The following is a 57,671-nucleotide window of genomic DNA, read 5'->3' on the forward strand; positions in this document are numbered from 1 at the left end:
GGTGCGGGGGGGGCTCCCCGCACCGCCCCGGGCCTCTCTTCCCTCCCCCCTGTCTACCTCCCCCGCGCGCCCGCGCGGGTGGCGCCCAGGCGCCTCGTACCGGAGCGGTGTCCGCCCACGACACGGGCCGACGCGCCCATGACGCGGGCCGACGGGCGCGTGCCCACCACCGTCGCGTACTGCTCGCGCACCTCGCGGTAGCGGACCAGCTCGGCCGCCACCGGGTCGAGCACCCGGGCCCGGCCGCAGGCGGCGGCCGCCTCGCGCAGGCGGCGCTCGGCCTCCTGGCCGTACCGGCGCGCCGGTCCCTTCACCGCGCCCTCGCAGGCCCATTCGACGAGCGGGCCGCCCACGATGCCGGCGAGCATCACGAGGACCGGCGGGAGCAGGCCGGGCTCCACGACGCCGATGATCTGCCCCATCAGCCAGAGGGCGCCGAAGACCTGGAGGAGGGTCATCACGACCTGGGCGAGGACGGCGGCGGGCCACCAGGCGGGCCGGGGCGGCCGGGCCGCCGGGTCGCCGAGGGAGAAGGCCAGTTCGTCCAGGGCCTCGGGGAGGCCGTCCGCCCCGCGCGTCGCCGCCTCGCGCACGGCCTGCGCCCACGGGGCCGGGAGGCCGCGCGAGGCGTCGTCGGCGACGATCCGCACGGCCTGCTCCACGCGCTGGCGTGCCGTCAGCTCCTCCTCGGGGGGCGTGGGGCGCGGGTCGGTGGGGCCGTGCGCGCGTTTCCGCTCGTACCAGCGGTAGAGCCGCAGCCAGGGGGTGCCGCAGGCGCGGATGGCGCCCCGGCGCCAGACCCGCTCGGCGGCCTCGCCGGCGGCCTGGGCGCCGACGGCGGCCGAGAGGCGGTCCGTGAAGGCGTCCCGGGAGCGCTCGTCGAGGCCGGCGCGCCCTTCGGCGACGTACGCGGGGCGCAGCTTCGCGGCGGCGGCGTCGATGTCGGCGGAGAGGCGGCGCTCGGGGGCGGTCTTCTCCTGGACGAAGCGGGCGACGAGTTCGCGCAGGTCGGGGACGCCCTCGCCGGTCAGGGCGGAGAGGGCGAGGACGGTGGCGCCGGGTTCGCCGTGCTCGCCGAGGGCCACGCCGTCCTCGTCGAGGAGGCGGCGCAGGTCGTCGAGGACGAGGTCGGCGGCCTCGGTGCCGAGCCGGTCGATCTGGTTGAGGACGACGAAGGTGACCTCGGCGTGTCCGGCGAGGGGGCGGAGGTAGCGCTCGTGGAGGGCGGCGTCGGCGTACTTCTCGGGGTCGACGACCCAGATGACGCCGTCGACGAGGCCGAGGACCCGGTCGACCTGGTCGCGGTGGGCGGTGACGGCCGAGTCGTGGTCGGGCAGGTCGACGAGGACGAGTCCCTGGAGTTCGGTGTCGCCCGTGCCGCCGGCGAGGGGCCTGCGGCGCAGCCGGTTGGGGATGGCGAGCCGGTCGAGGAGTCCGGCGGCGCCCTCGGACCAGCTGAGCGCGATGGGCGCGGCGGTGGTGGGGCGGCGCAGGCCGGTCTCGGAGACGGAGACGCCGGCGAGGGCGTTGAAGAGGGTGGACTTGCCGCTTCCGGTGGGGCCGGCGATGGCGATGACGGTGTGCCGGGAGGAGAGCCGCTGGCGGGCGGCGGCCTCGTCGAGCACGCGCCCGGCCTCGGCGAGTGCGTCGCTCTCCACGCGCGCGCGTGAGAGGCCGACGAGCTCGTGGAGTGCGTCGAGGCGGTTGCGGAGGGGGCGGCCGTAGTGTCCGCCGAAGGAGGCGGGCGGATCCTCGTCGCGGTCCGCCCCACCGCCCTCGGGTCCCTTCCCGGGCCCCTCGTCGAGGGCGGCGGCGCGCTCGCTCGCGCGGCGCGCGATCAGCCCGTCGTCCCAGCGGTCGCGATCACGGGCCTGGTCGCCGTCGAGGCCGAAGTCCCGCTTGCGGCCGTCTTCCAGCTGCACGTCACTTCTCCTTCTGCAGTACGGAGAGCGCGGCGATCAGCTCCGCCTGCGGCTCGGGGGTCACGTCGAGCGCGTCGAGGGGGGCGAGGCGCCGGTCGCGTTCGGCGTGCAGGACCCGGTCGACGTACGAGAGGACGAGTTCGCCGCCCTTGTCGCGCAGGCGCAGGGCGGTCTGGGCGCCGAGGAGTTCGGCGAGGCGTTCGCCGGCGGGCCGGGTGCGGCGGCCGCCGAGGAGGGAGGAGGCGAGGAGGGCGGCGACGGTGTCGGCCTCGGGCAGGGCGCCGCGGGCGCCGGCGGGGCGCTCGACGGCCCCCACCTCCTCGTCGGCCAGTTCTTCGAGCACGCGGCGCCAGCGGCGGATCTCGACGCCGATCCGCTCGCCGGTCTCCCGGTCGGCGCAGGTCGGCGCCGGGCCGAGGGCCTCGGCGGCGGGCTCGTGGCGCCAGCCGTCCCGCACCCGCTCCTCGGCGGCGGAGACCGCGCAGTGGAGGAGGGCGGCGAGGGACTCGGCGAGGGCGTCCAGGAGTTCGTCGGCGGTGCTGTCGCGGGGGTAGGCGCGCCAGCGGGCGCGGGCGTCGCCGGCGAGGACGTCCCCGCGGCCGAGCTGCTTGCGCACCCGTCTGCCCTGCTCGTGGTAGGCGGTCTCGACGACGCCGCCGAGGCGGACGGCGGCGGCGTACTGGGCGGAGACCGCGCCGGCCAGTTCGGGCAGCCGGGTGTCGAGGGAGTCGATGACGCCGAAGGCGGTGCGGTCGGCGGCCTGCTGGTGGGCGGCCGGGTCCTGGGCGCGGTGGGCGAGCCAGCCGCGGAGGGCGGCGACGGCGCTGTCGGGCAGCAGTCCGCTGCCGCCGCCGGTCGACTCGGGCAGTTCGGGGATGGTGAAGCGGGGGACCTCGCCGAGCCCGGCCTTGTCGAGCAGGGCGCCGTACTGGCGGGAGATCTCGCCGATGACCTGGTGGGGGACGCGGTCGAGGACGGTGACGAGGGTGGCGTCGTACTCCTTGGCGGTGCGGAGCAGGTGCCAGGGGACGGCGTCGGCGTACCGGGAGGCGGTGGTGACCATGACCCAGATGTCGGCGGCGCAGATCAACTCGGCGGCGAGGAGGCGGTTCTCGACGACGAGGGAGTCGATGTCGGGGGCGTCGAGGAGGGCGAGGCCCCGGGGCATGGAGGAGGCGGTCTCGACGCGGAGGGCGTTGTCCTCGGGGGCGGGCTCGTCGACGGGGTGGTCCTCGTCGGCCTGGGGCAGCCAGACGCGGGTGAGCTGCGGGAGGACGCGCATCCCGGCGAACCAGTGGTGGTCCTCGGGGTGGCAGACGAGGACGGGGGTGCGGGTGGTGGGTCTGAGCACGCCGGCCTCGCTGACGCGGCGTCCCACAAGGGAGTTGACGAGCGTGGACTTCCCGGCGCCGGTGGAGCCGCCGACGACGGCGAGGAGCGGGGCGTCGGGGTCCTTGAGCCGGGGCACCAGGTAGTCGTCGAGCTGGGCGAGCAGCTCGACCCGGTTCTGGCGGGCGCGGTCGGCGCCGGGGAGCGGGAGTGGGAGACGCACGGCGGCGACACGGTCGCGCAGGGCGGAGAGTGCGTCGATCAGCTGAGGCCGTTCGTCCAAGGTCACCACATGCGAAGAATGCCCAATTTACGAGTGTTTTTGAAGCGTATGGGGGCCCTGCGCGCCGAAGAAAAGGGCGGTGGCCGGAACACGGGGCATAACGAGTGCACAACACCCGCCCCGAGCGATGCGAAAAGCGCTGCGCGAATCGCACCTGCCTGCGATTATCGTTCCGCTTCACCGAACCTACACATCGTGCCACGCAGGTGAAGCAACCGGGCCAAGGCGATCGGAGCCCTATCCTTGTCCCGGCAGGCCACACCCCACCCACCAGGGGCTCCTGGCCGCACGGCCACCACCGGCCCCCGTAGCTCAGTGGATAGAGCAGGTGCCTTCTAAGCACTTGGCCGCAGGTTCGAGTCCTGCCGGGGGCGCTTTTCTCCGTACGGCTTGGGACCCTCCTTCGGGAGGGTCTTTTTGCTGGTCGGGGACGTTTTTCGGCAGGCGCGGCCAGGGGCGCCGGGGCTCGTGGGGCGGATCGGTGGCGGGGGACGGCGGTCGTGGGGCCGGGAGGCGGTTCTCCGTTGACGGAGGAGGTGGCGGGGCAGCAGGGTCGGTTCATGGATTCCGGTCACGCACAGCCCGGCCACGCACGGACCGGTCACGCACGGCCCGGTCACGTACAGCCCGTTCACGCGGCGGCCTGGGCCCGGCTCCGGGAGAGGTACCGGTCTCGGTCCGTCGACGGGCGGCGCGGTGCGCCGGCGCTGGGGCGTCTGATCGAGGCCGCTCGCCGGGATGCCGTGCTCGGCGCGATGTACCCGTGGGTGTCGATGGATCAGCTGGGGGTGTCGGCGGGAGAGAGCTGGGAGGAGTGGGGGCATTCGCCGCTCCCGGCGCTGTTCGCCCGTCCCGGCGGATACGAGGTGGTGGCCCGCACCCGGCCCGGGGAGGTGGTCCGGCTGTCGACGGCCGACCCCGTGGAGGCCGTCGCGTTCGCGGCGCGTTCGGTACGGGGCCGGGGCGGTTCTCCGGCGGAGGAGCCGTACGCGTGGCCGCCCGAGGTGGAAGCGGTCCTGCGGGACGCGGGCTGGTACCCCGGGCGTTCCGTCGACACGGCGGGCTGGAAGGAACGGCTGGAGCGGGACGGTTTCCGGGTCCACGCCGCCGCGGAGGACTTCCTCCGCGAGTTCGGCGGGCTGGAAGCGGGGCACCTCGGCAGCGGCGTCACGCGTGCCCGGGAGCCTTTCGATCTGGATCCGCTCCTCGGGCTGGGCGAGGACGACCGGTTCGGCGAGTGGAGCGAGGAGATCGGCCACAGCCTCTTCCCGGTCGGCGGCCTCGGCCACGGCCACGCGTTCCTCGGCCTGGACGAGTCCGGCGAACTGTACGTCGTGGAGGGCTGGTTGGCCCGTTTCGGCCGGATGCCCGAGGCCATGGAGAACCTCGTGCTCGGGGTCATGCCCGTTCACATGCCCGGCTCCGGGTGACCGGGGCTCCGTACCCGTCTCGTCAGGACACCGTCGCCGTGGGGTTTCCGCACGCCGCGAGGAGTGCCCGGGCGCGGTTCCGGAAGGATTCGTCCTGGTCGATGATGCGGTCCTCGAGGCCCGAGCGGACCACGCGGGCGTCGCCGTCGGCGAGGACGGCGAGGCGGCGCAGGTGGTCGTCGGGGAGGGCGGTGACGCCGAGGGCTTCCAGGGCGTCACAGGCGCCGGCCGGGTCGGCGTCCAGTTCGGCGGACGTCAGGGCGGCCGCGGCGAGGGCGGTGCGGTCCAGGGTGGCGGGGTCCGCCACGGCGACGAGGGCCAGTACCGCCGCCGGGGCCTGGGCCGGATCGCCCAGGGCCGCTCGCAGGCGTGCGGCGAGCGGGCGTCCGGCCGGGCCGAGGAGCGCCGTCGCACGGGCGGCCCGTGCCACCGACCAACGGGACCACTGGTTCCGTTCGGCGCGCGCGAAGACCGACTCCAGGACGGCGACCACCGGGTCCGGGTCCCCCGCGACGCGCCACAAGGCTTCGGCGAGGGCGATGTCCGTGTCGAGGGCGGGCGTGGTGCTGTTCGCCGGGTCGTCGAGCGCCCCGCGCAGGAACGGCGCCAGGGTTGCTCCCCGGGTGCCGAGCAAGGCCGCGAGCCGGGCGGCCTCCTTCAGGTCCCCGCCGTCGCGGCCGAGTTCGCGCACGAGGCACCGCAGCAGCGGCGCGGGGTCGTCGGTGAGGTCGTACAGGGCCTCCGCCGCCGAGAGGCTCCCCTTCTTCTCGGTCGCCGCCCACAGCGCCGCGACGACCGTGGCCCGGTCCGCCGGGTCACTGCCGGCGGCGACGGCGGCGAGGGCCAGGGAGGCCTGGTGCGGGAAGTGCGGGAGCACCGCGCACAGCTCGGGCAGTGCGGCCGCCGCCTCTGCGCCCCATCCGGCCAGCAGGTTCGTCAGCCGCCAGGGCTCGTTGCCGCTCAGCTCCGCGGGGCGGGCGAGGCGGGCGCGGACCGCGTCGAGGAGGCCGCTGTCGTACGGGAAGGCGTGGTGCCGCGGGTCCAGGAGTCCGGTGGTCGCGCCGAGGGCGCGCGGGCGGCGGCCGAGTCCGGCGGCGAGGAGCGGGGCCGCCTGCGCGGGAGCGACGAGCACGAGCGCCTCCAGCGCGCGGTCGGCGTGGTCGTCGGCCCGGTCCGGGTTCCGCCCGGCGAGCGGGACGAGGACGTCCGCGGCCGGTTCGGCGACGCTGCCCAGTCTGGCGAGGAGAGACGCCGTGCCGACCACCGACGCCTCGTCGACGGCCGCCGCGCGCAGGCTCCGCACCAGCCGTCGCGGGGCGCTGCGCGAGAGCGCGCAGGCGCGTTCGGCCGCCCAGCGGCCTTCGGCCCGTACCTCGGCCCGGTCGTCCCCCAGGGCCGCGTCGACCAGGGCGAACGCCGCCTCGCGCTCCGGCTCGTGGTCCCGGCCCAGGAGGATCTCGACGACGGAGGCCAGCGGCTCGCCGCGGTCGATGTCGAACCCGGAGCGCACGGAGCCCGCGGGCAGCAGGGACAGCATCGCCGTGTGCGCGGCCCCGGTCCACGGGGCGCCCGCGTCGAGGTGGGCGAAGACGGCGGCCAGGCGTACTTCGGCGGGCTGGGACGGTTCCATGGCGGCGGCCGCCTCCGTCGCCGCGTGCCGCGGGTCGAGCCGCGCGATCCCGGACAGGACCTCCGCGCGGACGGCGGGGTCGGTCTCCTCCGCCCAGCGGGCGCGCAGCGCGGGCAGCACGGCCTCGGCGGCGCGGGTGTGCGAGAGGGCCCAGGCCGCGGTCCGGCGGACGTCCGGCTCGGCGTCAGTCAGCAGGGGGAGGAGCAGCGGCAACTGCCGCGCCACGGCCGCCCGTACCGCGCCCGGTGCCACACCGCACTCGTCCTCGCTCTCGGCCATGCTGCCGAGCAGCGCCAGGACGTCGGCCGTGTGGTGGCCGGCCGCCGCGATCCCGGCGAGGAACGGGGCCGCCTCCACGCTGGCCGCGTAGACCGTTCCCTGGTGCAGCACGTTCCCGTACAGCTCCGACAGCGCCTCGTCCGCCGCGTCCGCGTCGGTGCCGGTCAGGGCACGCAGCAGGTCGGGGACGTCCTCCGCGCTGCCGTACGCGTGGGAGGAGGAGGCCCAGGGGAAGGCGTCCAGACCGTCGAGCGGGTGTGCGAGATCCATGCGGAGCATCGTGCCAGCCACCTCTGACAGCGCCCCGGACGGGCGGGCCGGATGTTGGGCGGGAAGCATGTCGTACGCGTCCGGGACGGGGCGCCGCCGGACCGTCGTCGGGGTCCCGGGACCGCCAGGGGCGTCGGGACCGCCGGAACCGCCGGAACCGCCGACCGGAACCGCCGGAACCGCCGGCCCGGTCAGGACCGTCGGTGGTCGGACGCCTCCGCGTGTCGGCGCGGCAGGCCGTCGGTCTCCTCGCGGCCCCCTCCCGGCGCCGGCGGTTCCGGGAGCCAGTCGCGGGCGGGGTCGTACTCCAGCCATCTGCTCCGTCGCGCCTCGGCGGCGCAGGCGGCGGTGAGGCGGGGCAGGCCGGGGTGTGCGTCGCCGGTGCGCCACAGCAGGGACCAGGCGTACAGCGGGGTCGGGTCGACCAGGGGTACGGAGCGGAGGCCGGGGATCTCCGGCAGGGGGACGTCGGCGGGCAGCAGGGAGAAGCGGCGCGGGTCCTCCGCGATCCCGGCGAGGAAGTGGGCGAGGCCCAGGTTGACGCTCGCGGCCCGGTCGCGGACGCCGAACCGGTCGGCGAACCGGTGGAGGAAGTCGAGCCGGTCCAGCGCGCCGGGCGCCCACAGCACGCCGTCGCTCAACTGCTCCGGCCGGAGCGCCGGTTCGGACGCGAGGGGGTGATCGGCGCCCAGTACGGCGTCCACCGGTTCGAGGCGGACCAGGCGGTGGGTCAGGCCCGCGCGCAGCGGGGGGTGGACCCGGCCGAAGGCCACGTCGACGTCGCCCGCGAGGAGAGCGCCCGTCACCGACGCCAGGTCGCGCCCGTGTCCGAGCGTCAACTCGCCCGACCATCCGGCCACTCGGGCGAGCGTGCGCGTCGGCGCGTAGAGGTGGCCCCAGACGTCCACGCGCAGCGGGCGCTCCTCCCCGGTCACCGAGGCGACCGCCGCGTCGGCGGCCTCCAGCGTCCGCCGGGCCGGGCCGAGGAAGCGCCGGCCGGCCCCGGTGAGGGACACCCCCCGGCCGTCCCGCAGGAACAGCGGGGCGCGGAGCAGGGATTCGAGCCGTGCGATCCTCTTCGACAGGGCCTGCTGGGAGATCCCGAGCGTTTCGGCCGCCCGCCCGAAGTGCAGCTCCTCGGCGGTGCGCACGAAGGCGCGCACCTGCGCCACGTCGAGATCCACGGCCCCCACATCCACGGCCCTCACCTTAGGTGACAACCGACGGTTGTCGGCCTCTCCCTTCCGTTGTTGGATCGGCGGCCGGGCGCCGGGTTTGCATGCCCGGCATGCAGAGACTGATTCCCACCGGGGAGGCGGCGCGTCCGGTCGCCTTCGCCGAGGTCCCCCAGCCCGTACCGGAGGCGGGGGAGGTACTGGTCAAGGTGGAGGCGTTCGCGCCGAACCGGGGCGAGACGTTCCTCCTCGAAGACCCCGAGCCGGGGTTCTCGCCCGGCAAGGACGTCGCCGGGCTCGTCGTCCAGGAGGCGGCGGACGGCTCCGGGCCCGCCGTCGGCACCCGTGTGGTCGGGCATCCGGCGCGGGGCGGCTGGGCCGAGTACGCCGCCGTGCCCGTCCACTCCCTCGCGGTCCTCCCGGACGGCGTCGACGGCGTACGGGCGGCCGCCCTGCCCCTGGCCGGGATCACGGCCCTGCGGCTGCTGCGCGCGGTCGGCGCGACGGCCGGCCTGCGGCTGCTGCTCACCGGTGCCTCGGGCGGGGTCGGCCACTACGTCACCGAACTGGCCGTCGCGGCCGGCGCCGAGGTGACGGCGGTGACGGCCGGTCCGGAGCGCGGCGCGCGGCTCGCGGAGCTGGGCGCGCGCGTGGTGCACGGCGTCGCGGAGGCGGCGGGACCGTTCGACGTCGTCCTGGAGTCCACGGGCGGTCCCGACCTGCCCCTCGCCCTCGCGAAGGTGCGGCCGGGCGGCACGCTCGTCTGGTTCGGCCAGGCGAGCCGCACCCCGGCGACCCTCGACTTCTTCGCGCTCCTCGGCGGGCCCGAGCGCGTCACGATCCGGCACTTCCACTACGCCGGCGCCCCCTACGGCCCCGATCTCGCGACCCTGGTGCGCCTGGTGGAACAGGGCCGGCTGCACCCGGAGATCGGCCGGGTCGCCCCCTGGGAGCTGACCGCCGACACCCTTGTCGACCTGCGGGAACGCCGCATACGCGGCAAGGCCGTCCTGCTGACGGGAGAAGCCCGATGAGTGACCGCCCCGATCCGTCCGAGACCCCCGACGTCGCCGATTTCGCCGCCATGCAGTGGACGCGCGCCACCGGCGCGGGCCTCGACCCGCACGAGTACCGGCGCGTCACCGACGGCCTCGCCTCCGTCGCCGACTGGGGTCCCGCCTTCCTGCGCACCGGGCAGGAGCACCTGAGGCGCGCCGAGGACGCCGGATCGTCCGCCTCGGCGGGCACGCACCTGCTGACGGCGGCCCGGTGGTTCCACGTCGCGACCCTGGCGCCGTACCCGGAAGCGGCCCGCGCCGCCGCCGCGGCGGACGACGCCCTGGGGCGGGCGCTCGCGGTCCTGGAGCCGGGGGCACGGCGGCTGAGCGGCGAGGGGTTCACGGGCCGGCTGCGTTTCCCCCGCTCCCCCGTACCCGGTGCCGACGCGGTCGGCACCGTGATCGTCGTCCCCGGGCTCGACTCCGCCAAGGAGGAGTTCCTCGACCTGGTGTCCGCGCTGCTCGCCAGGGGCCTCGCGGTGTTCGCGATGGACGGCCCCGGGCAGGGCGCGCTCGCGGCGACGTCGACCCTCGTACCGGAGTACGAGGAGGTCGTGGCCCGGGTCGTCGACGCCCTCGGCGTCCCGCGCGTCGGTCTCGTCGGCCTCAGCCTGGGCGGGTACTTCGCGGCCCGGGCGGCGGCGCTCGAACCGCGCGTGGCGGCGGTCGCCACCGTCAGCGGCCCGTTCCGCCTCGACTGGGACGAACTCCCCCAGCCGGTGCGCGACATGGTGGTCCGGCGCACGGGAGGGACCGACGCGGCAAGGGAGTTCGCCCGGCACGTGGACCTCACCGGCCTGGCGCCCCGCATCACGGCGCCGCTGCTCGTCGTGGACGGCGGCCGGGACGTCATCCCCGGCGTGACGAACGGCGAGCCGCTGGCCCGCCTGGCACCGCGCGGCACCCACCTCTCCGTCCCGCACGGCGACCACCTCCTCGGCAACGCGCGGCCCGACTGGCTGCCCCGCCTCGCCGACCACCTCGCACACGCGCTGAGGGGGACCGCGGGAGGCCGGGCACGGACCGCTCCAGCCGTTCACGGGGAGTGATCCGCGTCACAAGCCACCGGAGATGTCACAAAAACCCGTCGCGCGGTGTCTTGAGGACGAGCCCCTCGAAGGGGCGCCCCCCTTGAACGGAGGAGACACCATGACCGGGAACACCGAGGTGGTCGTGATCGGCGGCGGGTACGCCGGTGTCATGGCGGCCAACCGGCTGACGCGGCGCGACGACGTGACGGTGACGCTCGTCAATCCGCGCCCGTCGTTCGTCCACCGGGTCCGGCTGCACCAGCTGGTCGGCGGGACCGGCGAGGCGGTCGTCGGCTATCCGGAGGTACTGGGCGGGCGCGTCCGGCTGGTGGTCGGCAGCGCCGTGCGGATCGACACGGCCGGGCGCCGCGTGGAGCTGGCCGACGGCGGCACGGTCGGCTACGACCACCTGGTCTACGCGGTGGGCAGCGGGAGCGCCGACCCGGGCGTGCCGGGGGCCGCCGAGTTCGCCCGGCCGCTCGCCTCCCTGGAGGAGGCCGAGCGGCTGCGGCCGGCGCTGGACGCCGCGCCCGCGACGGCGCCGGTGACGGTCGTCGGGGCCGGTCCGACCGGCATCGAGACCGCCGCCGAGCTGGCGGAGGCCGGGCGTGCCGTGACGCTGGTCTGCGGCGGCGTGCTCGGCCCGTACCTGCACTCCCGGGGCCGGCGCTCGGTCGCCCGGCGGCTGGACCGGCTCGGGGTGGCCGTGCTCGACGGTCCCGGCACGAGGGTGACGGAGGTGACCCGCGCGACCGTGCGGCTCGCCGACGGGCGCGAGCTGCCGAGCGCGGTGACGGTCTGGACGGCCGGGTTCGGCGTGCCGGACCTGGCCGCGCGCAGCGGGCTGAGCACCGACGCGCTGGGCCGCCTGCTCACCGACGAGACGCTGACCAGCGTCGACGACGAGCGCGTCGTCGCGGCCGGGGACTCGGCGGCGCCCTCGGGCCTGCCGCTGCGGATGAGCTGCCAGGCGGCGATCCCGCTGGGCGCGCGGGCCGCCGACACGGTGCTCGCCCGGATCGCGGGGGAACGGCCCGAGCCCCTCAACGAGCTCTTCGCCGGCCAGTGCATCAGCCTCGGGCGGCAGGAGGGCATCTTCCAGTTCGCCCGCCGCGACAACGCCGTCCGGTTCCACGTCGACGGGCGCGCGGGCGCGAAGCTCAAGGAGAAGGTGTGCGCGGGCATCGTCGGGCACCTGGCCGGCGAGGCGGACGCCCCCGGTTCGTACCGCCTCCACCGCATCCCCGGCGGCACCCGGCGCCGGCGGCTGGCGCGGGCCGGGCGCACGGAGCAGGCTCTTGCCCCGGAAGCACTCCCGCGGGCCGCCGACGACGACCGGCCCCGAGCCCGGTCCTGAAGGAGCCGACGTGAAGCGACCCGATGCGGGGGAGTCCGATGCGAGGGAGTTCTACGTGAGCGAGTCCGAGGCGGGGGCCTCCGAGGCGGGGGCCTCCGAGGCGGGTGCCTCCGAGGCGGAGGCCTTCGGGGCGAGGGCCTCCGGGGCAGGGGCTTCCGGGATCGAGGCCGCCACCGACGCCTTCGTCGCCCATCGCAATCTGCTCTTCACCGTCGCGTACGAGATGCTCGGCTCGGCGGCCGACGCCGAGGACGTCCTCCAGGAGACCTGGCTGCGCTGGATCGAGGTCGATCCGGCGGAGGTGCGCGACCGGCGCGCGTACCTGGTCAGGATCACGACCCGGCAGGCGCTCAACCGGCTGCGCGCGACGAGCCGCCGACGGGAGGCCTACGTCGGGCAGTGGCTGCCCGAGCCGCTGCTGACCGCGCCGGACGTGGCCGAGGACGTCGAGCTCGCCGAGAGCGTGTCGATGGCGATGATGCTCGTCCTCGAAACGCTGTCGCCGACCGAGCGCGCCGTCTTCGTGCTGCGCGAGGCCTTCGACGTCGGTTACGACGAGATCGCCGCCGCCGTCGGCAAGAACCCCGCCGCCGTCCGCCAGATCGCGCACCGCGCCCGCCGGCACGTCGACGCCCGCCGGCCCCGCCGGGTGGTCTCCCCGTCCGAGGCCAGGGCGGCCCTGGAGTCGTTCCGGAACGCCGTCGAGGCCAGGGACCTCCAGGGCCTCCTCGACGTGCTCGCCCCCGACGTCGTCCTGGTGAGCGACGGCGGCGGCGTCAAACGGGCCGCGCTGCGGCCGGTCGTCGGCGCCGGGAAGGTGGCCCGCTTCTACCTCGGCGGCTCCGCGAAGGCCGGGTTCGCGGTCACCTGCGAGTCCACCGCGGTCAACGGCGACCCGGCGCTGGCCGTGTACCTGGACGGCGAGTTCGACGGCGTCATGGCGCTCCGGGTCGAGGACGGGCGCATCACCGGCCTCTACTACGTCCGCAACCCCGAGAAGCTGACCCGCGTCGCGTCGGAGACCCCCCTCACCCTGCGGTGAGGGCGAGGGGGGCCGGAAACCGGGATCCGTGACGTCAGCGGACGGGGCGGTCGAGCCGCACCTTGACGAGGGTGGTCTCCACGCCGCTGTCGACCAGGCGCCCCTTCGCGTCGAAGGCGCCGGGGCCGTCCGTCATGCCGAAGTCGTTGTCGTTGAGCAGGACGAGGGTCGAGGAGCCCTCGACGGCGACGCCCTCGATCTTGCCGGGGACGCCCTTCACCGTGTTGAGGTCGACGACCAGGCGCTTCCGCAGGACGGGCACGCGCGCCGACGCCGGGTCGTCGAGCTGCTCCAGGGTGGGCCGCGCGCCGGTGTCCCAGACGGAGCCGAGGATGTCGTCGGAGCGGCGGAGGCGGACCTCGTGGAGGCGGGCGGACTTGTCGGTGCGCTCCTGCACGAGGAGGCGGTCGCCGCCGAGGGCGACGAGCGCGGAGAGCTTCAGCTCGGAGGTCTTGGTCTGGCCGGGCTCGACGGTGCCGACCGGGTCGAAGCGGTAGGCGTACTCGGCGGTGACCCGGTTCTCGCGCGGCGAGAAGCGCAGCAGCCGGGTGGTGCGGGAGTCCTTGCCGGCGGCCTCGTCGGGGTTGAGCAGCGGGCTCTGGAGGCCGAGGACGAGGTCGCCGTCGGGGAGCAGCGCGAGGCCCTCGAAGCCGCGGTTGATCTTGCGCTTGAGGAAGATCGCGGGCAGCGACTCGACCACGGGATAGTCGGCGCCGGTCAGACCCAGCCCCTCGGGCACGTGGCGGGCGAGGACCCGGCCCTTCGCGGAGACGTGGACGAGGGACGGCCCGTACTCGTCCACCAGCCAGAAGCTGCCGTCCCGGTCCCGCACGACGCCCTCGGTGTCCAGGCCGTTCGGGTCGTACGGGAGCGGGGTGGAGGCGTCGTACGTGTACGGGGCCTCGTCGCGGCCGGGCTGGTTGGACAGGCCGGTGACGGGGGCGCCGTGGGAGGTGGTGATCGGGATGGTCCTCAGGACCTGGATCCGGCCGCCGACGGCGCGGATCTTCACGATGGCCGGGTCGAAGCCGGGCACGGGGAAGGTGCGGCGCTTGTCCTTGCCGATCTCGATCTGGCCGTTGGGGCCGCGGTCGGTGACGGTCCAGTACTCGCCGCGCCGCTCGGCCGGGAACAGGTCGCTGCCGATGCCGCCCAGGTCGACGTCCCGGTCGTCCGCGACGCTGCCCGGGAGCATGCCGTTGCTGAACGCGGCCAGCGGGATGTCGGGCAGGGCCGCGGTGGAGACGACGCGTCCGGCGGAGCCGTCGGGGCCGCGGTGCGCCGGCGCCCCGTCCGCCGTCCCCCCGACCACCGTGAGGGCGAGCGCGGCGGACAGCGGCAGGACCACGGCGGCGGGCCGGCGGCGCAGGAGGCGCGGAATCATCTGGGGGAACTCCCTCGGAGCACATGGAGGACGGAGACGGAGAGGACGGAGACGGAGACGGAGACGCATGCGTGGAACGGCGCCAGTGACGGCGGGCCCATGGTCCGTTTCCGGCCACAACGCGGGGCGACGCGTGCGCGACGGCGGGGCGATCCCCGGGTGAACGCACGGATCCGCCGCCCGCACCGAACCCTCACCCCATCCCGAAAACACGTTCGAAACCCCCTTCCCGCGAGAGAGAATCGCCCCATGGTGATCACCCCGCGCGCCCTCAACCGCTCCACCCTCGCCCGGCAGTTGCTCCTCGCCCGCGAGCCGATCGGCGTCGAGGACGCGGTGCGGCGGGTGGTGGCGCTCCAGGCGCAGCAGCCGGGTTCCCCGTACGTGGCGCTGTGGAACCGGGTCGCGGACTTCGAGCCGGAGCGGTTCGACGAGGCCCAGAACGGGTTCCGGGTGGTCCGCTCGACGCTGATGCGGCTCACCCTCCACCAGGTGCACGCCGACGACTACCGGACCTTCCGGGAGGCCATGGAGCCGACGCTGCGCGGCGGGCGCCTCCACGACCCCCGGTTCGCGGCGGCCGGATTCACGCCCGCCGACGCCGACGCGCTCCTGCCCGGTCTGCTCGCCCACGCCTCGGAGGCGCGGACCGGGGCCGAGCTGCGGGAGCTGATCGGACGGGGCCGGGACGGCCCGGTGGCGCCCGTGGTCTGGCGGATGGTGCGGCAGTACGCGCCGCTGTGGCACGTGCCGACGGGCCCGCCGTGGGCGTTCGGGAGCGCGCAGTCCTTCGTCGCGGCGGCCGAACGGCCCGCGCTCGCCGACCCGGAGGCGTCCGCCGCCGCCCTGGCCGTGCTGCTCCGGCGCTACCTGGAGGGGTTCGGACCCGCCTCCGTGGCGGACATGGCGCAGTTCACGACGGCGCCCCGGCGCCTGGTGCGCGAGGCGGTCCGGATGCTGGAAGGAGGGCTGGAACGGCTGGAGTCGGCCGACGGGACGGTGCTGTACGACGTCCCGGGCGCGCCGCTCCCCGACGGGGAGGCCCCGGCCCCGCCGCGCCTCCTCGCCATGTGGGACAGCGTCCTCCTCGCGTACGCCGACCGCTCCCGGATCATCCCGCCCGCGTACCGGAGGCTGGTGATCCGGGTGAACGGCGACACGCTGCCGACGCTCCTGGTCGACGGGTACGTCGCCGGGGTCTGGCGGCCCGTCGACGGCGGGATCGAGGCCACGGCCTTCCACCCGCTGTCCGCCGGGGCCTGGGAGGGCCTGGCCGCCGAGGCCTCGGCGCTCGGCGGCCTCCTCGCCGGCAGGGACCCGCTGGTGTACGGGCGTTACGGCCACTGGTGGACCAAGGGCTTCCCGGCGGCCGAGACCCGGGTGCTGCCCACGGGCTGACGGACGCCCCCGGCCCCGCCGTCCCGGGCCCGTCGCCGCGCACGCCGGACCATTGCCAGGCGGCCGGAACGCACATATCTTCGAGCCGAAACCTACGGACCGGGATGCTCGTCAGTCCCGGGGCGGTCCGCCGTTCACGGGCCGGACGGCGGGGAGCGGACCCTCGGGACGACGGGGACGCTGGACGCCGGGCGTACGGGATATCCGTATCCACGTACCCGCGGGAGCTGAGCAGCACATGAGCAAGCACGTCCTGGCACAGAACCAGTACGGCAAGGCCGAGAACCGGATCGTCGCCGTCACCCGCAAGGGCGACGAGGGGGCCTGGCACGAGATCCGCGACCTGAACGTGTCGGTGGCGCTGCGCGGCGAGTACCGCGACGTGCACCTGACCGGCGACAACGGCAACTGCCTGCCGACCGACACCACCAAGAACACGGTCTACGCCTTCGCCAAGGAGCACGGCGTCGCCTCCCCCGAGGCCTTCGCGATCCACCTCGCCCGGCACTTCGTGACCTCCCAGCCGGTCGTCCACGAGGCGCAGATCCGGGTCGAGGAGTTCGCCTGGGAGCGGATCCCCGTGCCGACGCGCAAGGAGCAGCACTCCTTCGTCCGCAAGGGCCAGGAGGTCCGCACCGCGCAGGTCACCCACTCGGAGACCACCGGCCTCCAGGTCCTCTCGGGCCTGAAGGAGCTGACGGTGATGAACTCGACCAACTCCGAGTTCCACGGCTACATCAAGGACCGGTACACGACGCTCAAGGAGGCGTACGACCGGATCCTGGCCACCAAGGTCACCGCCCGCTGGGCGAACTCGGCCACGGCGGCGGCGGACCCGGAGCACGACTGGGACCGCTCGTACGAGAAGGTGCGCCGGCACCTGCTGGAGGCGTTCGCGGAGACGTACAGCCACTCGCTCCAGCAGACCCTGCACGCGATGGCGGACCGGGTCCTGGACCACGTGTCCACGGTGAACGAGGTGCGGCTCAACCTGCCGAACAAGCACCACTTCCTGGTCGACCTGGAGCCGTTCGGCCTGAAGAACGACAACGAGGTGTACTTCGCGGCCGACCGGATGTACGGCCTCATCGAGGGCACCGTCCACCGCCAGGGCGTGCAGCCGGTGATCGCGACCGGTGACTGGATCACCGCCTGAGCCGACGGCGCTCCCGAAGGGCGGGCGCGTCGAGGCGAGGCGCACGGGCCCGGCTCCCGGCCTGGGGCATTAACCGGGCGGACCCGTGCCGCCTCGCTCTGCGATGGTCCGGCCACGCAGTGCGACGGGTCAAAGCCCGGTCGCCGAGTCTGTCAGATCTCCCCCGAGGCCTTCCCCCGGGTCTCGGGGAGGTCTCGCGGGGGCCCGCCGCGGGACGGCGGGGAGGGCTGTGACCTGCGCGGAAGGAGGGGGCGGTGGTCCGGCCACCATCCGGCGGCCGATTCGGGTGCCGGGTACACCTCGTCCCCGGGGGCGGTGCCGGGAGACGGTGGTGGTGCAGCGGGAAGGAGCTGCGCAACCTTCGGGCAGGAGTCTCGTGAGTACATCCGTCGCAACCAAGCGCAGGGCCACCACCGGGGGCATCGCCCCGGCCGTCCCCCTGGGCGCCGCCAGGTCCGTCGGCGCGGCCGGTTCGCGCGAGGACGTCTACGCCGAGCTGTGTTCCGCGCTCTTCTCCGGCTTCGCCCGCCGCGACCAGCGCCTGAAGGCCGAGCAGTACCTGCACGGTCTGCTCACCGCGCAGGGCCGCAAGTCGATCCGCAACATCGCCGCGCAGATCGGCGGTCCCGCGGCCGAGCAGAGCCTGCACCACTTCGTCTCCAGCTCCACCTGGGACTGGCAGCCCATGCGGGCGGCGCTCGGCCGCTACCTGGAGCGGAACGGCTGCCCGCAGGCCTGGGTGGTGCGGCCCATGCCGATCCCGAAGGCCGGAGAGCACTCCGTGGGCGTGGACCGGCGCTTCGACCCGGAGCGCGGTCAGGTCTTCCACGGACAGCAGGCCTTCGGCGTGTGGTTCGCGGGCGAGGACCTGAGCGTCCCGGTCAACTGGCGCCTCTTCCTGCCGGACCCCTGGGTGAACGACCGCACGCGGCGCGACCGCGCGGAGGTCCCCGAGGAGGCCGGCGAGGAGACCCTGGAGGAGTGCGCGGTCTCGGCGGCGCTCGACACCGCCCGCTGGTCCGACGTCACCCGCAAGCCGGTCCTCATCGACATCCGGGGCGGCGCGGGCCGCGCGGCCCTCACCCGGCTCGCCGCGGCCGGGGTGCCGGTCGTGGCCCGGATCGGGCCGGGTTCCCGGCTCGCGATCGCGGACCGCTCGCTGCCCGGCTTCGGGGCGGGCCCGCTGTCCGCCGTGCAGATACTGGAGTCCCTCAAGGGGCTGCGCCGGCCGGTGAGCTGGGTGGACACGGTGGGGGGCGTGCGGACCTCGCGGACCTCGCTCGCCACGGCCGTCCGGGTGGCGCTGCCGACGCCGGGCGGGGAGCGGATGCGTCCGCTCGTGCTGCTCGGCGAGTGGGACGACCCGCGGCGGGCCCCGTCCCGGGTGTGGATCAGCGACCTGACCGGTTCGCAGGTGGGCACCCTGCTGCGGCTCACCAAGCTCGCCCGCCGGGTGGAGCGGGACTTCGCGGAGGTCGGGGAGGAGGCGGGGCTGCGGGACTTCGTGGGCCGCTCGTTCCGCGGCTGGCACCGTCACATCACCCTGGCCTCGGCGGCCCACGCGGCGACGGTCCTGGCCACCCAGTGGGACGCGGGCTACGACTCCGGCTACGGCTCGCGGCGCTCGGCGAGCTGAGTCCGGCGGGACGGTTCCGGCGGGGCGGTTCCGGCCGGGCGGTTCCGGAGCGTACGGGGCGGTCCTGACCTCGCGTCGGGCCTGCCCCGCCGTCGGGTCCTCCCCCGCCTCAAGTCCCGCCCCGCGTCAGCTACCGCCCCGCCTCAGGCGCCGCGCTCCGGCGGGCGGGGCGGTTCGGGGGTGACGCGGCCGCGGGCCAGGGCCTCCCGGGTGCGCTGGAGCCGGAGCGCGAGCTGCACCTCCAGGACCTGGCCGGGCTTCTGCCACTCGGGGCCGAGGAGGTCGCCGATCCGCTCCAGGCGGCGGGAGACCGTGTTGGGGTGGACGTGCAGCGCCTCGGCCGCGTTCGTCGGGCTGCCGCCCGAGGCGAAGTACGCCTCCAGGGTGTGCGTGAGGTCGGTGAACCGCTCGGCGTCGTAGTCGAGCACGGGCCCGATCGCCGACTCCACGAAGCCGTCCACGTCGTTGTCGTCGGAGAGCAGCAGCCCCAGGAAGCCCAGGTCGCGCACGGAGGCCGCGGAGCCGGTGCCGCCGAGGGCGCTCATCGCGTCGAGGCAGCGCCAGGCCTCCCGGTGCATCCGCGCGACGGCGTCCGGGCTCCAGCCGGGTCCGGCGGAGGCGACGGAGACGGGGTGCCCGAGCAGCGGGGACAGCTCGGCGGCGACGGCCCGGGCGGCGGCCGAGGCGTCGTCGCCCGGCAGCAGCAGCACGATGCAGCCGCCCTGCACGGTCTTCAGACCGGAGAGGCGGTACGCGTACGAGGACGCCCACACCACCGCCCGGCCCTGCTCGCCGCCCTCGGGCCGGGCGAGCACGAGGACGTGCGGGCGGCGCAGGTCGACGCCGAGGCGGCCGGCCCGCTGGGCGATCTGCTGCGGGGCGTGCGGCGGGTCCGCGATGAGGTCGTCGAGGAGCTCGTCGCGGACGGGGCCCTCGGCGACGGCCGTGGAGCGCCGCATGAGGAGGAGGAAGGCGACGGACTGGGCGGCGAGTTCGAGGAGCCGTTCGTCCTCGCCGGTGAGTCCTCCGGCGGCGTGGACGACGAGGCCGCCGAGGTCCTCGGAGCCGGCGATGACCGGCGCGACCCAGATGTCGGCGGCGGCGAGGACCGGGCGGCGGCGGGCGTGGGCGTCGAGCGAGGCCTTCTCGACGGCCTCCTGGACGGCCTCCTCGTCGAGGCCGGGGACGTCCCCGATCAGGGCGAGGGTCCGGCCGCCGGGGTCGCGGATCAGGACGCTCGCGTCGAGGGCGTCGGCGGCGGCCTTGGCGACGTTGCACAGGTCGCCGCCCGCGAGGACGAGGTTCATGATGCGGCCGTGGGCCTCGCTGACGTGCCGCATCCGGGTCAGCCGGGTGCGCACGCGGGAGCTGTCCCGCTCCAGTTCGGAGACCTCGGCCCGGGTCCGGTCGAGGAGGCCGGCCTTCTCGACGGCGAGGGCGGCGAGGTCCGCGAGCGCGGCGAGGAGCCCGATCTCCTCGGAGGTGTGGTGGCGGACGCGCCGGTCGGCCCCGAACAGGGTGCCGATGACGGTCTCCCCGCTGCGCAGCGGGGCGGCCAGGATCGCGTGCAGCCCCTCGGCGCGCAGGGCGGCCTCGGCGGCCTCGTCGAAGGCGGGGGCGTGGACGCCCGCGTCGAGGGAGCCGGAGGGCGCGAACCGCTCGTCGGCGAGGTAGTCCGGGGTCCAGACGGGCTCGCCGTGGAGCTGGACGGCGCCGCCGAGCCCGTACCCCTCGGCGATCCTGAGGCCGGGGGCGAGGCGCGGGCCCCCGGCGCGGCCGGGGAGGGTGCCCTCGGTGGTGTGGACGTAGCAGGCGCCGTGCGGGCCGCGCAGGGTGACGTAGGCCAGGTCGAGGCCGAGGAGCCGGCGGGCGCGGCGGGTGATGACGTGCAGCAGGCCATCGAGGTCGTAGGAGAGGGTCAGGTCGCGGGCGGTGTCGGTGAGGGCGTCGAGTCCGGCCTCGCGGCGCGCGTCGTGGGCGCGTTCGGCGTGGACCTGGCCGGCGAGCACGACGGCCCGTTCCAGGCGGCCGAGGTCCTCGCGGCCGGGACCGCCCCGGCGGGCCTCGTCGAGGAGGGCGTCGAAGCGGGCGGGCGGGGCCTGCCGGGCGAGGAGTTCGAGGACCGTGAGCAGCGCGTCGGCACCACCGGCTCCGTCGGCGCCGTACGTGGTCATGGTCCAGTCCCCCGTATGTCGAGCGAAATAGGGCACCTCGGAGGAAACCCGTCCTGCCCGCCGAAACTAATTCGGCTTCGGAAGCCGGTCAACGGTGAGTTGCGGCACTTCATTCCCTCCGGTGCCGGGGAGGGGCCGGGTGGCGGTCGGCCGTCGGCCGTCCGGTGGTCGCCCGGCGCCGGCCGCCCGGGGCTGACCGGCCGTCAGCCGAAGGAGCCCGCGGGGACGAGGCGGGGGCGGGGCGGGGAGTACTGGGTGGGGACCCGGAGGCCCAGGGCGGGGCGCTCGCCGGTGTGCCGCACGGCCAGGACCGAGCGCTGGAGGCGCCGCAGCCGCGCCGAGGGCTCCGTGCCGCTCTCGGCCTTGAGGGCGAGGCGCAGCCGCTCGTACACGGTGAGGGCCTCGTCGTGCCGGCCGCAGCGCAGCAGGGCGACCATGAGGTGGGCGTGGAGCGGCTCGTTGGCGCGGTAGCGGGCGACGAGTCCGGTGAGCTCCGGGACGAGTTCGGCGTGCCGGCCGAGGCCGAGCTGCGCTTCGAGCCACTGGTCGAGGACGCTGAGCCGGGAGGTTTCGAGGCGCTCGATCTCCCTGCGGAGGCGGGGGCCCGCGGCGACGCCCGCGTACGGGTCGCCGCGCCACAGGGCCAGGGCCTCGCCGAGGCGGAGCGCGGCGCGCTGGAGGTCGCCGGCCTCCATGGCCCGGTAGCCGGCCCCGGCCGCGCGCTCGAACTGCCAGACGTCGTGGGCGCCGCCGCCGGTGTCGAGCCGGTAGCCGCCGGGCTGGGAGACGAGGACCGCGTCGGCGGTGCGCCGGTCGGACCAGCCGGCCCGCGGGTCGGCGGGGCCGGTCGCGCGCAGGGCGTCGTCGACGAGGGCGCGCAGCCCGGCTATGTGGGCCTGGAGCTCCGCGCGGGCGCCGCGCGGCGCGCCGGACGGCCACAGCTCCTCGGTCAGGACCGTCACGGGGACGACCTGGTCGGCACTGGCCGTGAGCAGGGCGAGGAGCTGTCGGGGCGCGGCCGCCGTCGGGGTGATCGACACCCCGTTCTCACGTACCGACAGCCCCCCCAGGATCCGGACGTCCACCTTGCCCCCTCAGTGCCTGTGCGGTGTCTGCGCGCGGGATGACTCTCGATGATTAGAAAAGACCCCCGTAGGCATGTCAATAAGAAACCGGAGGGTACGGAATCACCTCCCTGGATATCAGGGTGATCCACCCTCTTTGTCCGTATTTAGGCGCATCAAGTTTCTGCCAGTGACTGATAATCGACCCGTGGCGAAAGTCTGTTTCCGGACTCGGGGGTATGCTTTTGGGGGTCCTTCGCGGGGAGCGGAGGCGTCCCGACCCACGACTTCACGCCACAAACAGACGCTCCGGTACGGTTCCGGACCGGACGGGACGGATGTTTCGGGCGGCCTCAGAGCACGGCGGCGGCGGTGAGCAGGCCGAACGAGACGGTGATCAGGGCCGTGCGGGCGCGGTGGAAACCGTTCCACCGGTCCTCGAAGGCGGCCCGGGCCGCCGAGGGGTCGCCCCCGGGGTCGCGCGCCAGGGCGTTGTTGAGGGGGATGTTGCCGCCGAGGGTGACCAGGTGGTTGAGGACCGCGCACACGAGCCCCGCGAGGACGCACCACTTCTGCGCGTCGGTGCGCCCGGCGACGGGGACGAGGAACGCGGCGGCGGGGAAGACGATCACGCCGAGGAAGACGGTGAGGAACACGGCCCTCGGCACGTACTCGTTGATCCGGCGCATCGCCGTGACGAACCCGTCGTCCGTCAGACGGGCGAGCGCGGGCATGACTCCGGTCAGGAAGACCAGCATGAAACCGGCGTAGAGACCGGTGCAGACGACGGCGAGGGCGAGCAGCAGGGTGGCCATGGGCCATTCTGTCCCGCTGCCCGCCCCGGGCGTCAGGTGTGTGCGCGGCGGTGTTCCCCGGCCCGCGCGCCGGGCACGTGCTTCAGGCGTGTGTGCGGCGGTACTTCCCGGCCCGCGCGTCGGGCGCGTGCGTCAGGCGTGTGCGTCGGACGCGTGTGGGCGGCGATGCCTCCCGCCCCGAGCGTCAGGCGTGTCCGTCAGCTGTACGGGTCGCCCGACCGCAGCTCCCCCTCCCCCGGCCGGCCCGGCTCCGACGGTTCCTCCGACGGACCGCGCAGGGTCTCCGCCCTCCGTACCGACTCGGCGAGTTCCCGCACCACCGCCGAGCCGGACCGCCCGGCGATCGCGTCGGCGCGCGCCGCGAGCGTCCCGAGCCCCGGCGCCCCCGGGAGCGCGCCGCCCCGCAGGGCGTCCGCGAAGTAGGCGGCGACGGCGGTCAGTTGCAGGCTGTCGTGGCCGGGGCCCCAGATGTCGGCGGTCAGGGCGCCGGTCGCGACGGTGCCGGAGCGCTCGCGCGGGGCCCGGGTGGCGGGGTCGAGCCAGCGCACGGTGGCGGTGGCGACGGTCCCGGTCGCACCGGGCCTGGTCCTGACCGCGTACAGCGCGGTGACCGTGTGGCCGGCCCCGATCTCGCCGCCGTCCACCCGGTCGTTCCGGAAGTCCTCGTCCGCGACCTCCCGGTTCTCGTAGCCGATCAGGCGGAACTTCTCGACGGTCCGCCGGTCGAAGGCGACCTGCGCCTTGGCGTCGCGGGCGCGCAGCTCGACGTGGGCGGGGAGCTGGTCGACGAAGACCTTGCGGGCCTGCGCCGCGTTGGAGACGTACGTCGTCTGGCCGTCGCCCCGGTCGGCGAGCCGCTCCATGAACGCGTCACCGAACTCGCTGCCGACCCCGACGCCGAAGAGGGTGATCCCGTACTTCCGGCGCTCCTCGCCGATGCGGGCGAGGATCGTCTCCGCCTCGGTGGAGCCGGTGTTGGCGAGCGCGTCGGAGAGCAGGACGACCCGGTTGGTGGCGCCCTCGCGGTGTCCGGCGACGGCGGTGTCGTAGCCGGTGCGGACGCCGGCCTCCACGTTGGTGGACGCGCTGGTGGCCAGGGAGCCGACCACCTCGCGGATCCGGCTCCGGGCCTCCCCGACGCGGGTCATGGGGAGCCGGGTCTCGGCTTCGGAGCTGAAGGTGACGAGCGCGATCGAGTCGTCGTCGCGGAGTTCGCCGACGAGCAGTCCGAGGGACTCCTTGACGAGGTCGAGCCGCCCCGGCTCGTCCATGGAGCCGGAGACGTCGACGACGAAGGTGAGGGCGGCGGGCGGGCGTTCGCCGCTCCGGTCCGCGCCCCGGGTGGCGAGGCCGACCCTGACCAGGGACCAGCCGTCCCGGCCGGTGCGGGCGCCGTCGAGGGTGACGCTGAAGCCGTCGTCGGCGGGGCGTTCGTAGTTCGGGCGGAAGCTGTTGACGAACTCCTCGGGGCGCACGGTCGCCGGGTCGGGCAGCCGCCCGTCGGCGAGGGCGCGGCGGGCGTACCCGTACGAGGCGGTGTCCACGTCCAGGGCGAAGGTGGACAGGTAGTCGGGTGCGGGCGACGGGGACCGCTGCTCGCCCTCCTCGGGGCCGGCCGTCCCGGTGCGTCCGCCGTCGGGGGCGGCCGGGGCGGTGCGTCCGCCGTCGGGCGGGGCCGGGGCGGTGCGTCCGCCGTCCTTCGCGCTCCGGTCGGCGGTGCCCCCGTCGCCGGACGCGCCGCAGCCCGCGAGGACGATTCCGGCGGCGAGCAACCCCGCGATCACGGCCGGGACCCGGGTCCGGCGGGACCGGGTCCCCCTCGTCTCGTTCCGTTCCATTCCATCTCCCCCTCTTCGTAAGGCACTTGTGAATGTGACGAACCGGGGCCCCGAAAAGAGCAGTCGAAGGGGTTGCGGATGGATCTCGATGCGGCAACGGCGACACGGGTGAACTCCGGTGGCATGGATTCGCCATCCTTCTCAACAGGGGTTGTCACCGTGTGCAGTCACATGCGTACATGGAGTGGACATCGATCGGCGGGGGTGGTCAGCGGTGGCAGAGAGCGCGGGCTCCGTGATGCTCGCCCGTTCGGCGATGAACCGGGCCGCGACCGAGGGACAGCGGCCCATGGGGCGCCCGGTCCGGGGCGCGCGGCGCATCAGTGCCGCGCTCGCCGGGCTGGCCGCCTCCACCCGGCACGAGTTGCTGACCTTCGACGACCCGGTTGCGTCCGCGGGCTACGCGATCCCCGAGCCGTTCCTGGAGCTGGCGGGAGCGTGCATGCGGGCCGCGGCGGAGCGGGCCGACGAGGTGCGGAGGATCGTCCCGCGGCACGCGCTGCCCCGGCTCGGGGAGGGGCTGCGGATCCCCGGGCAGGCCCGGCTGGTGGAGGCGATCCCGTTCAAGATGATCCTCGTCGACCGGACGGTGGCGGCGATCCCGCTCGATCTGGAGCTGCTCTACAACGGGCTGCTGCTGATCCGCGACCCCGTGGTGGTGCAGGCCCTCGTCCGGCTCCACCACGTCTGCTGGGCACTGGCCGAGGACCCGGCGGCCTGCGCGGTGCCGTCCCCGTCGCCGCCGCCGGACGACCTGCCGCCCCAGCTGCGGCCGGTGCTCGACGCCCTCCTCGCGGGGCTCACGGACGAGACCGCGGCGGCCCGGCTCGGCATGTCCGCGCGGACCTACAGCCGGCGGGTCGGCGAGCTGATGGCGGCCCTCGGCACGACGAGCCGCTTCCGCGCGGGTGCGGAAGCGGCTCGCAGGGGGTGGTTGTGAGGGTCGTTCACCCCGTCAGGACACGATGTCCTTGCGGGCGAAGCCCCGGAAGGCGAGGGCGAAGAGGACCAGGGCGTACGTCAGGGAGATCGCCGTGCCCTTCACCATGCCGCCCCACTCCAGCTGGGGCTGGAGCGCGTCGATCCAGGCGAACTGCCAGTGCGCGGGCAGGAAGTCGCGCCAGTCGCCGAGCGCGGTGACGGCGTCCAGGACGTTGCCGACGATGGTCAGGCCGACGGCGCCGCCCACCGCGCCGAGCGGGGCGTCGGTGCGGGTGGACAGCCAGAAGGCGAGCCCGGCGGTGACCAGTTGGGAGGCGAAGACGAAGGCGACGGCGATCGCGATCCTCAGCAGGGCGTCCTCGGCCGGCACCGAGCCGCCGGTCGGCAGTCGGAGCGGCCCCCAGCCGTAGGCGACCGTGCCCGCCGTCAGGGCCACCAGCGGGAGGAGGAGCATCGCGGCCGCGCTGTAGCCGAGCGCGACCGCCAGCTTCGAGGCGAGGAGCCGGGACCGGGGCACGGGCGCGGCAAGCAGGTAGCGCAGCGAGGACCAGCTCGCCTCGGAGGCGACCGTGTCCCCGCAGAACAGCGCCACGGGGATGACGAGCAGGAAACCGGCCGAGACGAAGAGGCAGGTGGCCGCGAAGTTGGCGCCCGAGGTCGTCGCCGTGTCGATCAGGGTGACGCGGCCGTCGCGGTCGTCGTCCCCGGCGCCGCCGATCGCGAAGGCCGCGATCAGGACGAACGGCAGGGCGACCAGGATCGCGCCCATCACCAGGGTGCGGCGGCGCTTCCACTGGCGCAGGACCTCGACGCGCAGCGGCAGGGTGCGTCCGGGCCGGTAGCCGGGGGCGGCCTCCGCCACGGTGGGACCCTCGGGCGGCAGGGTGCTGGGGGTGGTGCTGCTCATGCGGCTCCTCCTCCGATCAGGGTCAGGAACGCGTCCTCCAGGCGTCGGTGCGGCCCGACCCCGGTCAGCGGCACGTCCAGGCGGACGAGTTCGCCGATGAGGGCGGTCGCGTCGGCGCCGTCGAGCCGGACCAGGAGTCCGGCGTCGGTGCGGGCGGCCGAGCCGACGCCCGGCAGGGCGCCGATCTTCTCGACGAGGGCGTCCGGGAGGGCGGGGACGGGAGCGCCGTCGGGGGTGCGTTCGGCGAGGGTCACGAGGAGGGTGTCGCCGGAGCCGGTGATCTCCGCGACCGGGCCGGCCTGCACGAGCTGTCCCCGGTCCATGACGACGAGGTGGGTGCAGGACTGCTCGACCTCCGCGAGGAGGTGGCTGGAGACGATGACGGTGCGGCCCCCGGCCGCGTACCGGATCATCACCTCGCGCATCTCGCGGATCTGCGGCGGGTCGAGTCCGTTGGTCGGCTCGTCCAGGATCAGCAGGTCCGGCAGGCCGAGCATGGCCTGGGCGAGGGCGAGGCGCTGCCGCATGCCCTGGGAGTAGGTCCGCACGGCGCGTTCCAGGGCGCCGCCCAGGTTCGCGATCCGCAGGGCCTCGTCGACGTGGGCGTCCTCGGCGGGGCGGCCGGTGGCCTTCCAGTACAGGTCGAGGTTCTCCCGGCCCGACAGGTGCGGCAGGAAGCCGGCTCCCTCGACGAAGGCGCCGACGCGGGAGAGGACCGGGGCGCCGGGCCGGATCGCCTGGCCGAAGACCCGGATCTCGCCCTCGTCGGGGGCGATGAGGCCCATCAGCATGCGCAGGGTGGTGGTCTTTCCGGCGCCGTTCGGGCCGAGGAGGCCGAGGACCTGGCCCTGCTCGACCCGGAAGGAGAGGTCCTTGACGCTGTACCGCTCGCCGCCCTTGTACTTCTTGGAGAGTCCGGTGATCTGGAGCGGTACGGCGACGAGCTCCGGGTCGGGGGCGGGCGCGGCGGTCCGGCGCCGGGCCGTCAGGAGCAGCGCGACGGCGACGACGAGACCGATCAGCGGCAGGCCCCACACCCACCACGGCAGGCCGGCGGCCCGGGTGGTGAGGCCGGGCGCGGTGGGCACGGTCAGGGGTCCCTCGACGGCGACGGTGTAGGCGGCGGGGGCGACCGGGGAGGCGTAGCCGAGGTCGGTGGCGGCGACGACGAGCCGCAGCCGGTGTCCGGCCTCCACCTCGTGGTCGATCGCGGGCAGCGTCAGGGTGACGTCGCGGCCCGCCCGGGCGTCCTCGACGCGCACGGGGGCGACGAGCTGGGAGGGCAGCACCTGCTGCCGGCCGTCGGGGCCGACGTCGTACACCTTGGCGAAGAGGACGGCGGAGCCGTCGGCGGCGGTCGAGGTGACCTTGACGCGGACGGTCGGCGCGCCGGTGATCCGCAGCTCCTCCGTCTGCGGCTTCGCGTCGAAGCGGGCGTGCTGGCCGGGGAAGTCGAGGGAGAGGCCGACGCCGAGGGAGGAGAGGCCGGAGAGTCCGCCGCCGAGGCCGGGGACGGCGGAGACGGCGGGCGGCGCGGCGCCCGGCGGGTTGGCGAAGGTCTGCGGGGCACCGCCGAGGGGGACGGCCGCGGTGCCGGCGGTGAGGCCCGGGTAGCGGTCGGCGGTCGCGGCGCGCAGGGTCGCCCGGCCGTTGGTGGAGTCGACGCCGCCGGTGCGGCTGACGCGGAAGGCGGGGCCGGTGTCGGCGGAGGCGTCCCGCTTCAGCCAGCGGTCGAACCAGGCGCCGACGCGCCGCTCGACGCGCTCGGTCTCCTGGTCGCCGCCGTCGTGGCCGCCGGCGGTCCAGTCGACGGCGACGGGCGCGCCGTTGGCGGCGATGGCGCGGGCCATGGCGTCGGACTGGGCGAGGGTGAACAGCGAGTCGGAGCGGCCCTGCACGAGGAGCGCGGGCACCTTGATCCGGTTGCCGACGGCGGAGGGGCTGCGGGCTTCGAGCAGGGCGCGGGCGGCGTCGTCCGGCTTCCCGGAGACGGCGACGCGCTGGTAGAGCGAGCACAGCTCGGCGGTGAACCGGCCGCAGGCGGGGGGCTTCCCGGGAGCGGGGGCCCTGCCGGCCGCGGCGGGAGCCTTCCCGCCTCCGGCGGCGGTGGCTCCGCCGGACGCGGGGGCGTCACCGGGGGCGGGGGTCTCACCGGTGGCGGGCCCGTCGCCCGCGCCCGGCCCGATCCCGGCGCCCGCGCCGTTCCCGGCGGAGAAGAAGATCCCGGCCCAGAGCTTCTTGAAGACGCCGTTCGGGAAGAGGGCGTCGGCGAGGTTCCAGTACGTGATCCGGGGGGCGATCGCGTCGACGCGCGGGTCGTGCCCGGCGGCGAGCAGGGAGACCGCGCCGCCGTAGGAGGCGCCGCTGACGCCGACGCGCGGGTCGCCCGCCTTGTCGAGGAGGACCTCGGGCCGGTCGGCGAGCCAGTCGATCAGCCCGCTGACGTCCTTCACCTCGTGCTCGGGGTCGTTGAGTCCGATCTCGCCCGTGGAGGCGCCGAAGCCGCGGGCGGACCAGGTGAGGACGGCGTAGCCCTCGCGGGCCAGGCCCTCGGCCTGGGCGCGGACGTCCTCCTTGGAGCCGCCGAAGCCGTGGCCGAGGAGGACGGCGGGCCTGCGCCCGTCGCCGTCTCCGGTGAAGTACGAGGTGTCGAGCCGTACGCCGTCGACGTCGAGCGTCCGGTCCGCGCGGTGCACGGGCGGTGGATCGTCCGAGGCGACGGCGGTCCAGGTGCCGGCACCCGCGAGGACGGTGAGCGCGGCGGTGACCGCGGCCCACCGGGGAAGTCGGAGTCGCATGGTCCCGAGCCTAAGCGGGCCCGCCGCGGACCACGGCTCCCGAAAGGCGGAGGTCCCGCACCTCCTGGGGTCGTACGGAGCACGGTCCGCGTACAGCGGGCGCAGTACGCGGGGGCGGTACGCGGGGGCGGTACGCCGATCGGACCGGACCGGGGGGCGGCGTCCGGCATGATCGGCGGGACGCACACCCCCAGGTCCCATGGAGGAGACGTGATCGAGATCCGGCGGGCGACGACGGCGGCCGAGCTGCTCGCGGCGGAGCACCTCTACGACGGCCCGGCGCGGGAGGAGTGGGCGGACCGCTTCCTGGCGGCGCCGGGGCACCTGATGCTCATCGCCTACACGGAGGACGGCTTCCCGGCCGGCTTCGTGTCCGGGATCGAGATGACCCACCCGGACAAGGGGACGGAGATGTGCCTCTACGAACTGTCCGTGGACGAGGGCCACCGGCGGCGCGGCACGGGCCGGGCGCTGACGGAGGCCCTGCTCGCGGCGGCCCGGGAGCGCGGCTGCCGGGGCGCCTGGGTGGGCGTGGACACGGACAACGACCCCGCCCTCGCGACCTACCGCGCGGCCGGTGCGGCGGACGAGGGGGTGTTCGCGATGCTGGGCTGGACCCTGCCGGCCGGGGAGGCGGCGCCTCCGGCCCGAGCCGACGGCGACGGGGCGCGGCGGTGATCGGCGGGGCGGCGACCGGCGCGGCAGTGGGTCGCGGCAGTGGCCGGTGCGGCGGCGACCGGCGCGGCAGTGGGTCGCGGCGGTGATCGGCGCGGTAGTGGGTCGCGGCGGTGATCGGCGCGGTAGTGGTCGGTGCGGTAATAGTCGGTGCGGCAGCGGTCGGCGCGGTAATGGTCGGTGCGGCAACGGCCGGCGTGGCGGTACGGGGACGCGGTGGATGTTCCTCCGCCCCGTCCCCGTACCGCCGGGCTCAGGCCCCGACCCTCAGCACGGCCTTCCCCGTGTTCTCGCCGGCTTCGAGGATCCGCTGCGCCTCCGGCGCCCCGGTCAGGTCGTACTCGGCCGTGATGTCGATCCGTACGGCTCCGGACCCGGCCAGGCGCAGTGCCGCGAGGGCGTGGCGGCGGACGGCGCCGGGGTCGCGGCGGGAGAGGTCGCCGATGTTGTAGCCCCCCAGGACGCGGTTGTTCTTCCACACCGGGAGGACCGGGAGGCTCAGGTCGGGGTGGCGGGCCGCCTCGCCGTAGACCAGGACCCGGCCGAACGGGGCCAGGATCTCGAAGCTCGCCAGGCGGGTGGGGCCGCCGACCGGGTCCAGGACCAGGTCCACGCCCCGCCCGGAGGTCGCCTCCCGCACCGCGTCCGCGAAGCCGTCCCGCAGGAAGACCTCGTCATAGCCGAAGCGGGCCGCGTACTCCGCCTTCCCCTTCGTGCTCACGGTGCCGTACACCGCCGCCGCTCCCAGCGACCGGGCGAGCTGCGCCGCCGCCGAGCCGACCCCGCCCGCCGCCGCGTGCACGAGGACCGTGTCCCCCGGGGCGATCCGGCCCGCCCCGGCCAGCACCCCGTACGCGGTCGTCAGGACGAGGGTCGCGGCACCGGCCGTGCGCAGGTCCAGGCCCGTCTCCGCCAGGGAGAAGACGAACTCCGCCGGTGCCACCGCGTACTCCGCGTAGCCACCGCCGTCGGTGAGGTACGCGGCGACCTCCTCGCCGAGCGCGAGGCCCGTCACGCCCTCGCCGAGCGCCGCCACCGTCCCCGACGCCTCCAGGCCGGTCACCGTCTCGCCCTCGGGCGCGCCGAAGTCGCCCAGTCGGTGCTGCACCTCGCCGTAGTTGACCCCCGCGTACGCCACCCGGATCAGCACCTCGCCCGGCCCGGGCTCCGGCGCGGGCAGCTCCACCGGGCGCAGGACCTCCGGTCCGCCGATCTCCTTGAACGCGACCGCCTTCATCCGTCTCCCCCTGTACGGGCGCCCCGCGACCGCCGGCCGCTCGCGCACGTGATCGTCTCCGGTGCTTCCGATCGCCGGAACCGTCGGCCGGGGCGCCGTATTCCCCTGCCGGGTAGGGCGGTTGGCGTGGTGACCGGGAACGCCGACGGCCCCCGGGGCGCGGGTGCGCTCCGGGGGCCGTGCGTCCGGGATGTCCGGGACGTCAGTGGTTGCGCGGGAAGCCCAGGTCGACGCCGGCCGGGGCGTCGGACGGGTCGGGCCAGCGGGTGGTGACGACCTTGCCGCGGGTGTAGAAGTGCACGCCGTCGTTGCCGTAGATGTGGTGGTCGCCGAAGAGCGAGTCCTTCCAGCCGCCGAAGGAGTGGTAGCCCACCGGGACCGGGATCGGGACGTTGACGCCGACCATGCCGGCCTCGACCTCCAGCTGGAAGCGGCGGGCCGCGCCGCCGTCGCGGGTGAAGATCGCGGTGCCGTTGCCGAACGGCGAGGCGTTGATGAGGGCGAGGCCCTCCTCGTACGTCTCCGTGCGCAGCACGCACAGGACCGGGCCGAAGATCTCGTCCCGGTAGGCCTTGGCCGTGGTGGGGACGCGGTCCAGGAGGGAGAGGCCGATCCAGTGCCCGTCCTCGTGGCCGTCGACGGTGTAGCCGGTGCCGTCGAGGACGACCTCGCAGCCCTCGTCCGCCGCGCCGTGCACGTAGGAGGCGACCTTGTCGCGGTGGGCGGCCGTGATGAGCGGGCCCATCTCGGAGGTGGGGTCGGTGCCGGGGCCGATCTTGATCTTCTCGGCGCGCTCGCGGATCTTGTCCACCAGCTCGTCCGCGATCGAGCCGACGGCGACGACCGCCGAGATCGCCATGCAGCGCTCGCCGGCCGAGCCGTACGCCGCCGAGACGGCCGCGTCGGCCGCCGCGTCGAGGTCGGCGTCCGGGAGGACCAGCATGTGGTTCTTGGCGCCGCCGAGCGCCTGGACGCGCTTGCCGTTGGCGGAGGCGGTGGTGTGGATGTGCCGCGCGATCGGGGTGGAGCCGACGAAGGAGACCGCCGCCACGTCCGGGTGCTCCAGGAGCCGGTCCACGGCCACCTTGTCGCCGTGCAGGACGTTGAAGACGCCGTCCGGCAGACCGGCCTCGGCAAGCAGCTCGGCGATCTTCAGGGACGGGGAGGGGTCCTTCTCGCTCGGCTTGAGGACGAAGGTGTTGCCGGTCGCGATGGCGATCGGGAACATCCACATCGGCACCATGGCCGGGAAGTTGAACGGCGTGATGCCGGCGACGACGCCGACCGGCTGGCGGATGGACGCCACGTCCACGCGGTTCGACACCTGGGTGGAGAGCTCGCCCTTGAGCTGGGTGGTGATGCCGCAGGCCAGGTCGACGATCTCCAGGCCGCGGGCGACCTCGCCGAGCGCGTCGGAGTGCACCTTGCCGTGTTCGGCGACGATCAGCTCGGCGATGGCGTCGCGGTTGGCGTCGAGCAGCGCGCGGAACTTGAAGAGGATCGTGGTGCGCTGGGCCAGCGAGGAGGTGCCCCAGGTGGCGAAGGCGGCCTTGGCGGCGGCCACCGCCGCGTCGACCTCCTCGACGGAGGCGAGCGCGACCCGGGTGGTCACGGCGCCGGTGGCCGGGTCGGTGACCGGACCCCAGTTGCCCGACGTGCCCTCGACGGTCTTGCCACCGATCCAGTGGTCGACGGTCTTGACGGTGTTCGTCATGACGAAATGCTCCTTCAGAGATGGCGGCGTCGGGCGGTGACGTGCCGGTCGTACTCCTCCCGGGCCTTGACCGCCGACGGGCGGGTCGAGGTCTCGGCCACGGGCACATCCCACCACGCCGCGGCCGGGGGCGGGCCCGACACTGTGTCGGGCGTTTCGGTCTCGACGTAGACACATGTGGGAACGGTCGCCGTCCGTGCCTCCGCGAGGGCTTCCCGCAGGTCACGGACGGTGCGGGGGCGCAGCACCCGCATGCCGAGGGAGGCGGCGTTGGCGCCGAGGTCGACGGGGAGCGGCGGTCCGGTGAATCCGCCGTCCGCGTCCCGGTACCGGTAGTCGGTGCCGTACCGCTCGGCGCCGACGGCCTCCGAGAGGCCGCCGATCGAGGCGTACCCGTGGTTCTGGAGGACGACCAGCCTGAGCGGCAGGCGCTCCTGCACGGCGGTGACGATCTCGGTGGGATTCATCAGGTACGTCCCGTCGCCGACGAGCGCCCAGACGGGCCGGCCGGGGGCGGCGAGGAGGACGCCGATCGCGGCGGGGATCTCGTATCCCATGCAGGAGTAGCCGTACTCGACGTGGTACTGGTCGGCGGAGCGGGGCCGCCACAGCTTGTGGAGGTCGCCGGGGAGCGATCCGGCGGCGTTGATCAGGATGTCGCTCGCGTCGACCAGGGTGTCGAGTGCGCCGAGGACCTGGGTCTGGGTGGGGCGGGCGGCCTCGTCGGGGACGGCGTACGCGGCGTCGACCCGCTGCCGCCAGTCGCGCTTGGAGGCCGCCCACTCCTCCGGGTCCCGCGACCGGTGGCCGCCGAGCGCCCCGGTGAGGGCGGTCAGGCCCTCGCGGGCGTCGGCGACGAGCGGCAGCGCGGCCTGCTTGTGGGCGTCGAAGCCGGTGACGTTGAGGTTGAGGAAGCGGGCGCCCCCGGGGAAGAGGGTCCCGGAGGCGGTGGTGAAGTCGGTGTACCGGGTGCCGACGCCGATGACGAGGTCGGCGGTGCGGGCCAGGGCGTCGGCGGTCTCCGTACCGGTGTGGCCGACGCCGCCGACGTCGCAGGGGTGGTCGTACGGCAGGACGCCCTTGCCGGCCTGGGTGGTGGCGACGGGCAGCCCGGTCCGCTCGGCGAAGGTCCGCAGGGCCTCCTCGGCGCCGCTGTACCGCACCCCGCCGCCCGCGACGACCAGGGGCCGTTCGGCGGACCGCACGGCCCGTACGGCCGCGTCGAGTTCGTCCCGGTCGGGGCGGGGGCGGCGGACGCGCCAGGTCCGCTCGGCGAAGAACTCCTCGGGCCAGTCGTACGCCTCCGCCTGCACGTCCTGGGGCAGGGCGAGGGTCACGGCGCCGGTGGCGGCCGGGTCGGCGAGGACCCGCACGGCTTCGAGGGCGGCCGGGACCAGGGCCTCGGGGCGGACGACCCGGTCGAAGTACGCCGAGACGGGCCGCAGGCAGTCGTTGACGGACACGTCCCCCGCGTACGGGAGTTGGAGCTGCTGGAGGACGGGGTCGGCGGGGCGGGTCGCGAAGGTGTCGCCGGGGAGGAGCAGGACGGGGAGGTGGTCGATCGTGGCGAGGGCGGCGCCGGTGACGAGGTTGGTGGCGCCGGGGCCGATGGAGGTGGTGACGGCGTGCGCGGAGAGCCGGTTCGACTGCCGGGCGTAGCCGACGGCGGCGTGCACCATGGCCTGCTCGTTGCGGCCCTGGTGGAAGGGCATGGCGGCGGGGTCCCCGGGCCGCGCGGCGCTCTCCACGAGCGCCTGGCCGATCCCGGCGACGTTCCCGTGGCCGAAGATCCCCCAGGTGGCGGCGATCAGGCGGCGGCGCTCGGCGTCGCGCTCGGTGTACTGGGTGGCGAGGAAGCGGACGAGGGCCTGGGCGGTGGTGAGCCGGACGGTGCTCATGCGCGCCTCCGCGTGCGCTCGGGGGTCGGGCGTGCACCGCTCATGCGTGCCTCCCCGTGTGCTGCGGGGCCGGCCGGACGCCGCTCATGCGTACCCCTCCGTGTGCTCCGGGTGGAAGCTGATCCTCCACTCCCGTTCGGGCCCGGGGCCCGCCATGACGTTGAGGTAGTAGAGGTCGTGGCCCGGCTGGGCGATCGAGGGGCCGTGCCAGCCGTCGGGGACGAGGACGGCGTCGCCGTCGCGGACCTCGGCGAGCAGGTCGGCGCCGCCGGGCCGGGAGGGCGAGATCCGCTGGTAGGCGAGGCCGTGCGGACCCTCGACCTCGTAGTAGTAGATCTCCTCCAGGACGGATTCGGCGCCGGGGCGGTGCTCGTCGTGCTTGTGCGGCGGGTAGGAGGACCAGTGGCCGCCGGGCGTGACGACCTCGACGGCGATGAGCCGGTCGCAGCCGAAGGCGCCGGCGGAGGCGAAGTTCCGCACCTCGCGGGCGCGGTCGCCGCTGCCCCGGGTCTCGACGGGAACCTCCGGCGCGGGGCCGTAGCGGGCGGGGAGTCGTCGCTCGCACTTCGCTCCTGCCAAAGCGAAGCGGCCCCCCGCGCCGGAGGCGATCTGGGCGTGGGCGTCGCGCGGTACATAGGCGAAATCGGTCACTCCGTCGAACACGCTCGCGCGGCCCCGGAGTTCGAAGATCCCACCGTCGACGCGCACGCTACAGGCACCGGCGAGGGGAAGCACGGTCCATTCGGAATCCCCGCTCGCGAAGGAGTGGAGCTCCCCCGGCCCGAGGGTGAGCACGCGGAGCGCGGAGTACGTCCATCCGGCCCGCTCGGGGTCGACGTCGACCGCGTACGGGCCCCGGGCGGCGGTCCCGGCGGGAAGGTGGAGGGAGGCGGGGCGGGCGGCGCGGCGGGCGTCGGGGTGGGCGTCGGGGGGCTCGGGGCTGGGGCTCATGGCGGACATCCCTACCCCTTTTCCGGAGGTGTTCGCGTACCGGTCGCACCCGTTCCGCCCGCGCCCGTGCCGCCCGCGCCCGCGCCGGTCGTTCCCGTTCCCCCCGCGCCCGTGCCGATCGTCCCCGTCCCCCTGGCCAGGGCCTCCGCGATCTCCGCCGGGTCCGGCATGGCGGAGGAGCAGGCGAGCCGGCCCGCGACGATCGAACCGGCGGCGTTGGCCCGGCGCAGGGCCTCTTCGAGGTCCGGGCCGGCGAGGAGGCCGTGGACGAGCGCCCCGCCGAACGCGTCGCCCGCGCCCAGGCCGTTGACGACCTCCACCGGCAGCGGCGGCACCTCGGCGCGGGTGCCGTCGGCGGCGAGCGCGAGGACGCCCTTCGGGCCCTGTTTGACGACGGCGAGCCGGACGGTGCCGCCGTCGGAGGCGAGCAGGGCGCGGGCGGCGGCCTCCGGGTCCCGCTCCCCCGTCGCGACCTCGCACTCGTCGAGGTTGCCGACGGCGACGGTGGCGTGGCGCAGGGCCTCGGCGTAGTACGGGCGGGCCTCGGCCGGGTCCGTCCAGAACATCGGCCGCCAGTCCAGGTCGAACACGGTGGTCCCTCCGGCGCCCCCGCCCCCGTCCCCGTCTCCGGCGCCGGACCTGGCCCGCAGCGCCTCCAGGGTCGCGGTGCGGCTCGGCTCGGCGCACAGGCCGGTGCCGGTGGCCCAGAAGACCCGGGCGGCGCGGATCGCTCCGAGGTCCAGCTCGTGCGGGTGGATCTCCAGGTCGGGGGCCTTGGGCAGCCGGTAGAAGTAGAGCGGGAAGTCGTCGGGCGGGAAGACCTCGCAGAAGGTGACGGGCGTGGGGTACGCGGCGGCCTCCGTCACCCAGCGGTCGTCCACGCCGAAGGCCTTGAGCTCCCGGTGCAGGAAGGTGCCGAAGGGGTCGGCGCCGGTGCGGGAGACGAGCGCGGTGCGCAGGCCGAGCCGGGCGGCGGCGACGGCCACGTTGGCCGGGGAGCCGCCGAGGAACTTGCCGAAGCTCTCGACCCGGTCGAGCCCGACGCCGGTCTGGAGCGGATAGAGGTCCACGCCGAGGCGCCCCATGGTGATCAGGTCGTACGGCTCCGTATCCACGCGCCTCCTTCCGTCCTCGGCCCCGTCCCCAGGTCTAATCCCCTACCCGGAGGGTGTCAACGACATGTCCGGACATACGGACCACCGGCGCGCTTGACGGTGTCCCCGGCCCCGGTCAGGGTGGCTGTCATGACGAAGCCGTCCCCGCAGCCGTCGTCCCGGCCTTCCACGCCGTCCCCGTCCTCGGCGCCCTCCCGGTCTTCGGCGCCCGCCGTGCCGTCCAGGATCCGGGTCGGGTCCGCCCCGGACTCGTGGGGCGTGTGGTTCCCCGACGATCCCCGGCAGGTGCCGTGGCAGCGCTTCCTCGACGAGGTGGCGGGCGCCGGGTACGAGTGGATCGAGCTCGGCCCGTACGGCTATCTGCCCACCGATCCGGCGGTGCTCGCGGAGGAGACCGCCCGGCGCGGTCTGCGGGTCTCGGCGGCGACGGTCTTCACCGGACTGCACCACGGCCCGGACGTCTGGGACCGGACCTGGGCGCACGTCGCCGAGAACGCGGCCCTGGCGCAGGCGATGGGGGCGCGCCACCTGGTCGTCATCCCGTCGTTCTGGCGGGACGACCGGACCGGCGAGGTCCTGGAGGATCCGGTCCTGACCGCCGCTCAGTGGCGGGACCTGACCCGGCTCACGGAGCGGCTGGGCCGGGAGGTGCGCGAGCGGTACGGGCTGCGGATCGTCGTGCACCCGCACGCGGACACGCACCTGGACGGCGAGGAGAGCGTGACGCGCTTCCTGGACGCCACCGACCCGGAGGCGGTCTCGCTCTGCCTGGACACCGGGCACTACGCGTACGCCGGCGGGGACAGCGTCGAGCTGATCGAGACCTACGGCGAGCGGATCGGCTACCTCCACCTGAAGCAGGTCGACCCGGCGGTCCTGGCGGAGGTGGTGGCCGCGGGGACGCCGTTCGGCCCGGCGGTGGCGCGGGGCGTGATGTGCGAACCGCCGTCCGGGGTGCCCGCCCTGGAGCCGGTGCTCGCCGCCGCCCGCGCCCTGGACGTGGACCTCTTCGCCATCGTCGAGCAGGACATGTACCCGTGCGATCCCGAGGTCCCGTACCCGATCGCCCTGCGCACCCGGCGCTTCCTCCGCTCCTGCGGGGTGTGACCGGGCCCGTACCGCCCGCCTACCGCACCGGTCCGGGGCGGCGCACGCGGACACACCGGCGGTCCGATGCGTCGCTTCCGTCACGTACGTCCCTTCTTCGTCACGCTTTTCTCCGTTACGCGGGCTTCCCGTCACAGGCGCGTGACAGCCGTTCCCCTCCTGTCTGAAGGGGTCGTTGCAGGGGGCACAGGCTCAGTGATCGCCGACGCCCACCCGCAGCGCCCCCGAACGGCACCCCCGCCGCCGCTGCGCGGTGCGCAGGGAGGTACCAGGCATGACGGACAAGAGGCTCTGGTCGTACAAGGACATCGCGGCGCACATCCGGGTGCAGCCGGACACCGTCCGCTCCTACCGGAAGCACGGACTGCTCCCGCCGCCCGACCACGTCGAGTCGGGCAAGCCCCTCTGGTACGCGGACACGATCCGCGCCTGGGTCGCGAGCCGCCCCGGCAACCGGAGCCGCCGCGACTGACCCCGTCCCCCGCCCACGCCCGACGCCGGGTCCCGGATCCCCCTCCGGGGCCCGGCGTCCTGTCGTGACGGGACCGGCGGGTGCGTGACGGGACCGGCCGTGCGCGTGACGGATTCAGCGGGTGCGTGACGGGATCAGCGGGCGCGTGACGGGATCAGCGGGCGGCGCTGTACTCCTTGTCCCTGCCGTCGGCGGTCTCCTCCGCGGCGGCGGGGCCGGCCGGGGCGTCCGACTCGCTGAGGCCGAAGCGGTCGTGGAAGCGGCGCAGCGGCCCCGGTGCCCACCAGGTGAAACGGCCGGTCAGCTTCATCACGGAGGGGACGAGGAGGCTGCGGACCACCATCGCGTCCATGAGGACGGCGAGGGCGACCCCGAGGCCGAGCATCTTGGTGTTGGTGACGCGGGCGGTGCCGATGGCGACCATGACGACGGCGAGGATGACGGCGGCGGCGGTGATCAGGCCGCCGGTGCGGCTCAGGCCGAAGCGGACGGAGTGCTCGTGGTCGCCGGTGGCGTCGTACTCCTCCTTGATCCGGGAGAGCAGGAACACCCCGTAGTCCATGGAGAGTCCGAAGGCCACGCAGAACATGAGCACGGGCAGGGTGGTCTCGATGTCGCCGGTGGGGGTGAAGCCGAGGAACCCGGCGAGGTGTCCGTCCTGGAAGACCCAGACGACGGCGCCGAACATGGCCGTGAGGCTCAGGGCGTTGAGGGCGACGGCCTGGACGGGGATGACGACGCTTCCGGTGAGCAGGAAGACCAGGAGCAGGGTGACGAGGACGATGGCGCCCGCCGCCCAGGGCAGCCGCTCGGCTATGGCGTCCTTGGAGTCGGCCAGGACGGCGGCCGGGCCGGTGACGGAGGTGTCGAAGGGCGCTTCGGCGGCCCGCAGCTCTCCGACGACCCGCTGGGCCCCGGCGCCGACGGCCTCGCCGTCGGGCACGACGGTGAAGTAGGCGCGGGCGGAGTCGCCGCTGCCGGCGGTGACCGGCCCGTCGGCCCGGCCGACGCCGTCGATGACCTCGATGCGCTCGCGGAAGGCCGCGTACTGGGCGGGGGTGGCCGGGCCCTCGGCGAGGACGGTGATCCCGCCGCCGGGGTCGCCGGGGAAGCCGTTCCGCAGCTCGTCCTGGACGATCCGGGAGGAGGCGGTGACGGGGAGCTGGCGGTCGTCGGCCGTACCGAACTTCACGCCGAGGAAGGGCAGTCCGAGGAGGACGAGCCCGGCGGTGGTGAGGACGGCGAAGACGGGCGCCCTGCGCATCACCAGGCCGGCGGCGCGCGCCCAGCCCGCGCCGGCGGCGTCCTTCCGGGGCTCCCGGCCGCGCCGGACCAGGCGCCGCAGGTCGAGGGCGTCGACCCGGTGGCCGAGCAGCACGAGGGCCGCCGGGAGCAGGGTGAGCGCGGCGGTGGCGGCGAGGAGGACGACCGCGATCCCGGCGTACGCGAAGGAGCGCAGGAAGTACTGCGGGAAGACCAGCATCGCGGCGAGCGAGACGGCGACGGTCAGGGCGGAGAAGAGCACGGTCCGCCCGGCCGTGCGCAGGGTGGTGCGGACGGCGGTGCGGGGGTCGGCGCCGGCGGCGAGCTCCTCGCGGTAGCGGCGGACGACGAACAGGGCGTAGTCGATGGCGAGTCCGAGGCCGAGCGCGGTGGTCAGGTTCTGCGCGAAGACGGAGACGTCGGTGAACTCGGTGAGGCCGCGCAGGATCGCGTTGGTGCCGAGGATGGCGACGATGCCGACGCCGAGGGGCAGCAGGGCGGCGACGGCGCTGCCGAAGACCATGACGAGCAGGACGAGGGTGAGGGGCAGGGCGATGAGCTCGGCCCGCAGCAGGTCCTCCTCGATGAGCGTCTGCATCTCGTGGCGGACGGCGAGCTCGCCGCCGAGCGAGACCTCGACGGGGCCGTGGACGCCCCGGTAGGCGGGGGCGATCCGGTCCAGGAGCTCCGCGGCCTCCTTCTCCTCGCCGGTGATCCGGGCGGCGATCACGGCCTTGCGGCCGTCCTCGGAGCGCAGCGCGGGCGAGCCGGTGGACCAGTAGGAACCGACGCCCTCGACGCCCGGCTCGGCGTCGAGCCGCTCGGCGAGCCGCCGGGCCTCGGCGGCGACGGCCGGCGCGTCGGTCCCGGCCGTGCCGGAGTCGACGAGAAGGAGCAGGTTCGGCCGGGAGCCGGGGAAGTGCCGCTCCAGGGCCTCGGACGCGTACGTGGACTCGGCGGCCGGGTCCTCCCAGCCGCCGCTGCCCATGCGGTCCGCGACCCCGCCGCCGGCCAGGACGGCGAGGGCGGTGAGCACGAGGGCCACGAGCAGGGTGAGCCGGGGCCGCGCGGTCACGAACCGCGTCCAGCCCCCGCCCCGGGGCCCGGCCGCCCCGCCGCTCCGGATCCCGCCCCCGGAGCCACCTCCGGACCCGCCTCCACCTGTGGTTTCTCCCCCGCCACCGGACCCGCCGGGTGCGGTTTTCTTGACTTCGGCCATGACGCGGTGTCCCCTTCACCTGACCCGTGCGCTCACGCTTCCCGGCAGGACGCACGGGTCCCCCATTGCCATAAACTGGCAAACACGAGCGATCACTCGCGTTTCTCAAGAATGCGAGCGACCTCTCGCATTTGTCAAACGGGTCGAGGAGAGCTGGGGACAGCCATGTCCGAAGAACCGAAGCCGCGCCGCCGCCAGGCGCGGGGCGAGCGCCGCATCGCGCAGTTGCTCCAGGCCGCCGCGGACGTCTTCTGCGCGAACGGCTACACGGCGACCAGCACCAACGCGATCGCCCGCGAGGCGCACGTCTCGCCCGGCACGCTCTACCAGTACTTCCCGAACAAGGAGGCCATCGCGATCGAGCTGGGCGGCCGCCTGCTGCACGACATGCGGGAGGCGCACGGCCAGGCGTTCACGGCGGAGAACCTCGCCCTGCCGCTGCCCGAGCTCCTGGACGCGGTCATGGACCCGCTGATCGAGTTCAACTGCGCCAACCCGGCCTTCCTCGCCCTGATGCACGGCTCCGAGGTCCCCGGCCGGATCGCCGAGGAGCACGACGAGTTGCACGCGACCCTGCTCACCCGGGTGGAGGGGGTGATCGGCCACTACGCGCCCGCGCTGTCCGCCGCCGAGCGGAGCCGGATCGCGGGGATGGCCTTCGCCGCCTTCAAGGGGGGCCTGAGCCTCGTCCTCGCCGCGCCCGAGGGGCCCGAGCGGGACGCCACGGTCGCCGAGCTGAAGACGCTCCTGCTGCGCTACCTCTCACCCCTGGTCGAGGAGCGGCCCGACGCGGCGGAGCCCGGGGCGACACGGTCCGGCGCGAGTGGAATTCATACCCCCTAGGGGTATAAGCTCGATCCCGTACGGCTCCGAACCCCACGAGGAGAACGCCATGGCCGCAGAGACGAAGAACGAACTCACCACCGTCTACCAGGTCAAGGGCATGACCTGCGGGCACTGCGAGGGCGCCGTCTCCGGCGAGATCTCCGGTCTCCCCGGCGTCACCTCCGCCACGGCCGTCGCCAAGACCGGCGAGGTCACCGTCGTCTCCGACGCCCCGCTCGACCGCGAGGCCGTGCGCGCCGCCGTCGACGAGGCCGGCTACGAGCTGGTCTGACCGCAGGCCGGCCACCGGCCGGCCCGACCGCCGGACCGCCGGCGCCCCGCGGGGTCGTACCGTTACCGGGTACGGCCCCGCTCCCGTTTGGAACCGCTGATGACGTCCACGATCACCGAGCTGACGATCGGTGGCATGACCTGCGCCTCCTGCGCCGCCCGCGTCGAGAGGAAGCTCAACCGGATGGACGGGGTGACCGCGACGGTCAACTACGCCACCGCGAAGGCACGGGTCGAGCACCCGTCGGACCTCCCGGTCGGCGAGCTGGTCGCCACCGTCGTGAAGACCGGCTACACCGCCGAGGAGCCCCCGCCGCCGGACCCCGGGCCCGATCCCGTACGGGAGGCCCCGGAGGACCCCGAGCTCGTCTCCCTCCGGCAGCGACTGACGGTCTCCGCCGTCCTCTCCGCGCCCGTGGTCCTGCTCGCCATGGTCCCCTCGCTCCAGTTCGACCACTGGCAGTGGCTCTCGCTCACCCTCGCCGCCCCCGTCGTCGTCTGGGGCGGGCTGCCCTTCCACCGGGCCGCCTGGACCAACCTCCGGCACGGCGCCGCCACCATGGACACCCTCGTCTCGGTCGGCACCCTCGCCGCCTTCGGCTGGTCCCTCTGGGCGCTCTTCCTCGGCGACGCGGGCATGACCGGCATGCGGCACGGCTTCGACCTCACCGCGGACCGCTCCGACGCCTCCTCCGCGATCTATCTGGAGGTCGCGGCCGGGGTCGTCGCCTTCATCCTCCTCGGGCGGTACCTGGAGGCCCGCGCCAAACGGAAGGCGGGCGCCGCGCTGCGGGCCCTGATGGACCTCGGGGCCAAGGACGTGGCCGTCCTCAGGGGCGGCGCGGAGGTGCGGATCCCGGTCGCCGGGCTGCGGGCCGGCGACCTCTTCGTCGTGCGCCCCGGGGAGAAGATCGCCACCGACGGCACCGTGACCGAGGGCGCGTCGGCGGTCGACGCCTCGCTGCTCACCGGCGAGTCGCTGCCGCTCGACGCCGTCCCCGGCTCGGCCGTGACGGGCGGCTGCGTCAACGTCTCGGGCCGGCTGGTCGTCGAGGCGACCCGGGTCGGCGCCGACACCCGGCTGGCCCGGATGGCGAGGCTCGTGGAGGAGGCGCAGAGCGGCAAGGCCGCCGTCCAGCGGCTCGCCGACCGGGTCTCGGCCGTCTTCGTGCCGGTCGTCCTGCTGATCGCGCTCGGCACCCTCGTCGGGTGGCTCCTGGCGACGGACGACCCGACGGCCGCGTTCACGGCCGCCGTCGCCGTCCTGATCATCGCCTGCCCGTGCGCCCTGGGCCTCGCGACCCCGACCGCGCTCCTGGTCGGCACCGGCCGGGGCGCCCAGCTCGGCATCCTGATCAAGGGCCCGGAGGTCCTGGAGTCCACCCGCCGGATCGACACGGTCGTCCTCGACAAGACCGGCACGGTCACCACCGGCCGCATGCGCCTGGCCGGGGTCCGGGTGTACGGCGGGACGTACGGCACCGAGGGTGCCGACGAGGACGGGCTGCTGCGGCTCGCGGGCGCCCTGGAGCACTCCTCCGAGCACCCGGTGGCCCGCGCGGTCGCGGAGGCCGCCGCCGAGCGGTGCGGCCCGCTGCCGGTGCCGAAGACCTTCGAGAACGTCCCCGGGCTCGGGGTGCGCGGCTCGGTCGACGGCCGGCTCGTCGTCGTCGGGCGCGCCGCCCTGCTCGCGGCGGAGGGGATCGAGGTGCCCGCGGCCTCCGAGCCCGGCGCGGTCCACGTCGCCTGGGACGGGGTGGCCCGGGGCACCCTGACCGTCGCCGACACCGTCAAGGACACCAGCGCCGAGGCGGTCGCCCGGCTGCGCGCCCTGGGGCTGCGGCCGGTGCTGCTCACCGGGGACCACCGGGCGGCGGCGGAGGCCGTGGCGGACGAGGTGGGCATCGACGAGGTGATCGCCGAGGTGCTGCCCGAGGGGAAGGCGGAGGTGATCCGGCGGCTCCAGGACGAGGGGCGGACGGTCGCCATGGTCGGGGACGGCGTGAACGACGCCGCCGCGCTCGCCACCGCCGACCTGGGCCTGGCGATGGGGACGGGCACGGACGCGGCCATCGAGGCGGGCGACCTGACCCTGGTCCGGGGCGACCTGCGGGTCGCGGCGGACGCCGTCCGGCTCTCCCGGCGGACCCTGGCCACGATCAGGGGGAACCTCGGCTGGGCCTTCGGCTACAACGTGGCCGCGCTGCCGCTCGCGGCGGCCGGACTGCTCAATCCGATGATCGCGGGGCTCGCGATGGCCTTTTCGTCCGTGTTCGTCGTGTCCAACAGCCTGCGACTCCGACGGTTCGCATGAGTTCACCTACACGTGATGCACAGGACCTTCACACCGAGACCTAGATCACAGATATTGTGGGGTAACCATCTGGGCTGTTCGTGGGTCTAAGTGGGCGATGCCGAGAACGTCTTGGGGGACGTTCATGGGATGTCTTGGGGGACGTCCCAGGCAAGCGTTGGCCGGGGCACGTGCACCGGGGAGCTTTGAGCGGCCCTCCCGTACGTACCCCGGCAGACCGCGTCGCGCCCGATCCGCGCAGCCACCGGCTGACGCCGGCAGACGCCCGGCCCGGATCCCGTGGGGGGAATCCGCACCGGGGGATATGGGAAGCGCCCCGCTCGCCGACCCGTGGGGGGATCGGGGAGCGGGGCGCTTCTCGCTTTCCGGTGTCCGGTGCGCCGCCGCGAAGGGCTAGCGGGCCTCGACCGGGACGAAGTCGCGCAGGACCTCGCCCGTGTAGATCTGGCGCGGGCGGCCGATGCGGGAACCCGGCTCCTTGATCATCTCGTGCCACTGGGCGATCCAGCCGGGAAGGCGGCCGAGCGCGAAGAGCACGGTGAACATCTCGGTCGGGAAGCCCATGGCGCGGTAGATCAGACCCGTGTAGAAGTCCACGTTCGGGTAGAGGTTGCGCGAGACGAAGTAGTCGTCGGAGAGCGCGTGCTCCTCCAGCTTGAGCGCGATGTCCAGGAGCTCGTCGGACTTGCCGAGCGCCGAGAGGACGTCGTGCGCCGCCGCCTTGATGATCTTGGCGCGGGGGTCGAAGGACTTGTACACCCGGTGGCCGAAGCCCATCAGGCGGACGCCGTCCTCCTTGTTCTTCACCTTGCGGATGAAGGAGTCGACGTCGCCGCCGTTGGCCTTGATGCCCTCCAGCATCTCCAGGACCGACTGGTTGGCGCCGCCGTGCAGCGGACCCCAGAGGGCCGAGATGCCGGCGGAGATCGAGGCGAACATGTTCGCCTGCGAGGAGCCGACCAGGCGCACGGTGGAGGTCGAACAGTTCTGCTCGTGGTCCGCGTGCAGGATGAGCAGCTTGTCCAGCGCCGAGACGACGACCGGGTCGAGCTCGTACTCCTGCGCCGGGACCGAGAAGGTCATGCGCAGGAAGTTCTCGACGTACCCGAGGTCGTTGCGCGGGTAGACGAACGGGTGGCCGATCGACTTCTTGTACGCGTACGCCGCGATCGTCGGCAGCTTGGCGAGCAGCCGGATCGTGGAGAGGTGGCGCTGCTCCTCGTCGAACGGGTTGTGGCTGTCCTGGTAGAAGGTGGACAGCGCGGAGACCACCGAGGACAGCATCGCCATCGGGTGGGCGTCCCGCGGGAAGCCGCGGAAGAAGTTCTTGACGTCCTCGTGGACCAGCGTGTGCTGCGTGATCTCGTTCTTGAAGGTCGACAGCTCGTCGACCTTGGGCAGCTCGCCGTTGATCAGCAGGTACGCCACCTCGAGGAAGGAGGAGCGCTCGGCCAGCTGCTCGATGGGGTAGCCGCGGTACCGCAGAATGCCCTGCTCACCGTCGAGGTAGGTGATCGCGGATTTGTAGGCGGCGGTGTTGCCGTATCCGCTGTCCAGGGTGACCAGACCGGTCTGGGCTCGGAGTTTCCCGATGTCGAAGCCCTTGTCACCGACGGTGCTCTCGACCACCGGGTAGGTGTATTCACCGTCCGCGTACCGCAGTACTACAGAGTTGTCGCTCACGTCATCCCTCACCGACGTAGTGCCTCTTCTTCGAGGTGCCCTGACTGTCTCTACCATCCCCCATTTGGCTCAGGAGAGTGCACTCGGGGTCGACCATTGGGCCAATTGGAGGCACTCAGTGCCGCCAACCTTCATATCCTGCCCCCTTCGCCCCGGTTCCGGTACCCCTCCGTGATCTTTCACACGAGGGCGGGCCCTGTGAGGCGGTGGGCGAGTGCGGTAAAGCGGCGGCCCGCCGAGACCGTGCGCACTGCCTGGGCGATCGCGCGGCGGGAGCCGACCAGGACGACCAGCTTCCGGGCCCGGGTCACGGCCGTGTAGAGCAGGTTCCGCTGGAGCATCATCCAGGCGCTCATCGTGACCGGAATCACCACCGCCGGATACTCGCTGCCCTGCGAGCGGTGGATGGTGACCGCGTACGCGTGGGCGAGTTCGTCCAGCTCGTCGAAGTCGTACGGCACCTCCTCGTCCTCGTCCGTCCGCACGGTCAGGCGCTGCTCGACGGGGTCCAGGGCGGTGACGACGCCGACGGTGCCGTTGAAGACGCCGTTGGCCCCCTTGTCGTAGTTGTTCCGGATCTGGGTCACTTTGTCACCCACTCGGAAGACGCGCCCGCCGAACCGCTTCTCCGGGAGGTCCGGACGGGCCGGGGTGATGGCCTGCTGGAGCAGTCCGTTGAGCGCGCCCGCGCCCGCCGGGCCCCGGTGCATCGGGGCGAGGACCTGGACGTCCCGGCGCGGATCGAGGCCGAACTTGGCCGGAATGCGGCGGGCCGCGACCTCCACGGCGACCCGGGCGGCGTCCTCCGTCTCCTCCTCGGCGAAGAGGAAGAAGTCCGGCAGGCCGTCGGTGCGCGGGGGCGTGCCGGCGTTGATCCGGTGCGCGTTGGTGACCACGCCGGACTGCTGGGCCTGCCGGAAGATCCGGGTCAGCCGGACCGACGGCACGGGGCTGCCCGGGGCGAGCAGGTCGCCCAGGACCTCGCCCGCGCCGACCGAGGGGAGCTGGTCCACGTCCCCCACGAGCAGCAGGTGGGCGCCGGGGGCCACCGCCTTCACCAGCTTGTTCGCCAGGAGGAGGTCCAGCATGGAGGCCTCGTCGACGACGACCAGGTCCGCGTCCAGCGGCCGGTCCCGGTCGTAGGCGGCGTCCCCGCCGGGCTTGAGCTCCAGGAGCCGGTGGACGGTGGAGGCCTCGGCGCCGGTCAGCTCCGCGAGGCGCTTGGCGGCCCGCCCGGTGGGGGCGGCGAGCACCACCCTGGCCTTCTTGGCGCGGGCCAGCTCCACGATGGAGCGGACCGTGAACGACTTGCCGCAGCCGGGGCCGCCGGTGAGGACCGCGACCTTGCGGGTCAGGGCGAGCCGCACGGCCTCCTCCTGCTCGGGCGCGAGGGAGGCGCCGGTGCGGGTCGCGAGCCAGGCCAGGGCCTTGTCCCAGGGCACGTCCCGGAAGGCCGGCATCCGGTCCTCCTCGGCCCGCAGCAGCCGGCGGAGCTGCCCGGCGAGGGACAGCTCGGCCCGGTGGAACGGGATCAGGTACACGGCGGTGACCGGCGTCCCCTCCGGTCCCGGCACGGTCTCCCGCACGACCCCCTCGGGGTCCTCGGCCAGCTCGCCCAGACACTCGATGACGAGGCCGGTGTCGACCTGGAGGAGCTTCACCGAGTCCGCGATCAGCCGCTCCTCGGGCAGGAAGCAGTGCCCCTGGTCGCTGGACTGCGACAGGGCGTACTGGAGACCGGCCTTCACCCGGTCGGGGCTGTCGTGCGGGATGCCGACGGACTGCGCGATCCGGTCGGCGGTGAGGAAGCCGATGCCCCACACGTCGGCGGCGAGCCGGTAGGGCTGGTTCCGCACGACGGAGATCGAGGCGTCCCCGTACTGCTTGTAGATCCGGACCGCGATGGAGGTGGAGACGCCGACCTCCTGGAGGAAGACCATCACCTCCTTGATCGCCTTCTGCTCCTCCCAGGCGGCGGTGATGTTCCTGGTCCGCTTGGGGCCGAGCCCCGGGACCTCGATCAGCCGCCCCGGGGCCTCTTCGAGGATGTCGAGGGTGTCGAGCCCGAAGTGCTGCGTGATGCGGTCGGCGAAGACGGGCCCGATGCCCTTGACCAGGCCGGAGCCGAGGTAGCGGCGGATGCCCTGGATGGTGGCGGGCAGGACGGTCGTGTAGTTCTCGACGGTGAACTGCTTGCCGTACTGGGGGTGGGAGCCCCAGCGGCCCTCCATCCGCAGCGACTCCCCCGGCTGGGCGCCGAGCAGCGCGCCGACGACCGTGAGGAGGTCACCGGCACCGCGCCCGGTGTCGACCCGGGCGACCGTGTACCCCGTCTCCTCGTTGGCGTAGGTGATCCGCTCCAGAACACCTTCGACCACTGCCGGACCGCGACCCTCGTTGGACATGTGTCGACCGTAGCGAAGAGGTCGGACATGGCGCGGACGAGCCTGTGGAGAACCGGCTGTTCCGGATGCGGGGAAGGCCGGGTTCCGGATGCCGGCGGTACGGACGGAACGTGGCGTTCGGGGAGGGCGCGGTCAGATCTCCGGGAAGCGCCGCAGCGTCTCCTCTCAGATCGCCAGGAAGCGCTCCAGCGTCTCCTCTCAGATCGCCAGGAAGCGTTCCAGCGTCTCCTCCAGGACCTCCGCGCCGTCCCGCGCCCACAGGTCGTCGTTGAAGAGTTCCACCTCCACCGGGCCCGTGTAGCCGTTCCGTTCCAGGAGGTCGGTCCAGGCGCGGAGGTCGATCGCGCCGTCCCCCAGCTGGCCCCGGCCGTTGAGGACGCCGGCCGGGAGGGGGGTGATCCAGTCGGCGAGCTGGAAGGAGTGGACACGGCCGGTCGCGGCCGCGCGTTCCACCGCCGCCGGGGCCCGGTCGTCCCACCAGAGGTGGTACGTGTCGACCACCACGCCCACCTGCTCGGCGGGGAACCGTTCCGCGATGTCCAGGGCCTGGTCCAGGGTGGAGACCGCGCAGCGGTCCGCCGCGTACATCGGGTGGAGGGGTTCGACGGCGAGGCGGACGCCCCGCTCCCCCGCGTACGGCGCCAGTTCGCCGATCGCCTCCGTGACGCGGGCCCGGGCGGCCGGGAGGTCGGGGAAGGCGGGGGTCAGGCCGCCGGAGACCAGGACCAGGGTGTCGGTGCCGAGGGCCGCCGCCTCGTCGACCGCCGCGCGGTTGGACACGAGCGGGTCGTCCGAGGTGAAGAAGCCGCCCCGGCAGAGGGTGGTGACCTCCAGGCCCGCCTCCCGTACGAGCGCGGCCGCCGCCTCCACCCCGTACTCCCGGACGGGTTCGCGCCACAGGCCGACGCCCCGGACGCCCAGGCGGACGCAGTGGGAGACGAGGTCGGGGAGGGAGAGCTGCCGGACCGTCATCTGGTTGACCGAGAAGCGCTCGGGGTTCACCGCGGGACTCCGTGGACCGTGAGGAGGGACCTCATCCGGGACTCCGCCAGCGCCGGGTCGGGGAACAGGCCGAGGCCGTCCGCCAGTTCGTAGGCGCGCGCGAGGTGCGGGAGGGAGCGGGCGGACTGGAGGCCGCCGACCATCGTGAAGTGGTCCTGGTGGCCGGCCAGCCAGGCCAGGAGGACGACGCCCGTCTTGTAGTAGCGGGTCGGGGGCCGGAAGAGGTGGCGGGAGAGCTCCACCGTGGGGTCCAGTAGCTCGCGGAAGGCATTCGTGTCGCCCGTGTCGAGGGCGCGGACCGCCTGCGCCGCCAGGGGGCCCAGCGGGTCGAAGATTCCGAGCAGGGCGTGGCTGAAGCCCTGTTCGTCGCCCTCGATCAGCTCCGGGTAGTGGAAGTCGTCGCCCGTGTAGCAGCGGACGCCGTCGGGGAGGCGGCGGCGCAGCTCGACCTCGCGCCGGGCGTCCAGGAGGGAGACCTTGACGCCGTCGACCTTGTCCGGGTGGGCCGCGATCACGTCGAGGAAGGTCTCCGTCGCCGCGTCGAGGTCGGCCGAGCCCCAGTAGCCGTCGAGCGCCGGGTCGAACATCGGGCCGAGCCAGTGCAGGATCACCGGTTCGGACGCCTGGCGCAGGAGGTGGCCGTAGACGTCGAGGTAGTCCTCGGGGCCCGTGGCGGTCGCCGCGAGGGCGCGGGAGGCCATCAGGATCGCCCGCGCGCCCGACTCCTCGACCACCGCGAGCTGTTCTTCGTACGCGGCGCGGATCCGCGGCAGCGTGCCGTGGGGCAGGTGGTCGGTGCCCGCGCCGCAGGCGATCCGGCCGCCGACGGCCCTCGCCTCGGCGGCCGAGCGCCGGATCAGTTCGGCCGCCCCCGCCCAGTCGAGTCCCATGCCGCGCTGGGCCGTGTCCATCGCCTCCGCGACCCCGAGGCCGTGGGACCAGAGGTGGCGGCGGAAGGCGAGGGTGGCGTCCCAGTCGACGGCGGCCGGGCCGTCGGGGGTGGTGTCGGCGTACGGGTCGGCGACGACGTGCGCGGCGGAGAAGACGGTGCGGGAGGCCGGGGGGCCGGCCGGGGCGAGCGCCAGGGGGTCGGTGCGGGGCTCGTGGGTCCGCAGACCGCCGTCGGGGCCGGGGAGGCGAATCGTCACGGGGTCACTTCCATGGTGTCGGTGCGGCGGTCGTCCGGCCGTGGCGCCGTCGTCACAGCGTCACCTCCGGGACCTCCAGGCGGCGGCCCTCGGCCGCCGACCGCAGGCCCAGTTCCGCGAGCTGGACGCCCCGGGCGCCCGCGAGGAGGTCCCAGCGGTAGGGCTCGTCGAGGACCACGTGGCGCAGGAACAGCTCCCACTGGGCCTTGAAGCCGTTGTCGAAGCCGGCGTTGTCCGGGACCTCCTGCCACTGGTCGCGGAAGGACTCGACGGCCGGGACGTCGGGGTTCCAGACCGGCTTCGGGGTGGCCGAGCGGTGCTGGACGCGGCAGCCGCGCAGTCCGGCGACGGCGGAGCCGTGGGTGCCGTCGACCTGGAACTCGACCAGCTCGTCGCGGTGGACGCGGACCGCCCAGGAGGAGTTGATCTGGGCGACGGCGCCGCCCTCCAGCCGGAAGATCCCGTACGCGGCGTCGTCGGCGGTGGCCTCGTAGGGCTTGCCGTGCTCGTCCCAGCGGCGCGGGACGTGGGTGGCGACGTGGGCGGTGACGGAGGTGACCCGGCCGAAGAGCTCGTGGAGCACGTACTCCCAGTGCGGGAACATGTCGACGACGATCCCGCCGCCGTCCTCCGCGCGGTAGTTCCAGCTCGGGCGCTGGGCCTCCTGCCAGTCGCCCTCGAAGACCCAGTAGCCGAACTCCCCCCGTACGGACAGGATCTCGCCGAAGAAGCCGCCGTCGATCAGGCGCTTGAGCTTGAGCAGGCCCGGCAGGAACAGCTTGTCCTGGACGACGCCGTGCTTGATCCCCTTCTCCGTGGCGAGCCGGGCGAGGTCGAGGGCCCCGGCGAGGTCCCCGGCCGTCGGCTTCTCGGTGTAGACGTGCTTGCCGGCGGCCACGGCCCGGCGGATCGCGTCGGCGCGGGCCGAGGTGACCTGGGCGTCGAAGTAGACGTCGACGCTCCCGTCCGCGAGGACCGCGTCGAGGTCGGTGGACCACTCGGTGAGGCCGTGGCGCTCGGCGAGGGCGCGCAGGGCGGGCTCGCGGCGGCCGACGAGGACGGGCTCGGGCCAGAGGACCTCGCCGTTCCCGAGGTCGAGGCCGCCCTGCTCGCGCAGGGCGAGGATCGAGCGGACCAGGTGCTGGCGGTGTCCCATGCGGCCGGTGACGCCGTTCATGGCGATGCGGACGGTCCTGCGTGTCACGGAGGGTTCCTCTCTCCGGGTGGTCCTTGCGCGGCGGGCGGGCCGTGCGTGGTGGGTGTTCACGTGCGGTGGATGTCCGTGCGTGGTGGATGTCCGTGCGCGACGGGTGGCACGTACGCGATAGAAAGCGCTTTCTACAGGGGAGGACGCTAGCCTGCCGACAACGCCGCCCACAAGGCCCCGGAGGTACGCACGCGATGACCGTCACCCTGGCGGACGTGGCCGCCCGCGCGCGGGTCTCCCCCGCCACCGTCTCCCGCGTCCTCAACGGCAACTACCCGGTGGCCGCGTCCACCCGGGAACGGGTGCTGCGGGCCGTGGCCGACCTCGACTACGTCCTCAACGGCCCCGCGAGCTCCCTCGCCGCCGCCACCTCCGACCTGGTCGGCGTGCTGGTCAACGACATCGCGGACCCCTTCTTCGGGATCATGGCGAGCGCGGCGCAGACCGCGATCGGGGCGGGCGCGTCCGGGCGGGGCGGCGGCGAGAAACTCGCCGTCGTCTGCAACACCGGCGGCTCCCCCGAGCGCGAGCTGACCTACCTCACGCTGCTCCAGCAGCAGCGGGCCGCCGCCGTGATCCTCATGGGCGGCTCCCTGGAGGCCCCGGAGCGGCTGGCGGCGACGGCCGCCAAGCTGTCCAGGCTCGCGGACGCGGGGACCCGGGTCGTGCTGTGCGGGCGCCCGCCGGTGGAGGGGGACGCGCACGCGGCGGCCCTCGTCTTCGACAACCGGGCCGGCGCGCGCCGCCTCACCGAGCACCTGCTCGGACTCGGTCACCGGCGGATCGGCTACGTGGCGGGCCCGGCGGACCGGACGACGACCCGGCACCGCCTGGAGGGGCACCGGGAGGCGCTGGCGGCGGCCGGGGTCCCGGAGGGGCCGACGGCCCACGGCCCGTACGACCGGGCCTCCGGCCACGGGGCGGCGGCCGAACTCCTCGCCCGCGACCCGGAGCTCACCGCGATCGTCGCCTGCAACGACACGGTGGCCCTCGGCGTCTGCGCGGCCCTCAGGGAACGCGGCCTGGACGTCCCCGGCGACGTCTCCGTGGCGGGCTTCGACGACCTGCCGTCGGCCCTGGACACGGTCCCGTCCCTGACGACCGTCCACCTCCCCCTGCACGAGGCGGGCGCCCGCGCGGGCCGCCTGGCGACGTCCTCGGAGGACCCCCCGCCGGGCGGCCTCGTGACGGTCCCGGCGGAGCTGGTGGTGCGGGGGTCGACGGGGGCGGTACGGGGGTAGGCGGCTCCGGCACGGCCGCCCCCTCCGGCAGAGCCACCCCCTCCGGCAGGGCCGCCCCCTCCGGCACGACCACCCCCTCCGGCAGGCCCCCCGCCCGACGCGGGCCCCGCGCCCCGCGCCCCGCGTCCCGTGCCCCGCCCCCGCCCCCGCCCCCGCCCCCGCGTCATACCCGAGAGCTACAAGCCGAGTCGGCTCCCTGGCGGGACGCCGACCACAGCGGCGCCTCCCTACCTTCCGTAACGGAACGCACCCCCGTACGGAAGGACTTCCATGGCGCCCCTCCCCCGCCTCCGTCGCGCCCTGCTCGCCTCGGTCGTCACCGCCGCCGTCGCCCTGCCGGTCGCCGGGGCCGCGCGGCCCGCCGACGTGCCGGCCCCGGTGCCTCCCGCCGTCGCGCCCCTGCGGGCGGACGGCGGGCCGGACGCGCTCGCCGCGGCGCTCGAAGGGCGTTACGCGGCGGAGCGGACGGCGCTGGGGGAGGCCGCGCGGACGGCGGAGGAGCACGGGGCGCGGCTGAGGGCCGCGTCGCTGCGGAAGATGGCCGGGGCGGACCGGCGGTTCCTGGAGTTCGACGGGCGGGACGGCGGGCGGAGCGCGGAGGTGGTCGGGGACCTCGCGCGGGCCGAGCGGATCGCGGTCCTCGTGCCCGGCGCCGACACCGGCCTCGACGCCCACGCGCGCTTCCGGGCCGGTGCCGTCGCCCTCCAGCGCACCCTCCGGCAGGAGTTCGGCGCCCGGGCCGCCGTCGTCGCCTGGCTCGGCTACCGCACCCCCGCCACCGGCAGCGCCGCCTCCCTCACCCCCGGCCGCGCCGACCGGGCGGCGCCCCCGCTCCGCTCGTTCGTCGAGGAGCTGGCGCGGCTGCGGCCCGGCGCCCGGATCACCCTGCTCGGGCACTCGTACGGCTCCGTGGTGTGCGCCCGCGCCGCCGCCGGGCTGCCCGTCGCCGCCCTCGTCCTCTACGGGAGCCCGGGCACCGGCTCCGACCGCGCCGCCGACCTGCGCACGGACGCCGCCGTCTGGGCCGGCCGTGCGGGCGGCGACTGGATCGCCGGCGTGCCCCATCTGCGCGTCCCCCTCCCCGCGGGCGGTGAACTCGGCTTCGGGGCGGACCCCGTGGGGCCGGGATTCGGGGCCCGCCGGTTCGCCGCCGGCGACGGCGGCCACAGCGACTACCTGGTCCCCGGCTCCGTACCCCTGCGCAACCTCGCCCGGATCGTCGACGGAAGGGAGCCGGACCGTGCGTGAGACCGCCCCCACGGCCGCCCCGGCCACCGGGCCGGGGCGGGCCGTGCGCGCGCTCGTCCGCCGGACGGTCGCCGCCACCCCGCCGGAGCGGGACCGCGCCCTCGACGCGCTGCGCGCCCTCGCCGTCCTCGGCGTGGTCCTCGGCCACTGGCTCGTCACCGCCCTCGTCGCCGACAGCGGCACCCTGCGCGTCGAGAGCCCCCTGGAGCACCTGCCCGAATTCACCCCGGTCTCCTGGGCGTTCCAGACCCTCGCCGTGTTCTTCCTGGTCGGCGGACACGTCGCCGCCCGCGCCCGCGGCGAGGGCGGCGGCCGGTGGATCGCCGCCCGGCTGCGCAGGCTGTTCCGGCCCGTCGTCCCGCTGCTCGCGGTCTGGCTCGTCGCCACGGCCGGGATGCTCGCCCGCGGCGTCCCCTGGCGGACGGTCCAGGCGCTCGGGAATCTCGTGCTCTCCCCGTTGTGGTTCCTGCTGGTCCTGGCCGCCCTCACCGCCGCCACCCCGCTGGTCGCGCGCGTCCACCCGCTGTGGCCGTTCGCCGTCGTCCTCCACGTGGACCTGGTCCGCTTCGGCCTCGACGGGCCGGAGGTGACCGGCTGGCTCAACCTGCCCGCGGGCTGGCTCGTCCCGTACTGCCTCGGCGCGTTCCTCGCCCGCCGGGGCCCGCTCGCACCGGCCGCCTCCTGGTCGCTGCTCCTCGGCGGCGGGGCCGCGACCGTCCTGCTCGTCGCCCTGGCCGGCTACCCGGCCTCCATGGTGGGCGTCCCGGGCGCGCCGGTCTCCAACCTGAACCCGCCCACGCTCGCCGCCGTCACCTTCGGCCTCGCCCAGTGCGGCGGCGCGCTCCTGCTCCTCGGGCCGCTCCGGCGCGCCCTGCGCCGGCCCGCCGCCTGGACGGCCGTGGCCCTGCTCAACCTCGGCGCCATGACGGTCTTCCTCTGGCACCAGACCGCGATGATCGCCGTCACCGCCGGCGGCCTCCTCGCCGCGGACCTGCTCGGCCACGGGCCGCTCGCCGGACTGCACACCGTCCCCGACGGTCACGCCTGGGTCCTCGCCCGGCTCGGCCGGCTCCCGCTCTTCGCGGGCGCGCTGCTGGTCTGCGTCGCCGCCTTCCACGCGTACGAACGCACCGCCCCGGCCCCCGTGCGGCGGCCCGGCACCACGACGGAGGCACCCCGTGCATAGGCTGTGGCGGAGGAACGAACGAACGGGCGGGGGAGGTGCGTTGGGGGACACGGCACGGTGGGAGGGCGCACTGCGCGCGGTCCCGGACGTCCTGCGCGCCGACCTGCGGCCGGGGCGCCGCGACCCGCTGCCCCGCCACCGCCACCTCGGCCGGCTGGTCCACGGGCACGTCGTGCTGTTCTGCGTGGTCGTGGGCGTCTGGAACGCGAACCTGTACGAAAGCTCCGTGCAGCCCGCCACCGGCGCCGTCTCGCTGCTCGTCGTCGTGCAGAGCGCCGCGTCCGTCCTGGCCCTGGTCCGGCCCGCCGCCGCCCTGTGGGTCTCCGTCGCCGCGCTCACCCTCCTCGCCGCCCTGACCTCGGCGGTCTTCGGCGCCGCGTGGCCCTGGAGCGCCCCGGGCATCGCGCTGCACACCCTCGTGCTGCTCCTGCTCGCCCTCCGCGTGCGCCCCGCCGCCTCCGTCGCCGCCCTCGGGGCCTCCGTGCTCACCGGGGTCGGCGCCGCGGTCCCGCACCACGTCCCGGGGCCCCACACCCTCGTGCAGGGCGCCGTCGCCTTCACCCTCGCCGTCGTCCTCGGGACCTCGCTGCGCGCGGCCCGCGTCTCCCGCAGCCGCCTCGTCGAGCAGGAGGAGCTGACCGCCGGGGAACGGGCCCGGCGCGCCCTCCTGGAGGAGCGCGGGCGCATCGCCCGCGAGCTGCACGACGTCGTCGCCCACCACATGTCCGTCATCTCGATCCAGGCCCAGGTCGCCCCGCACCTGGTGGCCGACCCGTCCCCCGAGCTCCGCGAGAACCTGGCCGGCATCCGGCAGAACGCCGTCGACGCCCTCACCGAACTCCGGCGCGTCCTCGGGGTCCTGCGCGGCGAGGGGGACCCGGGCGACGCCGCCGCCGGGGTGCGGCACGCCCCGCAGCCCACGCTGGACCGGCTGGACGAACTCCTCGCCAACGTCCGGGCCGCCGGGCTCGACGTCACCGCCGGGACCCGGGGCACGCCCCGGCCGCTCTCCCCGGGCACCGAGCTCTCCGCGTACCGGATCGTCCAGGAGGCGCTGAGCAACGCCGTGCGGCACGCGCCCGGCGCCCGGGTCTCGGTGTCGGTCCACCACCACCCGGCCGGGCTGACCGTCCGGGTCGCCAACACCGCGGCCTCCCGGCCGGCCGGCCGCGTTCCCGCCGGCCCCGCCGGGGAGCCCGGTCACGGCCTCCTCGGCATGCGCGAGCGCACCGCCATGCTGGGCGGCGAACTCGCCGTGGGTCCCACCTCCGACGGCGGCTGGGAGGTCACGGCCGTCCTGCCCGCCGACGCCCCGGAGCCGGGGCCCGCCTCCACGAAGGACGGTTCATGAACGACGTCATCAGGGTCCTCGTCGCGGACGACCAGGTCATGGTGCGGCAGGGCTTCACCGTCCTGCTGAACGCAGAACCCGGCATCGAGGTGGTCGGCCAGGCCGTCGACGGCGCCGACGCCGTCGCCCAGGTCGCGGCGCTCTCCCCCGACGTCGTCCTCATGGACATCCGGATGCCCGGCACCGGCGGCATCGAGGCCACCCGGCTGCTCACCGCCCCCGCCGACGCCACCGTCAAGGTGCTCGTGCTGACCACCTTCGACCTGGACGAGTACGTGTACGAGGCGCTGCGCGCCGGTGCGTCCGGCTTCCTCCTCAAGGACGCGTCGGCCGAGGAACTCGCCGAGGCGATACGGGTCGTGGCGCGCGGCGACGCGCTGCTCGCGCCCCGTCTGACCAAGCGGCTCATCGCGGAGTTCGCCCGGCTCAGCCCCGCCCCGCACGTGCGGCCCACGGAGCGCCCGGGCGGTCTCTCGGAGCGCGAGACCGAGGTCCTGGCGCTCATCGCGCAGGGTCTTTCCAACGCCGAGATCGCGGCCCGGCTCGTCGTCGCCGAGCAGACCGTGAAGACCTATGTGAGCCGCATCCTCACCAAGCTGTCCCTGCGCGACCGGACCCAGGCCGCCGTCCACGCGTACGAGAGCGGCCTGGTCCGGCCCGGCGGGCGGTGACCGGGCCCCGGGCCGCGCCCGGAGCCGGGTCCCGCGTCAGATCGCCGCCCGGTAGAAGTACGTCCTGCGGTACGCGATCTTGCCGTCCCGGACCAGGTACGTGTCGGCGAAGCCCTCGTCCAGGGCCGTGCCGTCGCGGCTCGCGCCGCGGAAGCGGCCCCAGCAGGCCGCCGCCGCGAGGCCGCCGGTGACCTGGTCGACCTCGTGGGCGCCCGAGGCGATGATCCGCTCGTGCTCGTAGAAGTGGCGGATCCGGTCCAGGCCCTCCAGGGCCGGGTAGCCGGGGCGCTCGTAGACCGCGTCGTCGGCGAAGACCTCGCCGAGGTCGTCCCACGCGCGGGAGTCGACCACCTGGAACAGCCGGGCCACCAGCGAGTCGGCGGTCACCTGGGGGTGTGTGCGTGCCGTCATGACCGTGCTCCTTCGTTGCGTGTCGTCGGAAGGGCGGGGCGGTGCGGGTGCGCGCCGGGAGGGTGGTTCGGCGCGCACCGGTGGGGCGTGTGCGGTCCTCGGGGAGGGGTGGTTCGGCG

The 57,671-nt window shown here is 74.8% G+C and carries 43 protein-coding genes and 1 tRNA gene; 21 read left to right on the plus strand and 23 right to left on the minus strand.

What is annotated here, in order from left to right; all coding sequences use genetic code 11:
- Window positions 1-53: 53 nt before the first annotated feature.
- Together ACWGSR_RS13395 and ACWGSR_RS13400 are read right to left on the minus strand one after the other, a co-directional pair.
- Window positions 54-1,916, minus strand: a complete 1,863-nt coding sequence (locus ACWGSR_RS13395) for a GTP-binding protein (RefSeq protein WP_453566519.1) — start codon at window positions 1,914-1,916, stop codon at window positions 54-56.
- A 7-nt stretch (window positions 1,917-1,923) separates the two neighbouring features.
- Window positions 1,924-3,534, minus strand: coding sequence for a dynamin family protein (locus ACWGSR_RS13400; protein ID WP_376236296.1), 1,611 nt, complete (start codon window positions 3,532-3,534; stop codon window positions 1,924-1,926).
- 301 nt (window positions 3,535-3,835) lie between these two features.
- Here ACWGSR_RS13400 and ACWGSR_RS13405 point away from each other — a divergent pair.
- Window positions 3,836-3,908: transfer RNA gene (locus tag ACWGSR_RS13405), tRNA-Arg, on the plus strand.
- A 186-nt stretch (window positions 3,909-4,094) separates the two neighbouring features.
- The gene (locus tag ACWGSR_RS13410; protein ID WP_453566205.1) at window positions 4,095-4,964 is read left to right on the plus strand and encodes an SUKH-3 domain-containing protein; all 870 of its coding nucleotides are present in this window, start codon (window positions 4,095-4,097) and stop codon (window positions 4,962-4,964) included.
- Window positions 4,965-4,986: 22 nt separating this feature from the next.
- Here ACWGSR_RS13410 and ACWGSR_RS13415 read toward each other — a convergent pair whose 3' ends face one another.
- Window positions 4,987-7,143: a HEAT repeat domain-containing protein gene (locus tag ACWGSR_RS13415; protein WP_453566208.1), complete on the minus strand. Its 2,157-nt coding sequence runs from the start codon at window positions 7,141-7,143 to the stop codon at window positions 4,987-4,989.
- Between the two features lie 191 nt (window positions 7,144-7,334).
- The gene (locus ACWGSR_RS13420) at window positions 7,335-8,327 is read right to left on the minus strand and encodes a LysR family transcriptional regulator (RefSeq protein WP_453566210.1); all 993 of its coding nucleotides are present in this window, start codon (window positions 8,325-8,327) and stop codon (window positions 7,335-7,337) included.
- Between the two features lie 104 nt (window positions 8,328-8,431).
- On the opposite strand from ACWGSR_RS13420, the gene ACWGSR_RS13425 reads away from it, so the two are divergent.
- From ACWGSR_RS13425 to ACWGSR_RS13440, 4 genes are all read left to right on the plus strand, one after another.
- Complete coding sequence (locus ACWGSR_RS13425; RefSeq protein WP_453566213.1) at window positions 8,432-9,352, plus strand: zinc-binding dehydrogenase; 921 nt, start codon at window positions 8,432-8,434, stop codon at window positions 9,350-9,352.
- On the plus strand, window positions 9,349-10,425 hold the full coding sequence (locus ACWGSR_RS13430; RefSeq protein ID WP_453566215.1) for an alpha/beta hydrolase family protein: 1,077 nt from the start codon (window positions 9,349-9,351) through the stop codon (window positions 10,423-10,425). The genes ACWGSR_RS13425 and ACWGSR_RS13430 overlap by 4 nt, the downstream gene beginning before the upstream one ends.
- 100 nt (window positions 10,426-10,525) lie before the next feature.
- On the plus strand, window positions 10,526-11,764 hold the full coding sequence (locus tag ACWGSR_RS13435; protein ID WP_453566217.1) for an NAD(P)/FAD-dependent oxidoreductase: 1,239 nt from the start codon (window positions 10,526-10,528) through the stop codon (window positions 11,762-11,764).
- Between the two features lie 160 nt (window positions 11,765-11,924).
- Window positions 11,925-12,806 (plus strand): RNA polymerase sigma-70 factor, encoded by an 882-nt coding sequence (locus ACWGSR_RS13440; protein ID WP_453566521.1) that lies wholly within the window; start codon window positions 11,925-11,927, stop codon window positions 12,804-12,806.
- A 34-nt stretch (window positions 12,807-12,840) separates the two neighbouring features.
- Here the strand turns inward: ACWGSR_RS13440 and ACWGSR_RS13445 are convergent, their stop codons facing one another.
- On the minus strand, window positions 12,841-14,190 hold the full coding sequence (locus tag ACWGSR_RS13445; RefSeq protein ID WP_453566220.1) for an esterase-like activity of phytase family protein: 1,350 nt from the start codon (window positions 14,188-14,190) through the stop codon (window positions 12,841-12,843).
- 249 nt (window positions 14,191-14,439) lie between these two features.
- Here ACWGSR_RS13445 and ACWGSR_RS13450 point away from each other — a divergent pair, with 249 nt between their 5' ends.
- The 3 genes from ACWGSR_RS13450 to ACWGSR_RS13460 all read left to right on the plus strand — a co-directional run bounded on the left by ACWGSR_RS13450 (window position 14,440) and on the right by ACWGSR_RS13460 (window position 18,380).
- The gene (locus ACWGSR_RS13450; protein WP_453566222.1) at window positions 14,440-15,588 is read left to right on the plus strand and encodes a winged helix DNA-binding domain-containing protein; all 1,149 of its coding nucleotides are present in this window, start codon (window positions 14,440-14,442) and stop codon (window positions 15,586-15,588) included.
- 238 nt (window positions 15,589-15,826) lie between these two features.
- Window positions 15,827-16,744, plus strand: a complete 918-nt coding sequence (gene pucL / locus ACWGSR_RS13455) for a factor-independent urate hydroxylase (RefSeq protein WP_453566224.1) — start codon at window positions 15,827-15,829, stop codon at window positions 16,742-16,744.
- A gap of 376 nt (window positions 16,745-17,120) precedes the next feature.
- Window positions 17,121-18,380 carry an IS701 family transposase gene (locus ACWGSR_RS13460; protein ID WP_376236275.1) on the plus strand — a complete coding sequence of 420 codons (1,260 nt, stop codon included), beginning with the start codon at window positions 17,121-17,123 and terminating at the stop codon, window positions 18,378-18,380.
- Between the two features lie 143 nt (window positions 18,381-18,523).
- On the opposite strand, the gene ACWGSR_RS13465 is transcribed toward ACWGSR_RS13460, so the two are convergent.
- The 4 genes from ACWGSR_RS13465 to ACWGSR_RS13480 form a co-directional block, all read right to left on the minus strand.
- Window positions 18,524-20,554, minus strand: a complete 2,031-nt coding sequence (locus tag ACWGSR_RS13465) for a helix-turn-helix domain-containing protein (protein WP_376236273.1) — start codon at window positions 20,552-20,554, stop codon at window positions 18,524-18,526.
- A gap of 203 nt (window positions 20,555-20,757) precedes the next feature.
- Entirely contained in the window at window positions 20,758-21,639 is an 882-nt protein-coding gene (locus ACWGSR_RS13470) for an AfsR/SARP family transcriptional regulator (RefSeq protein WP_376236271.1), read from the minus strand.
- Window positions 21,640-21,971: 332 nt separating this feature from the next.
- The gene (locus ACWGSR_RS13475) at window positions 21,972-22,433 is read right to left on the minus strand and encodes an anthrone oxygenase family protein (protein WP_453566228.1); all 462 of its coding nucleotides are present in this window, start codon (window positions 22,431-22,433) and stop codon (window positions 21,972-21,974) included.
- Between the two features lie 197 nt (window positions 22,434-22,630).
- Window positions 22,631-24,271, minus strand: a complete 1,641-nt coding sequence (locus tag ACWGSR_RS13480; protein ID WP_453566230.1) for a YfbK domain-containing protein — start codon at window positions 24,269-24,271, stop codon at window positions 22,631-22,633.
- Between the two features lie 214 nt (window positions 24,272-24,485).
- On the opposite strand from ACWGSR_RS13480, the gene ACWGSR_RS13485 reads away from it, so the two are divergent.
- Window positions 24,486-25,211 (plus strand): DNA-binding response regulator, encoded by a 726-nt coding sequence (locus ACWGSR_RS13485; protein ID WP_453566232.1) that lies wholly within the window; start codon window positions 24,486-24,488, stop codon window positions 25,209-25,211.
- Between the two features lie 15 nt (window positions 25,212-25,226).
- On the opposite strand, the gene ACWGSR_RS13490 is transcribed toward ACWGSR_RS13485, so the two are convergent.
- Window positions 25,227-26,120, minus strand: coding sequence for an ABC transporter permease (locus ACWGSR_RS13490; protein ID WP_453566234.1), 894 nt, complete (start codon window positions 26,118-26,120; stop codon window positions 25,227-25,229).
- Window positions 26,117-28,918 (minus strand): CocE/NonD family hydrolase, encoded by a 2,802-nt coding sequence (locus ACWGSR_RS13495; RefSeq protein WP_453566237.1) that lies wholly within the window; start codon window positions 28,916-28,918, stop codon window positions 26,117-26,119. The genes ACWGSR_RS13490 and ACWGSR_RS13495 overlap by 4 nt, the downstream gene beginning before the upstream one ends.
- Before the next feature lie 213 nt (window positions 28,919-29,131).
- On the opposite strand from ACWGSR_RS13495, the gene ACWGSR_RS13500 reads away from it, so the two are divergent.
- Window positions 29,132-29,596, plus strand: a complete 465-nt coding sequence (locus tag ACWGSR_RS13500; RefSeq protein ID WP_453566523.1) for an N-acetyltransferase family protein — start codon at window positions 29,132-29,134, stop codon at window positions 29,594-29,596.
- A gap of 250 nt (window positions 29,597-29,846) precedes the next feature.
- On the opposite strand, the gene ACWGSR_RS13505 is transcribed toward ACWGSR_RS13500, so the two are convergent.
- From ACWGSR_RS13505 to iolC, 5 genes are all read right to left on the minus strand, one after another.
- Window positions 29,847-30,830: a quinone oxidoreductase family protein gene (locus ACWGSR_RS13505; RefSeq protein WP_453566239.1), complete on the minus strand. Its 984-nt coding sequence runs from the start codon at window positions 30,828-30,830 to the stop codon at window positions 29,847-29,849.
- 202 nt (window positions 30,831-31,032) lie between these two features.
- Window positions 31,033-32,544 (minus strand): CoA-acylating methylmalonate-semialdehyde dehydrogenase, encoded by a 1,512-nt coding sequence (mmsA, locus tag ACWGSR_RS13510; protein WP_376236252.1) that lies wholly within the window; start codon window positions 32,542-32,544, stop codon window positions 31,033-31,035.
- A gap of 14 nt (window positions 32,545-32,558) precedes the next feature.
- Window positions 32,559-34,442: a 3D-(3,5/4)-trihydroxycyclohexane-1,2-dione acylhydrolase (decyclizing) gene (iolD, locus tag ACWGSR_RS13515; protein WP_453566242.1), complete on the minus strand. Its 1,884-nt coding sequence runs from the start codon at window positions 34,440-34,442 to the stop codon at window positions 32,559-32,561.
- An 84-nt stretch (window positions 34,443-34,526) separates the two neighbouring features.
- The gene (iolB, locus tag ACWGSR_RS13520; protein WP_453566244.1) at window positions 34,527-35,393 is read right to left on the minus strand and encodes a 5-deoxy-glucuronate isomerase; all 867 of its coding nucleotides are present in this window, start codon (window positions 35,391-35,393) and stop codon (window positions 34,527-34,529) included.
- An 11-nt stretch (window positions 35,394-35,404) separates the two neighbouring features.
- Window positions 35,405-36,478: a 5-dehydro-2-deoxygluconokinase gene (gene iolC / locus ACWGSR_RS13525; RefSeq protein WP_453566525.1), complete on the minus strand. Its 1,074-nt coding sequence runs from the start codon at window positions 36,476-36,478 to the stop codon at window positions 35,405-35,407.
- 159 nt (window positions 36,479-36,637) lie between these two features.
- Between iolC and ACWGSR_RS13530 the strand changes: the two genes are divergently transcribed.
- Together ACWGSR_RS13530 and ACWGSR_RS13535 are read left to right on the plus strand one after the other, a co-directional pair.
- Window positions 36,638-37,615: a sugar phosphate isomerase/epimerase family protein gene (locus ACWGSR_RS13530; protein ID WP_453566246.1), complete on the plus strand. Its 978-nt coding sequence runs from the start codon at window positions 36,638-36,640 to the stop codon at window positions 37,613-37,615.
- 274 nt (window positions 37,616-37,889) lie between these two features.
- Window positions 37,890-38,087, plus strand: a complete 198-nt coding sequence (locus tag ACWGSR_RS13535; RefSeq protein WP_376236237.1) for a helix-turn-helix transcriptional regulator — start codon at window positions 37,890-37,892, stop codon at window positions 38,085-38,087.
- A gap of 154 nt (window positions 38,088-38,241) precedes the next feature.
- Here ACWGSR_RS13535 and ACWGSR_RS13540 read toward each other — a convergent pair whose 3' ends face one another.
- Complete coding sequence (locus ACWGSR_RS13540; protein WP_453566248.1) at window positions 38,242-40,569, minus strand: MMPL family transporter; 2,328 nt, start codon at window positions 40,567-40,569, stop codon at window positions 38,242-38,244.
- Window positions 40,570-40,734: 165 nt separating this feature from the next.
- On the opposite strand from ACWGSR_RS13540, the gene ACWGSR_RS13545 reads away from it, so the two are divergent.
- The 3 genes from ACWGSR_RS13545 (at window position 40,735) to ACWGSR_RS13555 (ending at window position 43,999) form a co-directional block, all read left to right on the plus strand.
- On the plus strand, window positions 40,735-41,412 hold the full coding sequence (locus ACWGSR_RS13545; RefSeq protein WP_376236232.1) for a TetR/AcrR family transcriptional regulator: 678 nt from the start codon (window positions 40,735-40,737) through the stop codon (window positions 41,410-41,412).
- 49 nt (window positions 41,413-41,461) lie between these two features.
- A complete protein-coding gene (locus tag ACWGSR_RS13550) occupies window positions 41,462-41,686 on the plus strand; it encodes a heavy-metal-associated domain-containing protein (RefSeq protein ID WP_453566251.1) in 225 nt (74 codons plus the stop codon).
- 99 nt (window positions 41,687-41,785) lie between these two features.
- The gene (locus ACWGSR_RS13555; protein ID WP_453566254.1) at window positions 41,786-43,999 is read left to right on the plus strand and encodes a heavy metal translocating P-type ATPase; all 2,214 of its coding nucleotides are present in this window, start codon (window positions 41,786-41,788) and stop codon (window positions 43,997-43,999) included.
- 393 nt (window positions 44,000-44,392) lie between these two features.
- On the opposite strand, the gene ACWGSR_RS13560 is transcribed toward ACWGSR_RS13555, so the two are convergent.
- The 5 genes from ACWGSR_RS13560 to ACWGSR_RS13580 all read right to left on the minus strand — a co-directional run bounded on the left by ACWGSR_RS13560 (window position 44,393) and on the right by ACWGSR_RS13580 (window position 51,441).
- Window positions 44,393-45,682: a citrate synthase gene (locus ACWGSR_RS13560; protein WP_376236226.1), complete on the minus strand. Its 1,290-nt coding sequence runs from the start codon at window positions 45,680-45,682 to the stop codon at window positions 44,393-44,395.
- Window positions 45,683-45,861: 179 nt separating this feature from the next.
- Window positions 45,862-48,087, minus strand: a complete 2,226-nt coding sequence (gene recD2 / locus ACWGSR_RS13565; RefSeq protein WP_376236223.1) for an SF1B family DNA helicase RecD2 — start codon at window positions 48,085-48,087, stop codon at window positions 45,862-45,864.
- 198 nt (window positions 48,088-48,285) lie between these two features.
- On the minus strand, window positions 48,286-49,089 hold the full coding sequence (locus ACWGSR_RS13570; RefSeq protein ID WP_453566257.1) for a sugar phosphate isomerase/epimerase family protein: 804 nt from the start codon (window positions 49,087-49,089) through the stop codon (window positions 48,286-48,288).
- Window positions 49,086-50,237, minus strand: a complete 1,152-nt coding sequence (locus tag ACWGSR_RS13575; protein ID WP_453566260.1) for a dihydrodipicolinate synthase family protein — start codon at window positions 50,235-50,237, stop codon at window positions 49,086-49,088. Before ACWGSR_RS13575 ends, ACWGSR_RS13570 begins: the two co-directional genes overlap by 4 nt.
- Window positions 50,238-50,289: 52 nt before the next feature.
- Entirely contained in the window at window positions 50,290-51,441 is a 1,152-nt protein-coding gene (locus tag ACWGSR_RS13580; RefSeq protein ID WP_376236208.1) for a Gfo/Idh/MocA family protein, read from the minus strand.
- Between the two features lie 197 nt (window positions 51,442-51,638).
- Here ACWGSR_RS13580 and ACWGSR_RS13585 point away from each other — a divergent pair, with 197 nt between their 5' ends.
- The 5 genes from ACWGSR_RS13585 to ACWGSR_RS13605 all read left to right on the plus strand — a co-directional run bounded on the left by ACWGSR_RS13585 (window position 51,639) and on the right by ACWGSR_RS13605 (window position 57,141).
- Window positions 51,639-52,685 carry a LacI family DNA-binding transcriptional regulator gene (locus ACWGSR_RS13585; protein ID WP_453566262.1) on the plus strand — a complete coding sequence of 349 codons (1,047 nt, stop codon included), beginning with the start codon at window positions 51,639-51,641 and terminating at the stop codon, window positions 52,683-52,685.
- 270 nt (window positions 52,686-52,955) lie between these two features.
- Complete coding sequence (locus ACWGSR_RS13590; RefSeq protein ID WP_376236203.1) at window positions 52,956-53,933, plus strand: alpha/beta hydrolase; 978 nt, start codon at window positions 52,956-52,958, stop codon at window positions 53,931-53,933.
- Window positions 53,926-55,119, plus strand: coding sequence for an acyltransferase family protein (locus ACWGSR_RS13595; protein ID WP_453566265.1), 1,194 nt, complete (start codon window positions 53,926-53,928; stop codon window positions 55,117-55,119). The genes ACWGSR_RS13590 and ACWGSR_RS13595 overlap by 8 nt, the downstream gene beginning before the upstream one ends.
- A gap of 40 nt (window positions 55,120-55,159) precedes the next feature.
- Window positions 55,160-56,470 carry a sensor histidine kinase gene (locus tag ACWGSR_RS13600; protein ID WP_453566267.1) on the plus strand — a complete coding sequence of 437 codons (1,311 nt, stop codon included), beginning with the start codon at window positions 55,160-55,162 and terminating at the stop codon, window positions 56,468-56,470.
- Complete coding sequence (locus tag ACWGSR_RS13605; RefSeq protein WP_376236199.1) at window positions 56,467-57,141, plus strand: response regulator; 675 nt, start codon at window positions 56,467-56,469, stop codon at window positions 57,139-57,141. Before ACWGSR_RS13600 ends, ACWGSR_RS13605 begins: the two co-directional genes overlap by 4 nt.
- A gap of 36 nt (window positions 57,142-57,177) precedes the next feature.
- Here the strand turns inward: ACWGSR_RS13605 and ACWGSR_RS13610 are convergent, their stop codons facing one another.
- Window positions 57,178-57,552 carry a nuclear transport factor 2 family protein gene (locus ACWGSR_RS13610; protein ID WP_376236197.1) on the minus strand — a complete coding sequence of 125 codons (375 nt, stop codon included), beginning with the start codon at window positions 57,550-57,552 and terminating at the stop codon, window positions 57,178-57,180.
- Window positions 57,553-57,671: the final 119 nt, after the last annotated feature.

It is taken from the genome of Streptomyces sp. NPDC055632 (assembly GCF_053618675.1).

Coding starts and splice junctions, on each gene's coding strand:
- ACWGSR_RS13410 (WP_453566205.1), top strand. CDS start 4,095: ATGGATTCCGGTCACGCACAGCCCGGCCACGCACGGACCGGTCACGCA.
- ACWGSR_RS13415 (WP_453566208.1), bottom strand. CDS start 7,143: ATGGATCTCGCACACCCGCTCGACGGTCTGGACGCCTTCCCCTGGGCC.
- ACWGSR_RS13425 (WP_453566213.1), top strand. CDS start 8,432: ATGCAGAGACTGATTCCCACCGGGGAGGCGGCGCGTCCGGTCGCCTTC.
- ACWGSR_RS13430 (WP_453566215.1), top strand. CDS start 9,349: ATGAGTGACCGCCCCGATCCGTCCGAGACCCCCGACGTCGCCGATTTC.
- ACWGSR_RS13435 (WP_453566217.1), top strand. CDS start 10,526: ATGACCGGGAACACCGAGGTGGTCGTGATCGGCGGCGGGTACGCCGGT.
- ACWGSR_RS13445 (WP_453566220.1), bottom strand. CDS start 14,190: ATGATTCCGCGCCTCCTGCGCCGCCGGCCCGCCGCCGTGGTCCTGCCG.
- ACWGSR_RS13450 (WP_453566222.1), top strand. CDS start 14,440: ATGGTGATCACCCCGCGCGCCCTCAACCGCTCCACCCTCGCCCGGCAG.
- pucL (WP_453566224.1), top strand. CDS start 15,827: ATGAGCAAGCACGTCCTGGCACAGAACCAGTACGGCAAGGCCGAGAAC.
- ACWGSR_RS13465 (WP_376236273.1), bottom strand. CDS start 20,554: ATGACCACGTACGGCGCCGACGGAGCCGGTGGTGCCGACGCGCTGCTC.
- ACWGSR_RS13475 (WP_453566228.1), bottom strand. CDS start 22,433: ATGGCCACCCTGCTGCTCGCCCTCGCCGTCGTCTGCACCGGTCTCTAC.
- ACWGSR_RS13480 (WP_453566230.1), bottom strand. CDS start 24,271: ATGGAACGGAACGAGACGAGGGGGACCCGGTCCCGCCGGACCCGGGTC.
- ACWGSR_RS13490 (WP_453566234.1), bottom strand. CDS start 26,120: ATGAGCAGCACCACCCCCAGCACCCTGCCGCCCGAGGGTCCCACCGTG.
- ACWGSR_RS13495 (WP_453566237.1), bottom strand. CDS start 28,918: ATGCGACTCCGACTTCCCCGGTGGGCCGCGGTCACCGCCGCGCTCACC.
- ACWGSR_RS13505 (WP_453566239.1), bottom strand. CDS start 30,830: ATGAAGGCGGTCGCGTTCAAGGAGATCGGCGGACCGGAGGTCCTGCGC.
- mmsA (WP_376236252.1), bottom strand. CDS start 32,544: ATGACGAACACCGTCAAGACCGTCGACCACTGGATCGGTGGCAAGACC.
- iolD (WP_453566242.1), bottom strand. CDS start 34,442: ATGAGCACCGTCCGGCTCACCACCGCCCAGGCCCTCGTCCGCTTCCTC.
- iolB (WP_453566244.1), bottom strand. CDS start 35,393: ATGAGCCCCAGCCCCGAGCCCCCCGACGCCCACCCCGACGCCCGCCGC.
- iolC (WP_453566525.1), bottom strand. CDS start 36,478: ATGGGGCGCCTCGGCGTGGACCTCTATCCGCTCCAGACCGGCGTCGGG.
- ACWGSR_RS13530 (WP_453566246.1), top strand. CDS start 36,638: ATGACGAAGCCGTCCCCGCAGCCGTCGTCCCGGCCTTCCACGCCGTCC.
- ACWGSR_RS13535 (WP_376236237.1), top strand. CDS start 37,890: ATGACGGACAAGAGGCTCTGGTCGTACAAGGACATCGCGGCGCACATC.
- ACWGSR_RS13540 (WP_453566248.1), bottom strand. CDS start 40,569: ATGGCCGAAGTCAAGAAAACCGCACCCGGCGGGTCCGGTGGCGGGGGA.
- ACWGSR_RS13545 (WP_376236232.1), top strand. CDS start 40,735: ATGTCCGAAGAACCGAAGCCGCGCCGCCGCCAGGCGCGGGGCGAGCGC.
- ACWGSR_RS13550 (WP_453566251.1), top strand. CDS start 41,462: ATGGCCGCAGAGACGAAGAACGAACTCACCACCGTCTACCAGGTCAAG.
- ACWGSR_RS13555 (WP_453566254.1), top strand. CDS start 41,786: ATGACGTCCACGATCACCGAGCTGACGATCGGTGGCATGACCTGCGCC.
- recD2 (WP_376236223.1), bottom strand. CDS start 48,087: ATGTCCAACGAGGGTCGCGGTCCGGCAGTGGTCGAAGGTGTTCTGGAG.
- ACWGSR_RS13585 (WP_453566262.1), top strand. CDS start 51,639: ATGACCGTCACCCTGGCGGACGTGGCCGCCCGCGCGCGGGTCTCCCCC.
- ACWGSR_RS13590 (WP_376236203.1), top strand. CDS start 52,956: ATGGCGCCCCTCCCCCGCCTCCGTCGCGCCCTGCTCGCCTCGGTCGTC.
- ACWGSR_RS13605 (WP_376236199.1), top strand. CDS start 56,467: ATGAACGACGTCATCAGGGTCCTCGTCGCGGACGACCAGGTCATGGTG.
- ACWGSR_RS13610 (WP_376236197.1), bottom strand. CDS start 57,552: ATGACGGCACGCACACACCCCCAGGTGACCGCCGACTCGCTGGTGGCC.